The 57,443-nt window shown below is 62.9% G+C and carries 51 protein-coding genes and 1 pseudogene (1 of these 52 running past the window's edge); 20 read left to right on the top strand and 32 right to left on the bottom strand.

The annotated features are described in order from the left end of the window. The 4 genes from ACQR1B_RS26365 to ACQR1B_RS26350 form a co-directional block, all read right to left on the bottom strand. On the bottom strand, positions 1-458 hold the start of the coding sequence (locus tag ACQR1B_RS26365; protein WP_434834982.1) for a carbohydrate ABC transporter permease. It extends 472 nt beyond the left edge of the window; only the first 458 of its 930 coding nucleotides appear in the window; it begins with the start codon at positions 456-458; the stop codon falls past the left edge of the window. After that, complete coding sequence (locus ACQR1B_RS26360) at positions 455-1,615, bottom strand: ABC transporter ATP-binding protein (protein WP_434834981.1); 1,161 nt, start codon at positions 1,613-1,615, stop codon at positions 455-457. Before ACQR1B_RS26360 ends, ACQR1B_RS26365 begins: the two co-directional genes overlap by 4 nt. Positions 1,616-1,685: 70 nt before the next feature. Next, positions 1,686-2,624: a metallophosphoesterase family protein gene (locus ACQR1B_RS26355; RefSeq protein ID WP_434834980.1), complete on the bottom strand. Its 939-nt coding sequence runs from the start codon at positions 2,622-2,624 to the stop codon at positions 1,686-1,688. Beyond that, on the bottom strand, positions 2,621-3,898 hold the full coding sequence (locus ACQR1B_RS26350) for an ABC transporter substrate-binding protein (protein WP_434834979.1): 1,278 nt from the start codon (positions 3,896-3,898) through the stop codon (positions 2,621-2,623). Before ACQR1B_RS26350 ends, ACQR1B_RS26355 begins: the two co-directional genes overlap by 4 nt. A 113-nt stretch (positions 3,899-4,011) precedes the next feature. Here ACQR1B_RS26350 and phnF point away from each other — a divergent pair, with 113 nt between their 5' ends. Next, a complete protein-coding gene (gene phnF / locus ACQR1B_RS26345; RefSeq protein ID WP_434834978.1) occupies positions 4,012-4,755 on the top strand; it encodes a phosphonate metabolism transcriptional regulator PhnF in 744 nt (247 codons plus the stop codon). 16 nt (positions 4,756-4,771) lie between these two features. On the opposite strand, the gene ACQR1B_RS26340 is transcribed toward phnF, so the two are convergent. The 3 genes from ACQR1B_RS26340 to ACQR1B_RS26330 all read right to left on the bottom strand — a co-directional run bounded on the left by ACQR1B_RS26340 (position 4,772) and on the right by ACQR1B_RS26330 (position 7,323). After that, complete coding sequence (locus ACQR1B_RS26340; protein ID WP_434834977.1) at positions 4,772-5,530, bottom strand: class I SAM-dependent methyltransferase; 759 nt, start codon at positions 5,528-5,530, stop codon at positions 4,772-4,774. 628 nt (positions 5,531-6,158) lie between these two features. Continuing rightward, complete coding sequence (locus ACQR1B_RS26335) at positions 6,159-6,296, bottom strand: hypothetical protein (protein WP_434834976.1); 138 nt, start codon at positions 6,294-6,296, stop codon at positions 6,159-6,161. A gap of 124 nt (positions 6,297-6,420) precedes the next feature. Beyond that, positions 6,421-7,323, bottom strand: a complete 903-nt coding sequence (locus tag ACQR1B_RS26330) for a hypothetical protein (RefSeq protein ID WP_434834975.1) — start codon at positions 7,321-7,323, stop codon at positions 6,421-6,423. A 367-nt stretch (positions 7,324-7,690) separates the two neighbouring features. Here ACQR1B_RS26330 and aepX point away from each other — a divergent pair, with 367 nt between their 5' ends. From aepX to phnY, 5 genes are all read left to right on the top strand, one after another. Then, positions 7,691-8,638, top strand: a complete 948-nt coding sequence (gene aepX, locus ACQR1B_RS26325) for a phosphoenolpyruvate mutase (RefSeq protein WP_434834974.1) — start codon at positions 7,691-7,693, stop codon at positions 8,636-8,638. 38 nt (positions 8,639-8,676) lie between these two features. Further along, entirely contained in the window at positions 8,677-9,756 is a 1,080-nt protein-coding gene (locus tag ACQR1B_RS26320; protein WP_434834973.1) for a methyltransferase, read from the top strand. Positions 9,757-9,825: 69 nt separating this feature from the next. Then, positions 9,826-10,983, top strand: coding sequence for a phosphonopyruvate decarboxylase (aepY, locus tag ACQR1B_RS26315; RefSeq protein WP_434834972.1), 1,158 nt, complete (start codon positions 9,826-9,828; stop codon positions 10,981-10,983). Further along, positions 10,983-11,999, top strand: coding sequence for a DMT family transporter (locus tag ACQR1B_RS26310; protein WP_434834971.1), 1,017 nt, complete (start codon positions 10,983-10,985; stop codon positions 11,997-11,999). The genes aepY and ACQR1B_RS26310 overlap by 1 nt, the downstream gene beginning before the upstream one ends. Then, positions 11,986-13,428, top strand: coding sequence for a phosphonoacetaldehyde dehydrogenase (gene phnY, locus ACQR1B_RS26305; RefSeq protein ID WP_434834970.1), 1,443 nt, complete (start codon positions 11,986-11,988; stop codon positions 13,426-13,428). The genes ACQR1B_RS26310 and phnY overlap by 14 nt, the downstream gene beginning before the upstream one ends. A gap of 98 nt (positions 13,429-13,526) precedes the next feature. Here phnY and ACQR1B_RS26300 read toward each other — a convergent pair whose 3' ends face one another. Next, the gene (locus tag ACQR1B_RS26300; protein WP_434834969.1) at positions 13,527-14,513 is read right to left on the bottom strand and encodes a sugar-binding transcriptional regulator; all 987 of its coding nucleotides are present in this window, start codon (positions 14,511-14,513) and stop codon (positions 13,527-13,529) included. Positions 14,514-14,672: 159 nt separating this feature from the next. Between ACQR1B_RS26300 and ACQR1B_RS26295 the strand changes: the two genes are divergently transcribed. The 8 genes and pseudogenes from ACQR1B_RS26295 to ACQR1B_RS26260 all read left to right on the top strand — a co-directional run bounded on the left by ACQR1B_RS26295 (position 14,673) and on the right by ACQR1B_RS26260 (position 23,252). After that, positions 14,673-15,881: an ABC transporter substrate-binding protein gene (locus tag ACQR1B_RS26295; protein ID WP_434834968.1), complete on the top strand. Its 1,209-nt coding sequence runs from the start codon at positions 14,673-14,675 to the stop codon at positions 15,879-15,881. 2 nt (positions 15,882-15,883) lie between these two features. Then, positions 15,884-16,693, top strand: coding sequence for an ABC transporter ATP-binding protein (locus tag ACQR1B_RS26290; protein ID WP_434834967.1), 810 nt, complete (start codon positions 15,884-15,886; stop codon positions 16,691-16,693). Beyond that, on the top strand, positions 16,674-17,411 hold the full coding sequence (locus ACQR1B_RS26285; protein ID WP_434834966.1) for an ABC transporter ATP-binding protein: 738 nt from the start codon (positions 16,674-16,676) through the stop codon (positions 17,409-17,411). Before ACQR1B_RS26290 ends, ACQR1B_RS26285 begins: the two co-directional genes overlap by 20 nt. A gap of 6 nt (positions 17,412-17,417) precedes the next feature. Continuing rightward, positions 17,418-18,272, top strand: a pseudogene (locus tag ACQR1B_RS26280) (branched-chain amino acid ABC transporter permease); the annotation flags it as partial. Between the two features lie 54 nt (positions 18,273-18,326). Further along, positions 18,327-19,328, top strand: a complete 1,002-nt coding sequence (locus ACQR1B_RS26275) for a branched-chain amino acid ABC transporter permease (protein ID WP_434835108.1) — start codon at positions 18,327-18,329, stop codon at positions 19,326-19,328. Continuing rightward, positions 19,325-20,671 carry an amidase gene (locus tag ACQR1B_RS26270; protein WP_434834965.1) on the top strand — a complete coding sequence of 449 codons (1,347 nt, stop codon included), beginning with the start codon at positions 19,325-19,327 and terminating at the stop codon, positions 20,669-20,671. The genes ACQR1B_RS26275 and ACQR1B_RS26270 overlap by 4 nt, the downstream gene beginning before the upstream one ends. After that, on the top strand, positions 20,671-21,948 hold the full coding sequence (gene phnA / locus ACQR1B_RS26265; RefSeq protein ID WP_434834964.1) for a phosphonoacetate hydrolase: 1,278 nt from the start codon (positions 20,671-20,673) through the stop codon (positions 21,946-21,948). Before ACQR1B_RS26270 ends, phnA begins: the two co-directional genes overlap by 1 nt. Positions 21,949-21,950: 2 nt before the next feature. Continuing rightward, positions 21,951-23,252: an alkaline phosphatase family protein gene (locus ACQR1B_RS26260; RefSeq protein WP_434834963.1), complete on the top strand. Its 1,302-nt coding sequence runs from the start codon at positions 21,951-21,953 to the stop codon at positions 23,250-23,252. A gap of 164 nt (positions 23,253-23,416) precedes the next feature. On the opposite strand, the gene ACQR1B_RS26255 is transcribed toward ACQR1B_RS26260, so the two are convergent. Further along, positions 23,417-23,788 (bottom strand): nuclear transport factor 2 family protein, encoded by a 372-nt coding sequence (locus tag ACQR1B_RS26255; protein WP_434871351.1) that lies wholly within the window; start codon positions 23,786-23,788, stop codon positions 23,417-23,419. 31 nt (positions 23,789-23,819) lie between these two features. Beyond that, positions 23,820-24,599 (bottom strand): hypothetical protein, encoded by a 780-nt coding sequence (locus ACQR1B_RS26250; protein ID WP_434834962.1) that lies wholly within the window; start codon positions 24,597-24,599, stop codon positions 23,820-23,822. Positions 24,600-24,766: 167 nt separating this feature from the next. Here ACQR1B_RS26250 and ACQR1B_RS26245 point away from each other — a divergent pair, with 167 nt between their 5' ends. Further along, positions 24,767-25,243 carry a helix-turn-helix domain-containing protein gene (locus ACQR1B_RS26245; protein ID WP_434834961.1) on the top strand — a complete coding sequence of 159 codons (477 nt, stop codon included), beginning with the start codon at positions 24,767-24,769 and terminating at the stop codon, positions 25,241-25,243. 387 nt (positions 25,244-25,630) lie between these two features. Continuing rightward, positions 25,631-26,497: a DMT family transporter gene (locus ACQR1B_RS26240; protein ID WP_434834960.1), complete on the top strand. Its 867-nt coding sequence runs from the start codon at positions 25,631-25,633 to the stop codon at positions 26,495-26,497. A 16-nt stretch (positions 26,498-26,513) separates the two neighbouring features. Here ACQR1B_RS26240 and nikE read toward each other — a convergent pair whose 3' ends face one another. The 6 genes from nikE to ACQR1B_RS26210 all read right to left on the bottom strand — a co-directional run bounded on the left by nikE (position 26,514) and on the right by ACQR1B_RS26210 (position 35,774). Further along, entirely contained in the window at positions 26,514-28,313 is a 1,800-nt protein-coding gene (gene nikE, locus ACQR1B_RS26235) for a nickel ABC transporter ATP-binding protein NikE (RefSeq protein WP_434834959.1), read from the bottom strand. 23 nt (positions 28,314-28,336) lie between these two features. Beyond that, positions 28,337-29,188, bottom strand: coding sequence for an ABC transporter permease (locus ACQR1B_RS26230; protein ID WP_434834958.1), 852 nt, complete (start codon positions 29,186-29,188; stop codon positions 28,337-28,339). Continuing rightward, complete coding sequence (locus tag ACQR1B_RS26225; RefSeq protein WP_434834957.1) at positions 29,185-30,201, bottom strand: ABC transporter permease; 1,017 nt, start codon at positions 30,199-30,201, stop codon at positions 29,185-29,187. The genes ACQR1B_RS26230 and ACQR1B_RS26225 overlap by 4 nt, the downstream gene beginning before the upstream one ends. Before the next feature lie 131 nt (positions 30,202-30,332). Further along, positions 30,333-31,949 carry an ABC transporter substrate-binding protein gene (locus ACQR1B_RS26220; RefSeq protein WP_434834956.1) on the bottom strand — a complete coding sequence of 539 codons (1,617 nt, stop codon included), beginning with the start codon at positions 31,947-31,949 and terminating at the stop codon, positions 30,333-30,335. Beyond that, positions 31,868-33,700, bottom strand: a complete 1,833-nt coding sequence (locus ACQR1B_RS26215; RefSeq protein WP_434834955.1) for a hydantoinase B/oxoprolinase family protein — start codon at positions 33,698-33,700, stop codon at positions 31,868-31,870. The genes ACQR1B_RS26220 and ACQR1B_RS26215 overlap by 82 nt, the downstream gene beginning before the upstream one ends. A gap of 10 nt (positions 33,701-33,710) precedes the next feature. Beyond that, positions 33,711-35,774: a hydantoinase/oxoprolinase family protein gene (locus tag ACQR1B_RS26210; protein ID WP_434834954.1), complete on the bottom strand. Its 2,064-nt coding sequence runs from the start codon at positions 35,772-35,774 to the stop codon at positions 33,711-33,713. Positions 35,775-35,957: 183 nt separating this feature from the next. On the opposite strand from ACQR1B_RS26210, the gene ACQR1B_RS26205 reads away from it, so the two are divergent. The 3 genes from ACQR1B_RS26205 to ACQR1B_RS26195 all read left to right on the top strand — a co-directional run bounded on the left by ACQR1B_RS26205 (position 35,958) and on the right by ACQR1B_RS26195 (position 39,851). Then, entirely contained in the window at positions 35,958-36,659 is a 702-nt protein-coding gene (locus ACQR1B_RS26205; RefSeq protein WP_434834953.1) for a GntR family transcriptional regulator, read from the top strand. An 82-nt stretch (positions 36,660-36,741) separates the two neighbouring features. Continuing rightward, positions 36,742-38,121, top strand: a complete 1,380-nt coding sequence (locus ACQR1B_RS26200; protein ID WP_434835106.1) for an aspartate aminotransferase family protein — start codon at positions 36,742-36,744, stop codon at positions 38,119-38,121. Further along, entirely contained in the window at positions 38,118-39,851 is a 1,734-nt protein-coding gene (locus ACQR1B_RS26195) for an acetolactate synthase catalytic subunit (RefSeq protein ID WP_434834952.1), read from the top strand. The genes ACQR1B_RS26200 and ACQR1B_RS26195 overlap by 4 nt, the downstream gene beginning before the upstream one ends. A gap of 4 nt (positions 39,852-39,855) precedes the next feature. On the opposite strand, the gene ACQR1B_RS26190 is transcribed toward ACQR1B_RS26195, so the two are convergent. From ACQR1B_RS26190 to ACQR1B_RS26170, 5 genes are all read right to left on the bottom strand, one after another. Continuing rightward, the gene (locus ACQR1B_RS26190) at positions 39,856-40,650 is read right to left on the bottom strand and encodes an SDR family NAD(P)-dependent oxidoreductase (protein WP_434834951.1); all 795 of its coding nucleotides are present in this window, start codon (positions 40,648-40,650) and stop codon (positions 39,856-39,858) included. Between the two features lie 2 nt (positions 40,651-40,652). Next, the gene (locus ACQR1B_RS26185; protein WP_434834950.1) at positions 40,653-41,681 is read right to left on the bottom strand and encodes a cyclase family protein; all 1,029 of its coding nucleotides are present in this window, start codon (positions 41,679-41,681) and stop codon (positions 40,653-40,655) included. Then, entirely contained in the window at positions 41,674-42,531 is an 858-nt protein-coding gene (locus ACQR1B_RS26180; protein ID WP_434834949.1) for a GntR family transcriptional regulator, read from the bottom strand. Before ACQR1B_RS26180 ends, ACQR1B_RS26185 begins: the two co-directional genes overlap by 8 nt. A gap of 60 nt (positions 42,532-42,591) precedes the next feature. Then, positions 42,592-43,878 carry an aminotransferase class I/II-fold pyridoxal phosphate-dependent enzyme gene (locus ACQR1B_RS26175; RefSeq protein WP_434834948.1) on the bottom strand — a complete coding sequence of 429 codons (1,287 nt, stop codon included), beginning with the start codon at positions 43,876-43,878 and terminating at the stop codon, positions 42,592-42,594. Between the two features lie 337 nt (positions 43,879-44,215). Then, on the bottom strand, positions 44,216-45,013 hold the full coding sequence (locus ACQR1B_RS26170; RefSeq protein WP_434834947.1) for a helix-turn-helix transcriptional regulator: 798 nt from the start codon (positions 45,011-45,013) through the stop codon (positions 44,216-44,218). 689 nt (positions 45,014-45,702) lie between these two features. On the opposite strand from ACQR1B_RS26170, the gene ACQR1B_RS26165 reads away from it, so the two are divergent. After that, a complete protein-coding gene (locus ACQR1B_RS26165) occupies positions 45,703-46,422 on the top strand; it encodes an acyl-homoserine-lactone synthase (protein WP_434834946.1) in 720 nt (239 codons plus the stop codon). Between the two features lie 9 nt (positions 46,423-46,431). Here the strand turns inward: ACQR1B_RS26165 and ACQR1B_RS26160 are convergent, their stop codons facing one another. From ACQR1B_RS26160 to ACQR1B_RS26110, 11 genes are all read right to left on the bottom strand, one after another. Then, positions 46,432-46,650: a DUF2274 domain-containing protein gene (locus ACQR1B_RS26160; protein ID WP_434834945.1), complete on the bottom strand. Its 219-nt coding sequence runs from the start codon at positions 46,648-46,650 to the stop codon at positions 46,432-46,434. A gap of 6 nt (positions 46,651-46,656) precedes the next feature. Beyond that, the gene (locus tag ACQR1B_RS26155) at positions 46,657-47,862 is read right to left on the bottom strand and encodes a TrbI/VirB10 family protein (protein ID WP_434834944.1); all 1,206 of its coding nucleotides are present in this window, start codon (positions 47,860-47,862) and stop codon (positions 46,657-46,659) included. Next, positions 47,859-48,770 (bottom strand): P-type conjugative transfer protein TrbG, encoded by a 912-nt coding sequence (gene trbG / locus ACQR1B_RS26150; RefSeq protein ID WP_434835105.1) that lies wholly within the window; start codon positions 48,768-48,770, stop codon positions 47,859-47,861. Before trbG ends, ACQR1B_RS26155 begins: the two co-directional genes overlap by 4 nt. 53 nt (positions 48,771-48,823) lie before the next feature. Beyond that, a complete protein-coding gene (gene trbF / locus ACQR1B_RS26145; RefSeq protein ID WP_434834943.1) occupies positions 48,824-49,507 on the bottom strand; it encodes a conjugal transfer protein TrbF in 684 nt (227 codons plus the stop codon). A gap of 1 nt (position 49,508) precedes the next feature. Further along, positions 49,509-50,726 (bottom strand): P-type conjugative transfer protein TrbL, encoded by a 1,218-nt coding sequence (gene trbL / locus ACQR1B_RS26140; protein WP_434834942.1) that lies wholly within the window; start codon positions 50,724-50,726, stop codon positions 49,509-49,511. Positions 50,727-50,803: 77 nt separating this feature from the next. Next, positions 50,804-51,532, bottom strand: a complete 729-nt coding sequence (gene trbJ, locus ACQR1B_RS26135; protein WP_434834941.1) for a P-type conjugative transfer protein TrbJ — start codon at positions 51,530-51,532, stop codon at positions 50,804-50,806. Then, positions 51,529-53,970 (bottom strand): conjugal transfer protein TrbE, encoded by a 2,442-nt coding sequence (gene trbE, locus ACQR1B_RS26130; protein WP_434834940.1) that lies wholly within the window; start codon positions 53,968-53,970, stop codon positions 51,529-51,531. Before trbE ends, trbJ begins: the two co-directional genes overlap by 4 nt. 8 nt (positions 53,971-53,978) lie before the next feature. Beyond that, positions 53,979-54,242, bottom strand: coding sequence for a VirB3 family type IV secretion system protein (locus ACQR1B_RS26125; protein WP_434834939.1), 264 nt, complete (start codon positions 54,240-54,242; stop codon positions 53,979-53,981). Next, complete coding sequence (locus ACQR1B_RS26120; RefSeq protein ID WP_434835104.1) at positions 54,242-54,553, bottom strand: TrbC/VirB2 family protein; 312 nt, start codon at positions 54,551-54,553, stop codon at positions 54,242-54,244. The genes ACQR1B_RS26125 and ACQR1B_RS26120 overlap by 1 nt, the downstream gene beginning before the upstream one ends. 11 nt (positions 54,554-54,564) lie before the next feature. Further along, the gene (gene trbB / locus ACQR1B_RS26115) at positions 54,565-55,530 is read right to left on the bottom strand and encodes a P-type conjugative transfer ATPase TrbB (protein WP_434834938.1); all 966 of its coding nucleotides are present in this window, start codon (positions 55,528-55,530) and stop codon (positions 54,565-54,567) included. Between the two features lie 251 nt (positions 55,531-55,781). Beyond that, the coding region (locus ACQR1B_RS26110; protein WP_434834937.1) for a calcium-binding protein at positions 55,782-57,443 on the bottom strand (1,662 nt) is incomplete at its 5' end.

The following is a 57,443-nucleotide window of genomic DNA, read 5'->3' as shown; positions in this document are numbered from 1 at the left end:
ACCTGGTTCAGGAGCCCTATCGTAGGGTGAAGCAGAGATTCCCATGCGAGTGCGGCTGCCGCCATCGTCGCCATGAAAGGAAGAAAGTGGACCGCACGATAGAGAGCACGAAGCCCCGTACCAGCCTCGATGAGCAGAGCCACGGCAAGCCCGAGTCCGACCGTCAAGGGGACGCAAACTGATATGAAGGCGAGCGTGTTGACCAGCGAATGCCAGAAATCGACATCATTCCAAAGGACCTGAAAATTTCTGAACCCGACGAAATTGAGACTTCTCGCCCCGAGCTGCCAATCGGTCGCGGCCATGGCAATAACGGCGAGTGCTGGGAGAATGAATAAAATCAAGAGGAGCAGGACTCCCGGTCCCGCCAGTATCGCCGCAGTGAACCACTCCCGCCTTCGCCGTCGCCTGATCGCAGCAGCGTGAGCCGGAGCGCGTCCGGGGAGCATGATCGTCATTCACCGCTCCCTGCAATCGATAGCTCGACCACATCGGGCTGTCGCCTTCGCAGCCTTCGCCCGGCGGCGTCAAAGACAAGCAGATTCTTGAACTCGGCCTGCAGTGCGACGCTGGCGCCGGGTACCAGACCAGGCCCGTCCTTGGGATGCATCCGGACGATGAGAGGACGCTGAGCGCCGGCAACGTCAACATAAACGTACCGATCGGCACCGAGATGCTCCACAAGCCGCACGCGGCCGGAAATTGCACCAGGAGTCCATTCGGCGCAGACGCAGAGAGCCTCCGGACGTAGTCCGACGGTGATGCCGTCGACACGTCCACCATCGGTGTGACAGCGGACCACAGCCTCAAGGCGCTCACCCAACGCATTGGCGGGCACAATATTGATCGACGGAGAGCCGACGAATGTCGCGACGCTGATGTGGTCGGGGTCGTCGTAAAGGACCTGCGGTGGTGCAGTCTGGATCAGCTCGCCACCGACCATCAAGGCGACCCTGTCCGACATGGTCATGGCTTCTGCCTGATCATGCGTGACATAGACGAAGGTAACGCCGAGCCTGGCGTGCAGCTCCTTGATCTCGGCGCGCATGGAGACGCGCAGCTTCGCGTCCAGGTTGGACAGGGGTTCATCCATCAAGAACACCGAAGGCTGCCGAACCATGGCGCGGCCGAGGGCGACGCGCTGGCGCTGTCCTCCCGAAAGTTGCCCGGGCTTGCGCGCGAGCAGCTGTTCGATACCGAGAGCAGCAGCAACCTTGCGCACCTCTGCAGCAATCCCGGCGCGCTTGGTCTTGGTTCCTGGAACGAAACGTCCGAGCAGAGGCAGCCGCTGTGTGGCGCTCAACCTGCTCATGACGAGCGGCACGGCCATATTCCGTTCGACGGTCATATGCGGATAGAGGGCATAGGACTGGAACACCATGGCGATGTCCCGTGCCTTGGGCGGCAGAGCATCGACGACGCGCCCCCCAATACGCACCAACCCTTCGTCCTGCAGCTCAAGACCGGCGATGATGCGCAGCAGCGTCGATTTTCCGCAGCCAGAAGGGCCAACGAGCGTCAGGAACTCCTCGTCGCGAACCTCGAGCGAAATGCGCTTGAGGATGTTGGCTGCGCCAAAGGCTTTGCTGATATTGTCGAGAGTGACTGCGGCCATGGCACAACCTTTCAGCTCGGCGGGATGTGCGACGCCGTCAACGGACGCCAGTCGATTGCGGACCCAACGCTCACTCCACCTGATCCAAAGGACAACCGCGCCATGGCTCGTCGGCATAGCGCGAATGAAAGCCCCGAGGATCCGTGTACCAATTTCCAAGATCCACGATGAGAAATGCGGTCGGCTCGATGAACTCTACGACGTGCCGGTCCCCCCTGAACGTATGCCGCAGAAGTCCGGGCCGTTTGATACCCGGCTCTCGATTGGGCCGGTCGTGACGAGCGAAGCGATTGGCAGCATCCATGACAAAGGCAGTGGACGGCGCCCACACCTGGCGCACAGCGCGCCATTGCTGCTCTTTCAATTCGTGCAGATGGCCGCAGAGGTATGTTGCTCCGTTCGCCGCGTGCAAGAGCTCGGCCCAACGATGCCGATGCTCGGGAAACATCGCACTCTGAGTGCGAGCGGTCTCCTCGGGTGCGGCCAGATAGAGCGGCTTGTGTGCGGCCACGATCAACCGACGCTGTCCGAGTGTGTCGATCGCGTGCGCCAGCAGAGCCTCTTGTTCCGCCTCCTCGTGCAGCCCGCTGCCCGGAAGCATGGAATTGAGCCCAAGCAGTCTGCTCGCGCCGATGTCCTTCATCCAATAGTCGGAACCGAACTGGGCACGAAAGGCAGAGGCGCGTTCGGCCGAGATCGTGATCTCACCGCCGCGCACATCAGGCAGGCTGTTTCCAATGTCATGATTACCGGGGACGAACAGGATCTCTCTGCCGAGCCGTTCGAGTTGCCGGCATGCGAAAGCAAGCTCGTCCGGATGGTGGGCTCCATCGAGTGACATGTCGCCGGTGCACAGGATGCAGTCGGCGGCGGTCGCCACGAGGACATCGCGAAGGACTTCGAAGTTGTGCTGGAAGAAGGGGCGCCTCTTGCTCAGATGCAGGTCCGAAATCTGAATGAGCGTGAAGGCTCGCTCCCCCGTATCGTCGCCGGCGGCGGCATCCATCATGCAGCCCCGATCAGACGGTTCACGTCGGCTGCCATCTGCTTCAGCGTCTGGCCGGCGCCCTGGCGCCCCGTCACGATAGCCTCAAGGTGATTGCGGATGGTATCGATAATCCGCACGGCGTTGGCGCCAGGAAAGGCGTACCAGCTGGTCATCACCGGAAGCTGGTCGACGCTGACCTTCTGATTGTGCGCCTCCTGGTAGAAGGCGCCGAGGAGCGACGGGTCCGTGATCGCCTTGCTGTTGCTCGGCATGTAGCCCGTGAGACGGGCCATGAACGCCTGGCTTTCCGGGCTGGTGCAGAACTGAAGATATTTCCAGGCTGCATCCGCCCGGCGCGGATCCTTCGCATGGATCACGCCAAGCGCGCCGCCGGCGGGCACTTTCCCGTTCGGACTCATGAGCGGAAACGGTGCGACACGCAGAGGGAATCTGCCCGCAATCTGCTGCTCGGCATAGGCGATGTTCGAACTGGAATCGGCCAAGATGCCGATGGTTCCCGCAGCAAGCGCCGGCCGGGCCTGGGCGGATTTCAGGTTCGGCATGCTGCTTCTGGCGAAGGCCTCGAGCTGCTCCAATGCCCAGAGCCCTTCAGGGCTGTCGAAAGCAGCCGTCTTCTCGTCATCGGACAGAACGCGCCCGCCGCGGCTGAAAAGCAGGGCCTGCCACATCCAGTTTCCCGTCACATCCCATTGAAAGTAGAAACCGGTGCGATTGGCGCTGGTCGCACTGATCTTCTGGCCGAGCGCGACGAGGTCCGGCCAGTCAGCCGGCAGCAGCGAGGGGTCCCCACCCACCTCGCGCACCAGAGCCTCATTGACGTAAAGAACGGGAGTCGAAATGAAAAATGGAATGCCGTAGATGTCGCCGCGCTGGCGAACGATGTCGAGCACCGCGGGCGCGTAACCCAGCAGGTCGGCGCCGCCAGCTGCCGTGATTCGTTGCGCAAGCGGTTGGGCGAGGTCTCGCTCGACCAGCAGGCGCAACAAATTCAATCCGTGAAAGCTCAGATCGGGCAGTTGACCGATCAATGCCGCCCGCAGGATCTGCTGCGAAATCTCTTCGTAGTTCTGTGCGGGATTGCGGAATTTGATCTTGATATCCGGATTGACGCGCATGAAGCGCTCGGCCAGCCCGAAATGGATTTCCCGGTTGTTGCCCACCGGAAATGGAAACATCACCTCCAGTGCGAGATCCTCGTTTGCATGCACTGAAGGAGCCGGAAGCGCTGCGGCCAGCGATCCGAGAAGCGCAGTTCGACGGCTGATCACTGGCATGTCGTTCGCCTTGTGTGCTACCGATACCAACACAAATCTGTCTAGACAGATTCAGTGACTGAGCGATGACAGGTACCGCTCGGCTGGTTGTGCAAGGCTGGCAGAGGCAGCAGATGAATGCTCTCCAGAGGCGAGAACAGATGCGGGATGCTGTCGGGCCACGCTGGCGGCAGGTCGAGCACACCTTGCTCGAGCAGATCTTGCGCGGCGCGTACCGCGGCCGCGACAGATTGCCGTCGGAGCATGAACTGGCGGCAATTTTCGACGTGAATCGTCACACGGTGCGCCAAGCCCTGGCTGCGCTGGTTGACCGTGGGGTGGTCATGAAACGCAAGGGTGGCGGGACATATCTCGTCTCCGGCGTCGTCGAATACCCGATCGGTGCTCGCACGCGGTTCAGCGCCAATCTCCTGCTGCAGAATCGCGAACCTGGCCACAAGCTCGTTGACCCCGACGTCGTTGCGGCTGAGCAGCACATCGCCCTTGCTCTTGGGCTGGCGCCCGGCGATCTCGTCAGCTCCATGACCACCGTCGGTGAGGCCGACGGCATCCCAATTTGCGTCGGCCAGCACTACATCCCCTTCGATCGCTTTCCCGGCTTCCTGGACGCCTACCGTGAAGAGCTATCGATGACGAAGGCCTTTGGACGCTTCAAAGTTGACGATTACCGGCGCACCCTGACGAGGGTGATGGCCGTGCTGCCCACCGACCATGACGCACGACTTCTGCAACAAGGACGGTACTCGCCAGTCCTTGCTGTTGAGAGCATCGATAGCGATTTGAGTGGCCGGCCGATAACGTTCCATATGAACCGCTTCTCAGGCGAACGTGTCCAATTGACTCTCGGCGACTTCTGACCTGGCTGCCACGACGTCAGCGGACATGCGCCACAACCAGATCGCACATCATCGGGACGTCGAACGTCGGCTTGGCTTCGTGCCGCTCGATGGTCGCGACAATTCGCCTCATGACCATCGCCGTCCCGAGCCGGGCCGCGATCGGAGAGGAGGACGAGCGCGACAGGAAGTATCGGACCAGATTTTCTGCGGTTGCCGGAAGCGCCCAGGCAAAGCCAAAGCGCTGGATCTCGCCGAAGCGACCGGAAGCTTCGATCTCAGCGGCGATATCAAGATCGCGATAGTGCCGTGAATAGTCCGGGTTCTCGGCCTCGATGAAGTCCTCGACGGCCATGAGAGCCTCGAATTCCTCCGTCCGGCGGTTGTTGTTGATGACGGCGAGCACCCCGTTCTGCGACAAGACGCGGCGCGCTTCACGGAGAAAGCGCGGCCTGTCGAACCAGTGAAATGCCTGCGCCACCGTGACCAGGCCTACGGAGTTTGCCTCGATCGGCAGAGCCTCAGCGGGCGCGATTATGACCTCGAGTCCCGCTGCACCCGCACGTGCAGCCATGTCGAGATTGGGCTCGACGGCCTGCACGGTCCAGCCCGGAAGGACATCAATGAGTGCACGCGTCGAAATTCCGGTACCTGCGCCGACATCGAGACAGCGTGGCGGAACATCACCTGCGGCGACAGCATGGGCGATGGCAGTGAGAACGTCAGGCGGATAAGTCGGCCGGCTGGCGTCGTAAAGGTCGGCGAGACCGTCAAATTTTCGCGTATGGTCCTGCATTGTCGACGAAGCTCCTCAAATTTCCCGGTGGAGAGATCAATACACGACAAATTCGACCGCCTTGTTCAGGAAGGCTTTCCACGCTCCCCTCGTTCTGCGGTCCGCAGATCACGGCTTTGCAATTCAATCGTGAGTTGACCATCGAGCGACGGCCGCAAGGCTCGTGGTCGTGAATGCACCGCGGAGACCGGGCCGGGATCGACACGGCCAGCATGGAGCATAGAAAGAAGTACCCTTCCAGAACTGCCCCGTCGACCGTTGCAGCGGCCGCATTGGCTGATGACACTCGCCTCGCTCTGCGCTTCTGCGCGATTTGCATATCTGGCACGTGCGCTTTGCAGGTCGGGAGCGTCGCCAGCACATCTTCAGTGCGAGGACGCGTTCAGCGCATACGCACGGCCGACGCGCCGGCCACTATCGATCGCCATCAACCACCTCCGACAATTTTTGGTCGCAGTTTTTGATCATTTTCGGCTCGCGCGTACACGACTTGCGCATCCTCGGCGAGCTTTTGCCTTGTCCGTGCGGATGATCGTTCGTGCGGTTCAAACCGATCGGATCGTGAAAAAAATCACTATCGGCACTTTCCTCTCAACGCTCGCTCGATCCGACCAGTGTCACAACGACGTCATTTTCGCAGCATTCCGCTATTGGCGTTGTTTGGCTCGGCGAACTCGCTGAACTCATCGCCGGCGCCTTTGACCACACGATTTCGGACGCTTGCCAAGGGCGACAGATCGTCAGGATTGTGCTGTTTGGCAGGCATCCGACGTTCGCAATGGCTCTGCGAAAGGAGAAGGCTGCGGAACATGGCGACCCAGGCAACCTGATGCCATCAACCGCTCGCCAGAGGGTTGCATCAAACATCCTCGCGCTGCATCGCGCGGCTATCAAGGGGTTGGTGCGACGTTCTCGACGAGTGACGCCCCGACAAGCCGGGCTGGTCTGGAGCCGATCGAACCGCAGGGAAGGATGAGGCGCCTGTAATGCACCCGCAACCTGTCATTTCGATGCGGGCGCCGGATGATCGCATCAACGTCATCGAAGAGCGGCTTCCCTGTACGAAACACATGGTCGTAGACGCCACGGACCCATTGACCGTAGTGATAGTCCGGCTGTTCCTCGAGCGGCAAGCCCGGCGCATGCTGTTGCCAAGTTCTGCCAAAGCTTTCAAAGCCCGAGCCAATCTCAGCGAAGATAAGTCGGCCGTCGACCGGCTCGATGATGGCGAAGCGCTGCAGCGAGTGTAGATCGAGGAGGCCCTTCAGTTCGGTATTGTCGCGGGCCCGATCACATTCCAGCCATCGCGTGAACAGGACCGCAAGAGGCTCAGCCTCTTTGGCAAGCGCAGTGATGGACAGCTCACGGCTTCTGAACACCGGCGATAGATGCAGGCCAGCTCGCGCGACCTCCTCCTCGATATAGGCCATCGCCTGGCTGGCCCTCGGGAACATCCGTTCGACAACTTCGTCGCCAGCTTTCACAACGATGATCCGTTCCACGGCCCTATCCGCGATGAAGTATAGTGCCGAAGCGATGCTGATTCCGCAGACGGTCCTCGGCCTGAGCCGGATCCGGGCCGACCGGCTGTCGATCATGGTGACAGCGACAAATCCCAGATTGTCGACCACATAGGACGAGAAATCGAAATCTGACACCGGGCATTGCAGGAATCTCCGCAAAACAGGCGAATGAGCATCCCAAGCCCGCCCATGATCGTCCAACAGGATGGTTGTCATCGGATCCATGCCATCTTGAATACGCGGCAGCGCGCCAGCGTCTCTGGCGCCCATTGATGTATCGTCATCGGATCAGACCCGCCAAATGGCTGATCCGGAGGCCGAACGAAGCAACCAGTTGAACGCATATCGGTCCGCGCGGCTACTACAAGCTTAGGTAGGGGCCGGCCCTCGCCCTGCCTCCAGGCACGCGACTTCCCCCGCCGGCGCAAGCGGACGCGGCAGGGCCGCGGTCCCCCTGGCCAGTACGAAACCGGGCCTGCTCGCCGGCAGTGCACGCCTGCGACGAGATCGCCTCCCTCGCTCTCCCCGCCGGAACATATGCGCCGATGTGACTACCAGAGTTAGTAATTGACCCCTGTATCGCAAAACTGTCAACTGGTGGTTGATGACAGACCCGCACGGGGAAGGGAGACCTTGCATGCTCACGCGACCGCAATCGATTCGTCATGCCGCAGATCATCGTCCGGAACTCGCCACTCGCGCCGCAGTGCTCCGCGAGCAGATCTGCTGCAATCGAGATCTCAGCTTTCTGATGGAGGCCCATGATGGGCTCTCGAGCGCCGTCGCCGAGCGCGCCGGCTTCAAGGGCCTGTGGGCATCCGGTCTGTCGATCGCCTGCTCTCTCGGCTATCGCGATGCAAGTGAGGCGTCCTGGACCCAGCTCATCGACGTCGTCGAACGCATGGTGGATTCGACTGATCTGCCGGTTCTCGTCGACGGTGACAGCGGCTTCGGCAATTTCAACAACGCGCGCATTCTGGCCCACAAGCTCCGTCAGCGGGGCGCCGCCGGTGTCGCCTTGGAAGACAAGCAATTTCCGAAGATGAACTCGTTCGTCGGCGATCGTCATCCGCTCGCCGCTGCCGGCGAATTCTCCGGGCGTCTGCGCGCCGTGAAGGATGCGGTCGGAGACGAACTCGTCCTCGTCGCCCGCATCGAGGCCTTGATCGCCGGCCATGGCATGGACGAGGCCCTTCACCGCGCTCACGCCTATGCGGACGCCGGAGCGGACGCCATTCTCATTCATTCCCGGAAGAGTACGGCGGACGAGATCTTCGCCTTCGCCAATGGTTGGCAGAACCGCCTCCCTGTCGTGATCGTCCCAACGAAATACTATCGGACCCCCGCGTCCGCTTTTCGTGCTGCCGGCATCTCGACCGTGATCTGGGCCAATCATTCGATGCGCGCAGCGACAAGCGCGATGCGCAATGTCTGCGAGCGCATCATCACCGAGCAGAGCATCGCCGGGATCGAGGCTGAGGTCGCGACCCTCGAGGACGTCTTCTCGCTGTTTCACTACGACGAGCTGGCGCGCGCCGAGGCCCGATACCTGCCCGCGAATGCCGCGCCAGGCCAGCCAGACTAACCGAACAACCCACGCCGTTCTCGTAAAGGATCAGACCCATGACCCTGACTGCACTCGCATCTCGCATCGACACACAGACCGATGTCTCACAGGTCGGCTGCCCCGACATTGCCCAGATCATCAAGTGGCGGGACAGCTCATACGCCGCCGACCTCTACATTGCAGCGGTTTCCTGGCTCGACCTGTTCACCTATCTGGACGGTCATCCCGTCTCTGAAGACGAACTGCGGGAGCATTTCTCGCTTCGTGACCGGCCGACACGTACAATGATCAGGCTCTTCGAATCCTGGGGCCTGATCGCCCGCGAGGGCGGAAAACTTCACGCCACCATCGAAGCCGTCCGATATCTCAGCAGCCGATCCGACGAGAATGTCGCCTCCTACATCGCCACGATGAAGTACAAGTCGTCGGTTCGCGAGCTGTACGACGTCCTGCGGAACGACGGCTCCGACACCTGGCATGTCGCGCGCGGCGACACGACCAGCTGGGACGATCTGATGCAGACGGATGAGTTCGCGGACCTCAACACGCGCGGCATGGAAGAGCGCGGCCGGATCTTTGCCCCGCATCTCGCTACCCTGCTCGATTGCAGCGGCGATACATCCATGCTCGACATCGGCGGCGGCTCCGGCGTCTATTCCGCTCATCTGCTGATGCGCTATCCTCGGCTATCCGCGACCATCTTCGAGCGCCCCCCGGTCGACGAGCTCGCGCGATCCTGTCTGATCGCGCGGGGTCTCTATCCCGACCGCGTCCGTATCGTCGCTGGCGACATGTTTGTCGACCCGCTGCCACGCGATGCAAGCCTTCATCTCTATTCCCACGTTCTTCACAATTGGGGACCCGAGAAGGTCCGCCTGCTGATGCGCAAGTCCCACGGCAGCCTCCAGCCCGGTGGCCGCATTGCTGTCTACAGCTGCCATCCCGACGATCGCGGCGGGCATCCGGCCCCGGCCGCCGAAGCAGAATATTCGGTGCTCCTGACCACGGGCTACGAAGGCTGCTGCTACAGCTTTGAAGACATGCGCGGGATGCTCGAACAGGCCGGCTTCGGGCAGGTCGAGTACCACAGATCGTTCTGCAATCGCAGCCTGATCGTGGCGAAGAAACTCAGTTGAGGCCACAGGACGTCGATTCATTGGGGGCGGCAGAGCCGCTCCCAATGCCCTTGTGCAGGAGCAAAAGACATGTCCGTGCCGACGAGCGTTCTCCTATCGAGATTGAGTGCAGCAGGCTACACGTTCTTCTCGGGCGTTCCGTGCTCGCACTTCGCTGACCTGTTTGAGAGGGCGGCCGAAAGCAGTGCGTTGACCGACGTACCCGCGGCCAACGAGGGCAGCGCGGTAGCGCTCGCCGCTGGCGCTGCGCTGTCCGGCCAGCGAGCCGTCGTCGCGCTGCAAAACTCCGGTCTTGGTCACGTCGTCAATCCACTCACCTCGTTGTTGATGGTCAACAGGATCCCGGTCCTGTTGCTGATCTCGGTGCGAGGGCATCCCGACGAGAGCGCAGATGAGCCGCAGCACATCTTCATGGGTGCCGCGACGAAGGCGATCCTGGATCAACTCGCCATCGACTGGGACGAGTTCGACGGAACGACGGGCGGACTGGATCGGCTTCTCATCTGCGCCGCTGAAGCGCATCGGCAGGAGGCACCTTTTGCTGTGCTGTTGCGAAAGGGCCAGCTCACGCCGAGCTCCGCGGGAGTGGCCCCCGACGCACCGCTCGATTACCCGCTCAGCGCGGCAGAGGCGATCGAACTGATCTGCCAGCGGCTCGATCCGACCACGCCGATCATCTCGACGACCGGATTCATCACGCGAGAGCTCTTCCGGGTCAACGATCGTCCCGAGAATTTCTACATGCAGGGTTCGCTCGGTCACTGCAGCGCATTGGCGGCGGGCCTCGCCATCGCCATGCCCAACCGTCCCGTGCTCGCACTGGATGGCGACGGCGGCGCGCTGATGCACATGGGCGTCATGTCCACGATTGGCCACACCAAACCCCAGAACCTCATCCATGTCGTGCTCGACAATGAAAGTTATGCATCCACCGGTGGACAGGCGTCGACGTCACGAAGCTCGTCCCTGGATCTTGTCGCATCCGCCTGCGGCTATCGCTCGTCGGTGCGTTGCGTCGAAGCCGGACACATCCTGACAGCAATGGAGCACTGTGCGAGGACGCAGGGCCCGCATTTCCTGCTCTGCAAGATCAATCGCTCCCATCCCGCAACGCTTCCGCGCGTGACCACCCGCCATACGCCTGTCGGGAACAAGCGTCGATTCCAGGACGCCATGGGGCGATCTGTTCTTGAAATGTCAGCTGCCGGCCAAAGGGGAGCGATGTGATGGCCCGCAAGCCGGCCGTTTCGGCAGCCCTCTGCCTGATCTTCGTGATCCTGATCTGGGGCATGAACTGGCTCGTCATAAAGGACGCGCTGCAGGTCGCGCCGCCCCTGTTCTTTACAGGACTGCGTCTTCTCGGCGGCGCGGCGGCGATCGCGGTGGCGCGCCTTGCCTTGGGGTATCAGCTCCGCATCGGCGATCGCGGACGGCTGAACCTGTTTGCCGTCGGCATGCTGCAGATGGCCTGCGGGCTTGGTCTGAGCCTGGTTGGGCTGCAATATCTCGACATCGGTCGAAGTGCTCTCATTTTCTATACAATGCCGCTCTGGCTTGCGATCATTGAATGGGTCTTTGACGGAAGGCGGCAGACCGGCTTCGAGCTTGCAGCGATCGCGAGCGGACTTGGCGGCATTGTGCTGCTGAGCGCGAACGGCATCGGGCCGACGGCCGCGCCAATGACTTTCGACAACGTGGAAGGCGTTGCCCTGCTGCTGATTGCTGCGATCTGCTGGGCTTTGGGGAGCTGGCTCGCCAACCGATCCCGCAGCCATGTCGACGTCTGGAGCCGGACCATATTCCAGCTCGCCACGTCGGGGATGGCAGTCATGATGGCCTCAGCCGCCATCGAACCGCACTTCGACGTCAAGTACCTTTCAGCTCTCGCCGTCCCGATCGCGTTCAACTGTATCGTTGCGACCGGCCTCGCATTTGTCGCCTGGTACTATGCGCTGGCCTCAATTCCGGCGCGGATCGCATCTCAGAGCCTTGTTCTCATTCCGGTCGTCGCACTGACGTCGGCGTTCATCCTGAAGGGGGAGGAGCTCACATTGCGAACGGTGCTTGCCTGCCTGCTGATCATCATGAGCGTCACGATCGTGATCTGGCAGCGCGAACAGCAATCTTCGCGCGGCAGGGTGGTCAGAGCGTCATTCAGCCCAATCGACGAGGCTGACAAGCCTCGAGCAAGCGTCAGCCGAAGCGGACTTTCAGTTGAGGGATCGACACATGCACGCCGTTGAGCCGGTCTACCAGCCGATGTTCCTGGCTGGAGCACCAGCAGACGCAGATCGCGTCATTGAAGTCAGGAATCCGTATTCCGGCGCGCTCGTTGGGACGGTCCCGCAGGCAGAGCCACGCCAAATACGGGCTGCGTTCGCGGCAGCCGCACGCTTCCGCCCGAAGCTGAGCCGCCGCGAAAGGGCGGAGATCCTGCTCGGGACTGCGCGTGCGATTGCAAGAGATCGAGACCGGCTCGCACAGCTCATAACTGCCGAGACCGGTCTCTGTCTGAGGGACTCCCTGCATGAAACCAGGCGCGCCTGCGACGTCTGGTCATTTGCCGCCCATGCGCTGATTCAAAATGATGGCGAGATCTACCCTGGAGACATCGGCGGAACCCCTCATCCGCGGCGCACTTTTACGATGCGCACCCCGCTTGCCGGGGCCATCGCGGCCATCACCCCCTTCAATCATCCGCTGAACCTGGTCAGCCACAAGCTGGCGCCGGCAATTGCGACCAACAACCGCGTGGTGCTCAAGCCATCGGAGCAGACGCCCCTGACGGCGCTCGCGCTGGGCGGCATTCTCCGTGAACAAGGCCTGCCAGGGGGCATGCTTTCGATCGTGACCGGAACGCCGCGCGATCTTGGAGATTGCGTGTTCACCGATGAGGACGCCGAGCTCGTGACGTTCACAGGGTCGGTTGGCGTCGGGCACCACATCGCGGAACGCGCAGGGTATCGGCGACTCGTCCTCGAACTGGGCGGGAACGATCCCTTCATCGTCCTTTCCGATGCCGACGTCGATCGCGCCGCGCATCTGGCCGTGCAGGGCGCGGTCAGACATTCCGGTCAACGCTGTACGGCCGTGAAGCGGGCGCTCGTCGTCGAGGAGCTCGCCGATCACTTCGCCGAGCGGGCCCTGCACCACATGCAGCAGCTCTCAACAGGCGACCCCGGCGACCCTTCCGTTGATCTCGGCACCGTCATCAGCGAAGACGCAGCCCAGTTGATTGAGAGGCGCGTTGCCGGAGCGGTCGCGGCGGGTGCCCGGCTCCTGCTCGGCGGTGAGCCTCGCGGCGCCTTCTATCCTCCCACCCTGCTCGATCATGTCTCGCCCGCTTGCGAGCTCGTTGCCGAGGAGACGTTCGGCCCGGTTCTGCCGATCATCCGATGCAACAATGATATCGACGAGATCATCACGACTGCGAACGCCACCAAGTTCGGACTATCCGCCGCCATCTGCTCGAACCGCCTCGATCACCTCACGAGGCTCATCGAGGGCCTCGCGGTCGGCTCCGTCAATGTGTGGGAAGTTCCCGGCTATCGCACCGAACTCACGCCGTTCGGCGGCATCAAGCAGTCCGGCCTGGGTCACAAGGAGGGTATCCTGGAGGCGATGCGCAGCTTCACGCAGGTGAAGACCTACTCTCTGCCCTGGCCGGTCTAGGGCCCTCGACCTGCATCGCCGGTTGGCCGCAGAGCGAGAATTCAAAGTCCATCGAGCCGCCGCGCCACGAACGAAGCGGCTCCGCCGGCAATGCGCACCTAGTCGATCAGCAGCTTCTCCGCCGCACTTTCGTCAGTCACGAGAACATGACAGAGCCCGGCCAGCAGCGCGGCGCGAATGATCGCGACCTTCTGAAGTCCGCCGGCTGCCAGAACCCGGTGCTTGATCCGATGAATGTGGTCCCAAGGCGGATTGATGGTCCGCCGCGACAGCGGATGATCCACCCGCTTGCCACTGCGATCGAGGTAGTGGCCGCAAATGTCTCCGACCGCGCCGGCCGCTCGCAGCGACGTCCAGGTCTTGCGCGAGATGACGTTGTATTCGAGCACCTTTGACTGCTCGGAAAGGTCAATCGCGCTCAAAAGTGCCATGTCCAGATTTGGCACCATGGCCAACACGGAGCGAACCGGCTCGCTGTCTACGATGAGGTCGCGGAAGGCCGCATCGTCGACGAACATGGGCGCGGTGAGATAATAACAGCGGGCTCCGAGTGCGCGTGCGATCATCGCGGCGTTGTCGTAAGGATTGATTGGCGCGCTTTCCGCCAATCCGCCGCAGAGCAGGACGACCTTGGTGTTCTGCCCCTGACGCGGCCTCAGGTTCTGGGCGGCAGCGTTGATCGTCCCTCCCCAGGTGATCCCAATCGAGCCGTCCGCCGGGAGCTGTTCAGCGACGTAGTTGGCAGCTGCGGCTCCCAGAAACGACCTGACGTCCGGGTCACTCATGGGGGTTGGAACCACGATAGCTTGCGTCAAGCCGTATCGCACAGCGAGCTCCGCCTCGAGTTTCGTTCGCTGACCGGCGGGATCGGTGATCGTGATCTGCACGAAGCCGCTTTCCCGCGCGAGCCCGAGGATCCGGTTGACCCGCTTCCGCGTCATGTTCAGCCGCTGCGATATCGCCTCCTGGGTCTGCCCTTCCTTGAAGTAGTACCAGCATATTCTGGCAACCAGGACCCGATCTTCCAGGATCGTATCGGCGTTGTCGGTCTCGCCGTCGCGCAGTTTCAGGTTTGAGGGGGTCACGTCACAGCCTGAGTCGGTTTGGGTCAGAACCCCTGTGTGCCCCGTGGCGCTCGCTACGACAACCACCATCCCGGACAGCTCAATTGTACCCATACCGTCACAAATGTGTCAGCGAGCCCGGTTATGCACCCCCCTACCAACATTGATAGGGGGCTGACCATGCGAAGCATTCTGCTGTCGGTTGCATTTCTCTCCGTCTCGATGAGTGCCGCATTGGCGGAATTCTCGGACGGCAAGGTCGTCATCGGCGTCATGGGGGATCAGAGCGGCGTCGTCGCCGACGTTGGTGGTCCCGGCTCGATTCTCGCGGCCCGGATGGCCGTTGCCGATTTCGGAGGAACCGTTGACGGCACCCCGATCGAGATCATCACGGCAGATCATCAGAACAAGCCGGACATCGCCTCCAGCATCGCCCGAGAATGGTTCGACCGGCGCGGCGTCGACGCCATCGTCGATCTGCCGCATTCGGGTGTGGTTTTCGGACTGATCCCGCTCGCCACCGACAAGAAGCGCTCGCTTCTGATATCCGGCGCAGCCTCCACCGACATCACGGGCCGCTATTGTTCGCCCTATGTCACGCACTGGACCGACGATACCTATGCGCTGGCGCGCGGCACTGCGGCGTCGCTGCTCGACCAGGGCTTGACGACGTGGTTCTTCCTCACCGCGGATTATTCCTTTGGCCATGATCTCGAGGGAGCGGCCCAACAGGTCGTGGACGAGCGCGGCGGAAAGGTGATCGGCAGCGCTCGCCATCCGCTCGGCACCGCCGACTTTTCCACGCTCCTGGTGAGGGCACGCAGCTCCTCCGCCGAGGTGATCGCGCTTGCCAGCGCCGGAGCCGACACCGTCAACGCCATCAAGCAAGCCGGCCAGTTCGGGATCGCGCGGGCCGGGCAAAAGCTGGCCGCGCTGCATGCCTTCGTGACCGATATCAACAGTATCGGTCTGGAGACGGCGCAGAACCTGATCATCAGCACCGGCTTCTACTGGAACGACAACGATGCGACGCGCTCATTCGCCCGGCGGTTCTTTGCCACCCACGGACGGATGCCGACGCGTGAGCAGGCCGGCGTCTATGTCAGCGTGCTGCACTATTTGAAGGCCGCACGGGCGGCGCACAGCGACGACGCCGCTTCCGTCAACGACCAGATGCGCCAGCTGCCGGTCGACCGCTTCGGCCGCGAAGCGCACATTCAGGCGAATGGACGAGTAACCTATGAGATCGGCGTCTATCGCGTGAAGGCGCCGGCCGAAAGCAAGGAGCCGTGGGACTTCTACGTCCGCACAGCCTCGGTTCCTGCGAGCGCGGCATTCCGTCCCGCATCGGCATCCGGCTGCAGCTCGCAAGCGGCCAGGGCGCAATAAACATGGCAGCCAGCGCCTCGCTCCAGGCTTTCGAAGATCCGAGAGCCGTCTCTGCCCCGCCGCCGACCGACCTCGTGCTGAAAGTTCGTGGTCTGACGGTTCAGTTCAAGGATTTCGTCGTCTTGAACGAGGTGTCGCTCGACCTTCGGGATGGCTGCATTCACGCGGTCATCGGCCCGAATGGAGCTGGCAAGTCGACCCTGTTCAACGCGATCAGCGGCTTCATCAAGCCCACCTGCGGCCAGATCGAATTGTTCGGACGCGACGTCACGGCCTGGCCTGCCAATCGGCTGGCCAGATTCGGGCTCGCACGATCCTTCCAGATCTGCGCTGTCTTTCCCGAATTGTCGGTCGAAGAGAACATGCTGGTGGCGCAGGCGCATGCCAGCCCGCCACTCCGGCTGTTGCGCCGTCGCGTCGGCGACGACCTCACTCCGCACAGCGAGACTCTCCTGGCACAGGCTGGCCTGACCTGCGACCGACGCAGGCAGGCGCGTGAACTCCCCTATGGGCGGCGGCGCCTGCTCGAAATTGCAACCACGCTCGCGCTCAAACCTCGCCTCCTGCTTCTCGACGAGCCGACGTCGGGGCTCGGGCGGGAAGACATCGGTCCAGTCGTCGAGATGATTGCCGACGCAGCGCAGGATTGCTGCGTCCTGCTGGTTGAACACAATCTCAAGGTCGTCGAACGGCTCGCGGACCACGTCACCGTCCTGGCGAACGGAGCCGTTCTGAGCGACGGATCCTATCAAGACGTTGCGCGCGACCACCGCGTCCGCGAAGCCTATCTCGGTGCAGTCGCTGATGCTTGATCCGGAACGACGAGAAACAAGCCTTCCTCTTGCGATATCCAATCTCAAGGCCTGGTATGGCGAGAGCCAGGCGCTGTTTGGGGTCGACGTCACCGTATCGGAGGGCGAGGTGGTCGTGTTGCTGGGCCGCAACGGGGCCGGCAAGAGCACCATCCTGCGCGCCATCATGGGCCTGTTGCAGCGGCAATCGGGGCATGTGCTGGTGCAGGGGCGCGAGGTGCGTTCGCTGCGTCCATCGGAGCGCGCGCATCTTGGTCTCGGTTACTGTCCGGAAGAGCGAGGGATCTTCGCGAGCCTGACCGTGGCCGAGAACATGGCGCTATCGCCCACGCTGGGCGGCATCGGCATGAGCGAAGATGAGATCTTCGAACTGTTCCCGAATCTGCGGTCGCGGACCCGCCATCTCGGCGGGCAGCTGAGCGGCGGCGAACAACAGATGCTGGCAATCGGGCGGATCCTGCGATCCGGTGCCCGAACTCTGCTGCTGGACGAGCCGACGGAGGGGCTGGCCCCCATCATCATCCGACAGATCGAACAGGCGATCAGCGTGCTCAAGCAGCGCGGCTACACCATCCTGCTGGTCGAACAGAACCTCGCTTTCGTGCTGGGCGTCGCTGACCGGGTTGTTGCAATCGAAAACGGATTGGTTGTCGACAATTGCCCGACCAGCGAGGCCGAGCGGATCGAAGCGCGCCTCTCCAAATACGTTGCTGTGTGAATCTGCATGTCGAGCCTCGTTCTCTCCTATCTCACCATCGGTCTGGTCAATGGATCCTTCTACGCCCTGCTCTGCCTCGGCCTCGCATTGATCTTCGGGCTCTTGAACATCCTCAACATGGCTCACGGCGCGCTCTACATGATGGGTGCATTTGCCGCCTGGGCGGCCGTTGCACGCCTTGGTCTTCCCTACCTGATGGGCCTGTGTGCGGCCGCCGTTCTGGTTGGATCGGCCGGGATGGTGCTGGAGCGGCTCTTGCTGCGGCGGACCTACGGTCTCGATCCGCTCTACGGATTCATGCTGAGCTTCGGGCTCGCAACCGCGATCCAGGGCGGATTTCAGGTCATTTTCGGCTCGAGCGGACTGCCTTTCACGACGCCCGTCTGGCTGTCGGACGTGGTCGATCTCGGCTATGCGGTGTTTCCCGTCTACCGGCTGTGGGTGGTGTTGGTCGCCCTTGCCGTTTGTCTCGGGGTGTGGATCGCGATCGCAAGAACCAAGGCTGGAGCGACGCTTCGGGCGGCCTCCGAGAACGCCTCGATGGCCGAAGCGCTGGGCGTGCCGATTCCTGTGGTGATGACGGCAACCTTTGGGCTGGGCGCGGCTCTCGCGGGCCTCGCCGGCGCTCTTGCGGCGCCGATCTATCAGGTGAGTCCGCTGATGGGCTCCAACGTCCTGCTCGTTGTCTTCGCCATCATTGTGATCGGCGGGATGGGCTCGCTCGGAGGGACGATCCTGGCGGCCTACTGCCTGGCGTTGCTCGAGAGCGCGACGCTGGCGGTGTTCCCGCAAGCGGCCGATGTCATGATCTTCGCTTTCATGTGCATCGTCCTGTCGGTCCGGCCACAGGGCCTGTTCGGCATCGAGGTGTTGCGTCATCATTCCTTTGCCGGCATTCCGCCGCCGCCCGCCGCCATGCTTGATGCACGGGCGGAACGAAAATACGAGCGCATCCTGATCGTCGTCATCATCGCAGCTGCACTCGCTGTCCCGCCGGCACTGCTCTACCCGATCTTCCTGGTCAAGATCTTCTGCTTTGCGATTCTTGCCGCGTCGTTCAACTTCCTGCTGGGGTTCGCCGGTGTCATGTCGTTCGGACAGGCGGCTCTCTACGGGACGGCCGCCTATGTCACCGCATATGCGCTGAAGCACTGGGCGATGTCCCCGGAGCTGGCCATGCTGGCCGGGATCACTGCCGCTGTTCTGCTCGGCGTCGTCATGGGAGCGCTGGCGATCCGGCGGCGTGGCATCTATCAAGCCATGATCACGCTGGCCGTCGCCCAGATGGTCTATTTCGTGTTCGTGCAGTCGAGCTTTACGCATGGCGAGGACGGGCTGCAGGCGGTGCCACGCGGTGTCCTGTTTGGTCTGATCGATCTGCGCAACGATCTCGCCGTCTATGCGCTCGCCGCGATCGCCTTCTGCTCCGTCCATTTCGGCATCAAGCGGCTGTTGTCGTCTCAGCTCGGGATGATGCTTGTCGCAGTCCGCGACGACGAGCGGCGCGCCTTGTCTCTCGGTCAGAACGCCTGGGGCCTCAAGCTGTTCGCCTTCGCGATCGCCGCCGGCTGTGCCGGCCTCGCCGGGTCACTGAGCGCGGTTGCCTTTCAGCTCGCGACGTTGTCCGGCGCACACTGGCACCTCTCCGGAGAGGCTGTTCTGATGTGCCTCATCGGCGGCCTCGGCACATTGAGCGGACCCTTGGTCGGCGCTGCGGTCCTGGTCACGATGCAGCACTTTCTTGCTCCCTTTGGTGCCTGGGTGCAGGTGCTCCAGGGCGTTGTCTTTGCGTTCTGCGTCCTGACCTTTCGGGACGGCATCGTTCCCCGGCGCGCGTTCGCGTGGCGTGCGCGCCTGCGTAGACCCGTCATGTCCGCATTCGCCGCCGAAACCCTCGAGGAGACAGGCAGATCATGACGAGCGCGGCCCCACTCACCCGACGTAAGCTGTGCGAGATGGACTGCGATCCTTCGCTGTTGACGGCGACCGCTGCAGCGTTGGCCATCCGCGACGGCCGCCTGTCTGCAACCGCACTGCTCGAGGCCTGCCTCGGCCGCATCGCCGCACGCGACGACGACGTCCGCGCCTTCAGTCACGTCGCGACGAACGTGGCGCGCGAGCAGGCGGCCCTCGCCGACAAGGCCCAATCGGAGGGCCGGCTCGCCGGACCGCTCCATGGCCTGCCCGTCGGCATCAAGGATGTCTTCGATACGATCGACATGCCATCAGAATATGGCAGCAGCCTGCTGCGCGACCGTCGCCCGGCGGCGGACGCCGCGGCGGTCGCGATCCTCAGGCGAGCCGGCGCCATCATCATTGGCAAGACGACGACGTCGGAGTTCGGCATGTATCATCCGAGCGCAACCCGCAATCCCAATGATCTTGGACGTTCGCCTGGCGTGTCTTCAGCCGGCTCAGCGGCGGCTGTGGTCGACCGAATGGTCCCTCTCGCACTCGGGACTCAGCACACCGCCTCGACAATCCTGCCGGCATCATTCTGCGGAGCGTATGCGTTCAAGCCATCGTTCGGCTCTACGAGCATGGAAGGCTCCAACATCCTGGTGCCTCGGCTTGCACAGATTGGCTATCTCGCAAGATCCATCCAGGATCTCTGCTTGTTTGCCGGCGCATTTGATCCCGTTGTCGACGGCGCCGCCGACCGGATCGGACACCCCCCAAGGCTCGCCGTGGTGCGCGGACCGGGATTCGAGCAGGTCGCAACGGACGCGGACGAGGCTTTAACCGCCTTCATTGATGCGTTGCCTGCCGCAGTCCACGAGCTGGATCTTCCGAGCGAGTTCGGCCATGCGATCGAGGTGGCTCTTGGCCTTTTGAACGCTCATCTGGCGGCCCGCTTCGGCGATCTCCCCCAGCATCTGTCTGCCAGGCTGTGTCCACCGCTGCAGGACGGCATCGCCGCGGGCCATGCGCTCAGCGCAAAACGTTACATCGAGTTGAACGCGACGGCCGATCGCCTGAACAGACTGAGCTCGGAGCTGTTCGCGCATCACGACGCGCTTGTGACGTTGTCGGCGCTGGGCGAGGCGACACGGCTCGATGAAGGTCCCGGCTCCGGGAGCCTCGCGATGCCCTGGAGCCTGTGCGGTCTGCCGGTCGTCTCACTGCCGCTGCTTTGCGGCGCACACGGCTTGCCGATCGGTCTCCAGCTCATTGGGCGTCATGGCTCTGACCGTGAGCTGCTTCAGAACGCAGCCTGGATTGCTCACACCTGCCGCCTGCCAACAGGGGTTGATCATTGATGCGATATTCATCCGCCACCGAGCCGACAACGAATTCCGACGCGCAAATCGAAGTGAACGGACGGGTCTACAATTGGCCGCGCGTTTCCACGGTCATCATCTGCTTCGACGGCTGCGCTCCAGACTATATTGCGGCTGCGAGCGCCGCGGGCATCATCCCTGCCCTCGATCGCATGCGGCGGGACGGCTTTGCGACCACGGCGCTCGCGGCGATGCCGACCTTCACCAATCCAAACAACGTGTCGATCGTCACCGGGGTCGCGCCCGCGCACCACGGGGTGTCGGGCAACTTCTACATCGATCGGACGAGCGGAGAGGAGGTGATGATGGTAGACGCATCACCGATGCGAGCGCCGACGATCCTGTCCGCCTTCTCCCGTGCCGGAGCCAAGGTGGCCGCCGTGACGGCCAAGGACAAGCTCCGCAAGGCGCTTGGCAAGGACCTCAAGGGAATCGTGTTCTCTGCCGAGAAGGCGGATTGCTGCAGCGAAGCCGAGCATGGCATTGCAGACGTGCCCGCGCGGATCGGCCGCTCCGTCCCTCATCAATATTCGGCGGACCTGTCGCTGTTCGTCCTGGACGCCGGTCTCAGGCTCTTGGCGGATCATCGCCCTGATCTGATCTATTTGTCGCTGTCCGACTACGTCCAGCACGCCCATGCGCCGCACGAGCCGGAGGCCCTGGCTTTCATGGCCGAGGTGGATCAGAGGCTCGGCGCACTGCTTGCCGAGGGCGCGCTCGTCGGGATCGTCGCCGACCACGGTATGAGTGATATGGCGCGCGCCGATGGGTCGCCCAATGTCATGTATCTCGGCGATCAGCTCGACGCAGCCCTTGGCCTCGGGCGGACGCGGGTGATCTGCCCCATCACCGACCCGTTCGTCCGCCATCACGGCGCGCTCGGCGGCTTCGTCCGGGTTCACCTGCTGGATCCAGTCCTGCGCGCGTCAGACGTCGTTTCGTTTCTTGCAGGGCTTCCCGGCGTCGGCCTCGCCTTGACCGGAGATGAAGCGGCCGCACGCTTCGAGCTGCCGCGCGACCGCGAGGGCGACGTCTGCGTGATTGGAGCAAAAGGAATCGCCCTGGGCGCCCGAGCGTGCGACCACGAGCTTTCCAACCTGGCGGGCGCAAGGCTGCGCTCGCATGGCGGCCTCGCCGAGCAGCGCGTCCCCTTCATCCTGTCTCATCGGCTTCGCGCGAGCCAGGGCACGCCCGCCGAGCGGACCTTACGCAATTTCGATATTTTCAGTGTCGCACTCAATGAGGTGGATCTTTGACCATGAAGCGGGTTGTCATCATCATCCTCGACGGACTTCGACGGGACCTCGTTTCGCCTGCGACCACGCCCCATCTCGCAGGTTTCGCCGCGCAGGCCGAATGGTTCGAAGACTACCGCACCGTCTTTCCGTCGTGCACACGCGTCGTGTCGGCGAGTGTTGCAACCGGATGCACGCCTGCAAGGCATGGACTGCAAGGCAACTCCGTGGCCTTGATCGAAGCCGGCAGGTTGGTGCTGCGCGACGCCGGAGATCCGCAGTTTCTGCAACACAAGCGCCGCGTCACTGGATCCTCACTGCAAGTGCCGACCCTGGCGGAACGCGTCAAGACCGTGGGGGGCCAGATCGTCTTCAGCAACGTGTCCCCCGGGGCTGCCTATGCTCATGATCCCGACGGGCATGGATTTGTCTATCACCGGGCCGGCTCGTTCGGACCTGGCCGCATCGAAGTCGCAGCCGGCGATCGATTGGACGTCACGCTGGATAGCCGCGGGGACGCCAGCATGACGGCGCGCTTCATCGATGACGTTCTGGTCAGGCGTCGCCCTGCCGTGGGCGTATTGTGGCTTGGCGAACCGGACCATATTCAACACAACGCACCGCTCGGTTCTCCTGACCATCTTGCCGTTCTGGCGGAGGCGGATCGTCGGGCCGCCGAGGTGATCGCAGCCGTCGAAAGACAGCGCGACCAGGGCGAGGACATCCTCCTTCTGATCGGATCGGATCACGGTCATCAAACGGTCGAGGACATCGTCGACATCGATGCAGCGCTGATCACCGCGGGTCTCAAAGCCAATCATGCATCTGACGAGATTCTGGCCATCTCGAACGGTACTTCGGCCTTGATCTATGTCGATTCCCAGCGCGGCCCCCCGCTGCAAAACGTGCGATCGTTTCTGGAACGCAGCGATTGGGCCGGACAGGTCTTCGGACCGGACGAGCTCGACCGTGTTGGACAAGCTCACACCGGCGGCCTTGCTTTTGCTGTTTCCATGCGCTCCAGCGATGTCCCCAACCGCTTTGGAATCCGCGGTTCGAGCCTCGCGGCCAAGCCTGCGCTTGGCAAGCCCGACCGACTTGGATGCGGACAGCATGGAGGGCTCGGAACCTACGAGCAGGCCCCATTCCTGATGGCATGGGGCAAAGGCTTCCGTCCGGGTCAGATCCGCACGTCGCCCGCACGCGTCACCGATATCGCGCCGACAGTGCTGTCCCATCTTGGGCTGGCCTGCACAGGAATGGACGGGGAGGCATTGCAGCAGGCGGCAGCCTTGCGTTCCGAAACGCGCGCCATGACGGCCTGACGCCCGCGCTGTACACGCATTGGCCCAGACGATGTCCAGCCAAAACGATCAAGCACCGGCAATGATCATCGCGCCTGCCGGGCCGATGGCTGCTGCCCGGTCCCCGGGCCGCCACACCCGTCGTGTGGACGGCTCGTGCCGAGAGAGCGTGGCCGCTGTGCCGATCAGAGCGCCGGGCTGTCAAAGAACGTCCGCCGGAGGCCGATGCGGCCAGCACTGAGATGATAGACATCTGCAAATCTGGCCTTCAGGGGATGTCCGTCCTTGTCCCGGCCCGTAAAGCTGCCCCAGCAGGCGATCTGCTCGCCATTGCTCAGCACCTGCTCGAGCAGGTGCTCTCCCGAGGCCACGATGCGCTCCTGACGATAGAACTGCATGATCGCCAGCTTGCCGACAAAGGGCTCATATCCGGGACGCTCATAGACGGCTCCGTCGTCCAGCAGGCTGGACAAGCCTGCCCAGTCCTGAGCGTCGATACACGCGAACAGACGCCTGACATATGCCTCGGCTTCCCGATGCCCCATTGACCCTTGCATGCCTACCTCCGCCATCGAAAGCCGGTTCCGCTCATATCGCAGCTGCGCGCGGATCCGATTGCTCACTCCAGCCTACGCTTATGGCGGCCTCCAGATCGGCCAGCATCTCCTGCACCGGCATCCAGACAAGACCACAGCGCATCGACCCGAGCGGAGATACGACCAGTTCGACGCTCGATCGCTCGATCCGGGTATAGCCGGTGCGATCTGCCATCCCTCCAGCAATCACGGCGTCGGCCATCATGCTGATCGTGAAATCCGTATTCCAGCGCGCATGAGCATAGGCACGCGAAATCCGGGGCATGATACGCGCCAACCCCCTGCCGCGAAAATCGGGCCGGTACCAGCCGGCGCCGGAAAATACGACCCTGCCCGATATCGTGGACGCCACCGGAGTGGCAATTGTACAACCGTCTCCGCGCGCCGAGGCGGCTGCCGGATTTGCGTAGAACATGCGAAGCGAGCTGGCTTCCTCGAACAAGGTCGTGTCCGTCCAGTCGTAGTACCGACCCGCCTGTGTCGCGACGACCTCTCCGTCCCTGTCTTTCCCGACCATGACGAAGGTGTTCTCAGCTGTCGCGCCGCCGAGGTCGGGCTGGAAAATCGGCACCAGCGGCCGCCAGCTGTCGGAATTTGCGCTGTTGATGCCGAGCAAATCCTGTAGGCTCGCAAAATAGACGCTGATGCCGCGCTCTCGGGCGGCGGTGTCGGCGGCAAGGAAGAAGCGTCCTAGGAGGCTGACCGGACCATGATCGATCTTCAGATTGGAAGGCACGCGTCCAGATTGAGGACAGCAATCCTGCATCGACATCCCTTGCCCCTTGCTACATCGCGCACATTGAACCATGGCCTGCGACGATCGCATTCGGTCTATCCTCTGTAGTTGTAGCGCGAATGACATAATTCTGGTTGATTGTTTCAAGCTGAGATTGATGCTTCATGGACAACCATCTTCGATATGGCATGAGGTAGTCGGACGTGGCGACTTCCAAACAGATCCCTGACCGGCACCCCGCAGCGTCCCGAAACCAAGGCAAGCGGCTCAGGAGGTCATCCAAGAAGCCCAACCATGTCGACCAGCATGTGGGAACGCGGTTGCGCCTGCGACGGAACCTGCTCGATCTCAGCCAGGATGACCTGGCAAGACGCCTCGGCGTGACAGCTCAACTCATTCAGAAGTATGAAGCGGGCGAGACCAGGATCAGCGCATCTCGGCTGTACGAGATCGCAAACCAGCTTGCCGTTCCGATCGCCTGGTTCTTTGACGAGATTGACGCCAAGGCGCGCGCCGCCGCGCCAGAGGCGTCTCACGACCCGACGGCGGACTTCAGTGAGCTTGTCACCAAACGCGAGTCTCGCCAACTGCTCGAGCTTTATTTCGGTATATCCGACGAGCGGATTCGCCGAAAGATGCTGCAGATGGCCGAGCTTCTCCGCTCGCGCGGCGACGAGTAATGCGCTTATGGAGCCGGCCCCGAAGCGGCTCGCGCATGGTTCCGTTTCATAGCGATCGCGCGACTGCGTCCCGGGCACTACCTGGATTGGTAGCTGTGCACAGGATGGATCTCATACTAGGCTTAAGAGAGGCCCGTGCGGCGGATGGCACTGTCGAAGGCTCGGGGCTCATGACACCGATTTCGCGTGCCGTTGAGATGAAAAACAACTCGCTTCGTTGCTGGCTGAAGCGACATTGCTGCTCGCAGCCATGGAGGCCGGCGCGCATCCGGACTTTGCAGAATTGCTCGATCTTTCAGACAGGACCGGGAGGAGACATATGGGAGGCGGCGCCGGACCGACGGACTTCTAATGACCGGCCGTTGTGCCACGCCCGGAATGGCGGCTATGGCTGCAATCATTTCGAGCTGCGCCAATGGCGCTCAGCTCGTGGTGACGCGTCTGGTCGTCCAGCACCACGACCCCCTGCTCGTCGCGCTGCTTCGCTGTACGATTGCCGCAGCGTGCCTCGCGCCACTTCTCTGGCGGGCGCGCTGGCCGCCAGCCCGCGACTGTGTGACGATCCTCGGGCTCGGCGCTGTGGTCGCCGGGCTCTGCCCATGGCTCCTGACAGCCGCCATGCGATACACCACCGCCTCGCGAGGAGCCCTCGTGATCTGCACGAGCCCCCTCCTCACCTTGACGTTCGCCGCGATCTTGGGCCATGAAAGATGCACCCTTTGGCGACTTGCGGGCTGTTGCTGCGCGCTTGTCGGAGTTGCGGTCGGCCTTTCAGGGCAACTCCTTTCCGGGACGCCACTTGCCATCAATCATGGTGATGCGCTGGTGCTTTTCACGACCATCCTGTTGGCTCTGTTCAACGTCTGCGCCGCTCGGATGCTGATGCGTCATCCCGCCCAAACCATCGTCCCCCTTGCCTGTTTCGGCGGCTGGATTGTGCTATTCGGATTGACCTGGGCGACCGGAGAGATGGGACGAATAGCGCTGTTTGCTGCCGGCGATTGGGGGGCGGTCCTGTTCTGTGGGTCCGTGGGAGGAGCCGGCGTGTTGCTGCTATGGTCGTGGGCGATCGAACAGGCGTCGGCAGCCAGAATCGCAATCTTTGTTACAGCGGCGCCGATCTCGGCCGGCGTATTCGGTTTCATCCTGCTTTCTGAAACCATATCGTCCCAACACGCCGCTGGAACAGCCCTCATTGTCGCCGGAATCTATCTCGTGTACCGAAACAAACCTCTGGCTGCCGGCCGAACCTGACGTAGCGCCGCTCCGGTCAGATCCGAGTGATCGCATCCACATTTCGCCAGCTGTTCTCGAGGTTGGAACCCAGCTCATTTGGGCCTCGAAATTCAATTCGAGGAATGGAGTCGAGAAGGGCCTTGGTATACGCATGTTGCGGTCTGCCGAACAGATCTGCGACCGCGGCCTGCTCAACGATGTGGCCTCCCTTCATGACCATGACGCGATCGCACATCAGGCGGACGATGTTGAGATCGTGGCTCACGAACAGATAGGACAGGCCCAAAGCCCGTTTCAGCCTGTCCAGCTGATTGAGCACCACCGCCTGCACGGAGACATCCAACGCCGAGGTCGGCTCGTCGAGCACGACCAGCGCAGGGTTCACGGAGATCGCGCGGCCAATGCCAATTCGAGCTTTCTGGCCACCGGAGAGCTGATGCGGGTACCTGCCGAGCAGCGCTTTCGGAAACTCGACCAGGTCGCAGATACTGTGGATGCGCGGTTCGAGATCAGACCTCTTCATCTGTTCGAGACGAAGCAGCGGGTCGGCAATGGCTTCAAACGCCGTCCGGCGCGGATCCAGGCTGCTGGCAGGATCTTGAAACACGATCTGAATCAGCCGCCGCTTGCCTGACCTCGCAAAGGACCTGGGATCGGCATCAGCGATCTCCTCACCATTGAGCCTGATCGATCCCGCCGAGGGCTTGATCAACTTGGCAATCAGCCGCGATGTCGTCGTCTTGCCCGACCCTGACTCGCCAACGAGTCCGACACATTCGCCCTGATGCACCTCGAAGCTGAGATCATCGACCGCGCGGAACGACGACGGCGCAATCTCGGCGCGGCCGCGCCAAGGCGCCATGAGCCGCGACAGCAGGCGGGGTGATTTCTGCAGCTCATAATCGTGCGTCAGTCCGTGGACGCTGAGAACCGGCACCGTTGCAGTGTCTCGCGTTCGTGTCCGTTCTGGCAGCGTCCGGACCAGACCGGAGACGTCTGGCTCACGGGGAGGAAGCAGATCCGTCAACTTGTCATGGCCCTGCGGTGTCGCACTCAACAGCTTTCGTGTATAGACGTGTTGCGGACGAATGAAGATCTGCTCGGTCGGCCCTTGCTCGACAACCCGGCCCCGCTCCATGATGATGACACGATCACAATATTGCGCCGCCAGCCCGAGATCATGGGTGATGAACATGGTGGACATCCCGCGCGAGCGGTTCAACTCCACCAGCAGCTCCATGATGGCTTTCTGGGTGGTGACGTCCAAGCCGGTGGTCGGCTCGTCGGCCAACAGCAATCGGGGTGTACACGCCAGCGCCATTGCAATCACGCTGCGCTGACACATTCCGCCGGACATTTCGAACGGATAGGCGTGGACACGACGCTCGGGGGCTTGAATGTGCACCGCGCGCAAGGCTTCGACAGCTTTCAGATCAGCGTCACGTCCCCGCAGCGGACTATGCGCCCTCAGAACGTCGCTGATCTGCGCGCCGACCGGCCTGATCGGATTGAGAGCCGTCTGCGGACTCTGAAAGACCATGGAAATCTCGCTTCCACGAATGGCCTTCAGCTCGGCCTCGGGCAATTCGAGCAGCGAACGGCCGAGATAAGTGATCGAACCTGATCGAACATGAGCCTGGCGCGGCAGCAACCCCAGGATCGAGTAGGCCGTAACAGACTTCCCGGACCCGCTTTCTCCGACGATGCCAACGATCTCCGCCGCTCCAATCTCGAGTGACACGTGATCGAGCGCCGGCACGCGTCCATGCGGCGTGTCGAAATCGACGGCCAGGCCTTCAATACGCATCAGAGGGGGATCGGATCTTTTCAGCATGACCTGCTCACTTGCAACGACTTCTATCGGCTACGGACGTCGAGGATGTCCCTCAAGGAATCACCCAGCAGATTGAAGGCAAACACCGCCAAAGCCAGCGCCAGGCCCGGAAAGACGACAAGCCACCAATTGCCAGCCATCGCCTGAGCTGCGCCGTCGGCGACCATGATCCCCCATTCCGCCGTCGGCGGCCGAATACCAAGGCCGATGAAGGACAGACTTGCTGCATTGAGGATTGCCCAGCCGAGATTGACGGACAGCTGGATCATGAGGTTGGGCATCACGTTCGGAAGCAGAACCCGCGCAATGATCCGCCCGTCACCGTTGCCGGCAGCGCGCGCTGCCTCGACAAAGAGCTGGCTGCTCAACACGCCCACCTCGACGCGCGCCAGACGCACATAGAACGGCAGATTGACGATCGCGGTGGCGAGGATCACGTTGCGCAAGTCGTTGCCGAGCGCTGCGACCAGCGCCATGGCCAGAACGAACAGCGGAAAGACCTGCAGCATCTCAGCGATACGGCTTGTCCAGAGATCGAAGGCACCGCCGAGATAGCCGGACAGGCCGCCAATGCTGACGCCGATGGCGAAGGAAGCCGTCACCGCACACACGGCGATGAAAAGGTCGAGGCGCGCCGATACGATCACTCGGCTCAGCACGTCTCGTCCCAGCTGATCGGTGCCGAACCAATGTGTCGGGCCTGGCGGCAGGCGCACATGGGCGAGATCGGTCGCATACGGATCGAATGGCGCCAGCATCGGTCCGAACGCGGCCAGCAGCACGAGTATGGTGACAGTCGCGACAGCTCCAACCGACAGCCAGCTGAGCGTGACGACCCGAAAGACATGTGAGACCAACGATGAAGACTGCATCATGCCCCCCTGCGTGCGCGTGGATCGGCAAGGCCATAAGCGACGTCGATCGCCAGATTGACGGTGACGAGAAGCAGGCCCATCAGCAGGACGAAGCCTTGCACGGGCGCATAGTCGGATGCGAGCAGCGCATTCAACGCGAAGCTGCCAATGCCCGGCCAGCCGAACACCCGTTCGACCAGAACATTCGAACCAAGCATCGTCGAGAACACGATCCCCATCGTCGTCAGAACCGGCAGCAGCGCGTTACGCAGTGCGTAGCGCATATAGACTGTGAAATCGCTGAGACCCATCGCGCGCGCGGTACGCACGAAATCGGAACTGAGCACGCCCAGCATGGCGGATCTCGTCATACGGGTCAGCGGCGACAGCACGAAAATCGCCATTGTGATGCAAGGCAGGACAAGCCTGCCGGCGGCCGATTGCAGCGCGTCCCAACGCGCGCTCAGGCTGCTGTCGATCAGGAGAAAGCCTGTCAGACGCGGCGGCGCGGAGATGAACATGTCGATTCTATCAATGGGTTCCGGCGCGATGCCGAGCCAGAGAAAGAACACATAAGTGAGGAGCAGTCCGGTGACGAAGGTCGGCATCGATACGCCGATGCTGCTGACGACGCGGGCAACGTGATCGACCGGGGAACCGCGCCATATCGCTGCTACGACGCCAAGAGGAATGGATATGGCGAGCGCCAGCAGGAGAGTCGCGACGGCGAGCTCCAGCGAGGCCGGCAGGCGCTCGCGCAACTCCGTCAGAACCGGACGCCCGGTCGTGAATGACATGCCGAGATCGGCCCGACCGATATCCTTCACATAGATCAGGAGCTGCTCGGGGATGGACCGGTCAAGGCCGAGCTTCTGACGAACATAGGCCGTCTCTTCCGCGGTTGGGACGGGGCCCGAGGCGAAGAAAGCCGCCGGATCACCGGGCAGAACGCGCATGATGAGGAACGTCGCCACGACCAGGGTACAGATCGCCGGCACCGCCGCGAGCAGGCGGCGCAAGAAGAAGGTCAACATCGCGGGCTCCAAGCTCTTCGACAAGGCTCTTCAGCATGACAGGATCAGGCGACCGCGGAACCCGCAGACGGCATCGGATGGGGGAGCACCTGCTCCTCGCCAAGAGGGTGGCGAGGAGCCGCCGGCGTTCTTCAATTTCTGGTCAACGACCGCACATCGGGAAGAGTATGAAACCAATACGCGTAGTTGCCGATGTCCTTGCCAATGACGACCTCCAGGGCTGCCTGGCGAAACATCAGGAGTGGAACATCTCGGTTCACGATCGCAATCATCTCGCGCATCGCAGCCTCATAGTCGGCATCACTGCCCGCTTCGTCAGCCTTCGCGAGCAACGGCTCCAGCGCGGGGTTGTTGTAGCCAGAGAAATTCGAACGCGTATTCCCGCGATAGAAGATGCGGATCCAATAGTCCGGCAGGTTCAGCCAGGCGACCTGATTCTCGAGATAGAACGGCATCTGCTTTGCTGTCTGCAGCTCGCCGAAGCGCGCCCCCGGCAGCTTCTCGATCGTCACGCGGACGCCGGCCCGGGCGAGATGATCCTTGAGCGCCACCGCAAGATTTTCAAAGTATTCTGCCTTGCAGGTGCATAGCGACAAGGTGGTTTCGAAGCCGTTCGGATATCCAGCCTCCGCGAGCAGCTTACGGGCGATCTCCGGATCATAGGTGAAAGCTTGTGGCTGCGGAAAGCTCGCGCCCTGGGCCTGCTCGGGCGAACCGAACAGCGGCTTGCCCCGATTGAGGAATACACTTCGAAAGATGTCGTCCTGCGGGACGGCATGGGCGATCGCTTGACGAACACGCACATCGTCGAACGGCTTGGTCTGCGTGCTCATAACCAGAAATTCGAACTGGTTCGGCATAGGAATCAGCAGGAGCTTGGCCTGCCCGCGCCGCTCGACGCCTTCGATGGCGTTCGGCGTCAGCCCGACCGCAATATCGGCTGCACGCCGCTCGACCAGCGCGACACGCGTCGTATCTTCAGGCACGGTCTGAAACACCGCCCACCGCATGGCCGGTTGTGGCGCGCCATGCCATTTGTCATTGCGCTGCAGGACAACCTGATCGGGCCGGTAGGTCATGACCTGATAGGCGCCGCTGCCTGCTTCATTTGCCTTCAGCCAGTCGGTTCCCCAAGGATCATTCGGGGTGAGATGAGCCTTCACCTGCCTGGCGTTGATGATCGGCGCGAACGGCGTACTCAGCGATAGCAGCAGATAGCGATTGGGCCGGGTGAGCGCGATCTCTACCGTCTTGGCGTCGATCGCCTTGATCTGATCTTCGCTGGCAAGCCCCCCCAGGTTGAGAACGAAGCGCGTGGTCGGCAGGCTGATGGCGCGTTGCAGCGACCATTTGACATCCTCGGCGGTGACTTGCGATCCGTCGTGGAAGGCAGCCGAGCCGCGAAGATGAAATCTGTAGACCTTGCCGTCCTCGGAAACGTCCCAGTTCTCCGCGATGTCGCCGCGCGGTTGATCCAGCCGATACTGCTGGACGCTGTCGCGTGGCTGATCCAGCGCGAATGTGACGAGCCGATCGTAGACGTGCCAGGAGACGCCCCAGGTGGATCGCTGCACGCCAGCGCCGGCAGGATCCAGCGAGCTGGTCTCGAACGGCCAGACGACCCGCGCGGATTCATTCCGGCTCTGCCCCCAGACCGGTGAGAACCCTAATGCGACCTGAACGGCGACGGCGGCCGCAATGATTGCGCGTCGTTTGCAGGCATAGGCTCTTGCCGTGAAAGGTCCCATTGGGCGATCTCCTCAAGGGTGCTCGTGGTGAAACGTGTCTTGCTTCGCTCGCGATGCGTCGCCTCGTAGTCGACGCGCGACAAGTCGGACGACAGCACGACCTGATAAATGGTCCGCGCCGCTTCCAGGCTGACGAGTTCGTCAACGACGTCACGACGCACTGCGTCCGGACTGCGCTCGACCGGATCGCCCCATCCGCCTCCGCCGGCCGACTCGATCGAAATCTCCATGGGGCCACAGCGCAAGGTCCCGTAGGCCGGCGTCTGAATGACGGAGCCATCCGCCGCGCGGCAGCGGATCGACGCGATGGCCCCGGCCTGGCCGCCCATCACCCCGCTCCCCGATGGCCGCCTGCTCGCCTCGTCGCGAAACGTTATTTCGGTGGGCACGAGCTGCCGGGCCTCGTAGTGGATGCCGGTCCCGCCACGCATCCGGCCAGCACCTCCCCCGTCGGTTCGAAATTCCTGGCGGCGGATCTCTACCGGGTAGGCGAGCTCCAGATCTTCGACATTCGGCAGCACCAGCCCGCCAAGGGTGTTGACCGTGCCGAGAACGTTGAAGCCGTCACGTTCCGCGACCGCCCCCGCAGCAGGATAGCCCAGCCAGTGATAGAGTACGAAGACGTTGCCTTGCGGGGTCGAACCGGCCGATACGGGGTGAAGCGACTTGCCCCACCCTGCGCAGCTGCGATCGGGCGCAGCACCCGACAAGGCCTGCCAGCAGGCCGTAATGATCTCATGCGCCGGATGCGTGGTCGTAAAGCCGACCGGGGCCGGCGACCTTGCGTTGACGATGGTGCCTTCGGGAGCAATGATCTGAATCGCCCGATAGGCGCCCTCGTTCCGGGGCAATGACTGGTCGAGAAAGGTCGCGACCGCCAGATAGACCGCCGACGAGGTATTCGCCAGCGGGCTGTTCTTGAACCCCGCGATCTGTGGCGAACACCCCGAAAAGTCGAACACCAGCCGTTCGCGCTCGACCGTCAGGGAAACCTCGATCCGGATATTGGCCGCAGCAAAGCAGTCATGGTCGCTAGCGTCGGCGCCGCAATATCGACCCGGTCGAAGCCGCTCGATCTCGGCGCGCATTCGACGCTCGGCATAGTCGAGCAGGTTTGGAAACAGCTCTTGCGCTTGTTTGCTGCCGAGGTCGCGGGCCAGTGCTGCGAGTCGTTCGGCACCAATCCGCGTCGATCCGAGCATGGCATGCAGATCGCCGACGAGCAGGTCGGGACAGCGCGTATTGGCGAGCAGCAAGCGCAGGATGTCGTCGCGGACGATCTCCTTTTGGGCGATCCGCAAGGGCGGGATTCGCACGCCTTCATGAAAGATCTCTCGCGCTGCCGCGTTGTAGGTGCCAGCGACACCTCCTCCGACGTCAGACTGATGCGCGCGGTTGCACGAGAAGCCGAACAGCTTGCCTTCGACGAAGACGGGCCGCATGACGGTCCAATCCGCCAGATGATTGTTGCCCGCCAGATAGGGGTCGTTGGACAGAAAAACATCGCCGTCGGCGATATCTCCGCCAAAAGCCTGCTTCAGAGCGCGTAACGCAAAGCCACCGCTTCCGGTATGAATGGGGATGCCGTCCGCCTGCGCGACCACGGCACCATCTGCGTCCCCTATGAAACATGAGAAGTCGTGGGATTGCGAGAAAATGGGACTGCGCGCGGTCTTCATCATCACCCATCCCATTTGCCGGGTGATATGATCGAGCTGCTTCTGCGTCAGAGCGAGCAGGACGGGATCCATGATGTTGCCCTTATTGAAGCTCGATGATGTAGTTGCCGCCGGATGTCACACGGAGCCGGTCACGCGCGCCCACCAGGATCGTGGTGGTGCTTTCCTCGACGATGGCAGGTCCGTCCAACAGCCTGTGGGGCGCAAGCGCGCTGCCCTTGAAGACCGGAACGTCTCTCCAGTCATGCTCGGCATCGACCCAGATTTCGCGGCGCTCCTCAGGATCAGCCACAGAGCGGCCGGCGAACTTCAAGGCTTGGGACTGCAGCCGCGCGAGAAGCCCGAACCCGCTGACCTTGATCGACACCACCTGATGACGGCCATCCGGCTGGGTATGACCGAACATGCGTCGATGCTCCGCTTCAAACCGCTCGATGATCGCGGCAATCGGCTCGTCGTCAGACACGGTGATCGGGATCGATGACTGCTGCCCAAAATATCGCAGATGCCATTGGGTGAGGAAGCGCCGGCGTTCGGGTCCGAAGCCTTCCGCTTCCAGCAGCGCTGCTGCCTGTGCGATCAGACGCACCGTCAGTCCGTCGAGGATGCCGCGATGTTGCTGCTCCAGGGCGATCGGAATGCTCCGCTGCAGATCGCAGCGCAGGTCGGTGTTGCACATTCCGAACGCGCATAATATTCCCGCCAGGCGAGGTATGAAGACGTTCTGGCAGCGCGCGAGGCGCGCAATGCTGCTCGCATGCAGCGCGCCGGCTCCGCCTCCGGCAACAAGGGTAAAGCGCTGCGGATCCAGCCCCTTCTCGATGCTGACATTTTCGACAGCGTGCAGCATCGTCTGCTCCGCCAGCCGAATGATGCCAACGGCCGCCTCGAAAGGCTGCAAGCCGAGCGGCTCGGCAATCTGCTTCCGGATGGCCTCTTCCGCCAGCCAGCGATTGAGCATGATCGCCCCGCCGCCCTGCGCGCCAGGCCGCAGCCTGCCGAGCAGCAGTTGCGCATCTGTCACGGTGGGATGCATGCCGCCACGCTCGTAGCAGGCCGGCCCCGGATTGGATCCCGCTCCGCGTGGACCGACACAGAGCAGCCCTCCGTCGTCCACGCTGGCGATCGAACCGCCGCCGGCACTGACGGTCGTGATTTCAACCGATGGCACCGAGACGCGCAGACGTTCGATATCCAGAAGATCGGTCATACCGATCTCGCCCGCATTGACCATCATCACGTCGCAGCTCGTACCCCCGACTTCGAGCGAGATCAGATGATCGGTGCCGGCCTCCGCCTGAAAATGGCTGAGAGCACCGGCAGCCGCGGCGGGACCGGACAGCAGCATCGCTACGGGGTGCCGAGCAATTTGGGCCACTGACACGACGCCGCCATTGCTCTGAACCACCAACAGCGCGCGCAGGCCCATGGCCCGGAGCTCGCGCTCGAGTCCATTGAGATAGGGCACGACGCGCGGCGCCACATAGGCATTGATGACCGAGGTTGAGGCTCGCTCGTATTCACCGACAACAGGCGCGAGTTCGCTCGATAGCGTCACCCACAGCTCCGGAGCATGCTCCGAGATGATGTCACGGCATCGCTGCTCATGATCGGAATTGCGATAGCTGTGGAGCAGGCAGACGGCGACGGACTCGACGCCGTACGAGCGCATCCGGTCGAGCGCGCGGCGGACAGACGCCGGATCCAGCGGGATGACCGCATTTCCCTCCGCATCCATGCGCTCGACGACAGAGAGTCGCCGGTGCCTCGGCACGATCGGATCTGGCCAGGGAGTACGATGATCCCAGGGATTGTCCCGCCAACCTCGTCTGATCTCGATGGTATCGCGAAATCCCTCGGTGCCGAGCAGACCGACGACCGATCCCGTTCTCTCCAGCAAAGTGTTGGTTGCGATTGTCGAGCCGTGCACGAACAGATCGGTACGCGACAACAACAGCTGAAGCGTCAGGCCAAGCTCGGAAGCTGCACGCCCCAGCGCTGCAACCACACCTTTGGCGGGATCAGACGGCATGCTCGGGGACTTGGTTGCATGCACCTGCCCCGCCCCATCGACGATGCTCACGTCGGTGAAGGTTCCACCGATATCGACACCGACGCGAAACCCGCCCCTCATTTCACTGTCCATAGTACCACCACCCTCTTTTTGATGTATCAGACAACAAATTTGTTATGTCAAGGGTATGTTTGGCGCGGCCAGCTAGAGACCTTGGTGGGTTGTGGCGCATCGTGAGTGCCCACGCACGAGAATGATGCACCAAATAGCCTCCTGGCGCTTGAAATCCGCCTCCAGTCCACTCAGAGTGCGGCCATGTTCTCAGACCTGACCGACGCCGCATCGAAATCGGCGGCCGAGATGCCCCTCGTGCCGATCGACCGCCAGACCAGCCTTGGCGAACTCGCCTACGCCTCACTCAAGGAGGCGATCGTGCGGGGTGAGTTTTCGGCTGGACAAAAACTCACGGTACGCGCCGTCGCGCAGGCCCTCGAGGTCAGCACGACCCCGGCGCGTGACGCCATCATGCGGCTGATCGGCGAGGGCGCGCTGGTCAATGCGGGTCCGAAGACCGTCATCGTTCCACCTTTGACGAAGGCCGCCCTGGATGAGGTGACCGCGATCCGCCTGGTGCTCGAGGCACTGGCGGCACGGACCGCTTCGGCGAACCTGCCGAAAGGGTCCGTCGACCAACTCAAGATGCTGCAAAATCAGATCAATTCGGCACTCGACGCAGGCAATTATTCTGCTGCCCTCAAGGCCAACAAGGCGTTTCATTTCCTGATCTATCAGAGCGCAAACATGCCGCGCCTGACTGCGATGATCGAATCGCTCTGGGTCCGCATCGGCCCCTCGCTGAACGACCTCTATCCGGAATTCGCGACCTCCAGAGTGGGCGTGAGCAATCACATGGAGGCGATTGCGGGCCTGGAGACTGGGGACGCAACCCGCGTTCAGGCCGCAATCGAAAAGGACATTCGGGACGGATACCGGCGGCTCGCGACACGCGTGGAATAGAGGACGTCTCCAACAATAAATTTGTTGCATCAAACATCAAACGCGCCTAGTCATGGCTCACTTCATTTGAGCGAGAGCCATGATGACCATCCAATCAGCCCTGCCTCAGGCTCCCGCCAGGCAGACCGGGCCTACCCAGGTGGGACCCAGATCCCAAGATGCCTTTCGGCGCGCGAGCTGCGTCTTTCCCGATGGCACGACCCGCGTCACCATCGAACGTGATCCGCTTCCCCGCTATGTAAGTCACGGGTCCGGGGCTTATGTCTTCGACGCCGACGGCCGAAGATTTCTCGACTTGAATGCCAACTTCACCACCCTGATCCACGGTCATGCCTTCGGTCCCGTCGTGTCTGCGCTCGAACGTCAATTGCGTGACGGAACGTGCTTTGCCAATCCGACCGAACGAGAGATCGAGCTTGCAGAACTGATCTGCGGGCGCGTCGCCGCCATCGAACGCATCCGCTTCTGCAACACCGGCACCGAAGCGGTGATGTTTGCGATCAAGGCGGCGCGCGCGTGGACCGGACGGCCGGCGATCGCCAAGATCGAGGGCGCCTATCACGGAGCGTATGACTGGGTCGAGGTGAGCCAGTCCAGCGGGCCCGGCAACTGGGGCGATGCAGCCGAGCCTCAATCCGTTTCCTACTACAAGGGGCAACCCACTTCGGTGTTGAAGGAAGTGGTACCGCTGCGTTTCAACGACGTGCAGGGAGCGGTGGAACGGATCGAGCACAACGCCGATTCGCTGGCCGCCATCGTCATCGATCCGATGCCGAGCCGCGCTGGCCTGATTGCACCGGATCCGGAATTTATCGCCGCCATTCAGTCGACCGCCCGAGCTCACGGCATCCTCATCATCAGCGACGAGGTGCTGAACTTCCGGCAGGGGCTTGCTGGAGCGTCTGCACGCTACGGTCTGGAGCCAGACCTCTATACGCTCGGCAAGATCATCGGCGGAGGCCTCCCGATCGGGGCGATTGCGGGGCGCGCGTCGGTGATGAGCATGTTCGACGCCGGCCAAAGCCGGCCGGCCGTCCCGCAAGGGGGAACATTCTCGGCCAATCCAATGTCGATGACCGCCGGCCTGGTCGCGATGCAGAACCTTGATCAGGCAGCCTTTGTCCATCTGGAGCGGCTTGGCGATCTGCTCCGGAGCCGCCTGAGGCAGGCAATCGAACGATGGCAAGTCGCCTTCTCGATCACAGGAGCCGCGTCACTGTTCCGTATTCACCCGAAGCGGCGGCCGCCGCGAGATTTTCGCGAGGCGTTCTGGTCGCCACGCGAAGCGGCCATCATGACGGAGATGACGCGTTACTTCGCGGCAGAGGGCATCATTCTGCCGAACGGCGCTGCCGCGTGCCTTTCGACCCCGATGGTGGACGGAGACGTCGATCTGGTCGGGCAGGTCTTTGAACATTTTCTGTCGGATGTGGCGCAGAGCTTCGAGTGGGATCAGCCATGAATCAGAACGAGAACATGACCGTCGCCGAGCGGATCGCGATGGCGCTGAAGCGCCACGGCGTCGACATCATCTTTGCCCAGAGCCTTCCTTCGGCCGTCATCCTTGCGGCAGAAGCGATCGGCATCAGACAAATTGCCTACCGCCAGGAGAACATGGGCGGCGCGATGGCAGATGGTTACGCCCGTGTTTCTGGGCGCATCGCCGTCGTCGCTGCACAGAATGGTCCCGCCGCAACACTTCTGGTGCCGCCGCTGGCCGAAGCTTACAAGGCCAGCATTCCGATTGTGGCGCTGGTTCAAGACGTGGAACGTCCCCAGCTGGACCGCAACGCGTTCCAGGATCTCGATCACATCGCGCTGTTTGCGCCTTGCGCCAAATCTGTTCGTCGCATGCTGACCGCAGATCGCGTCGACGACTATGTCGACGGCGCCTTCGTTGCCGCAGGAAGCGGACGTCCCGGACCGGCTGTTCTGCTGCTGCCCGCCGATCTCTTGCGCGAACGCGCCATCACGCCGCGACTGCAGCGGAACGCCAGCTACGGCCATTGGCCGATCGATCGGACTGGCCCGTCGAGAGACCTCGTCGAAGCCGCGGCCGACATGATTGCCACAGCGCGTTCGCCGGTGGTCGTGGCAGGTGGCGGCGCCGCGTCCAAAGGCGCTGCTGAAGCCCTGGCACGGCTGCAGACCATCGCTCACCTGCCCGTCTTCACGACCAATATGGGCAAAGGAAGCGTCGACGAGCAGCATCCGTTGTCATGTGGCGTGCTGGGCGCCTTGAACGGCCCCGGCTCCCTTGGGCGGCATATGCGCCCGCTGCTCGACGAGGCCGACGCCGTGCTCCTGGTAGGCTCGCGCACCAACCAGAACGGAACCGACAGCTGGCGACTGATTTCACCGAGCGCCAAGCTCATTCATATCGACATCGATCCGCAGGAAATCGGGCGCAACTACCAGGCGCTTCGCCTGGTCGGTGATGCCACCACGACGCTAGAGCTGCTGTGCTCGGCGACACAAGCCCGCGATCTCCGGATGCGGCAGCGACAACGGGCCGAGCTCGAGAGGCGCATCGCGGCGGCATGGCGTCAATTCGAGATCGACCGCGCCCCGATGAGGGAAACGAACAAGACCCCAATCCGTCCCGAACGGATCATGAAGGAACTTCAGAGTCACCTCACGCCCGAGACGGTCGTCGTCGCGGATGCGAGCTACGCCTCCATGTGGATCGTCGGCCAGTTGCGCAGTTTGCGGCCGGGGATGCGTTTCATCACACCGCGTGGACTTGCGGGGCTGGGCTGGGGCCTGCCTCTGGCGATGGGCGCCAAGCTGGCCGAACCTGAGCACCCGGTCGTCGCGGTGGTGGGTGACGGTGGATTTGCCCACAGCTGGGCCGAACTCGAAACCATGGTGCGCAGCAACATCGCCGTGGTCGTCATCGTGCTCAACAACGGAGTACTTGGCTATCAGAAGGATGCCGAAACTGCGAAGTTCGGCCGGTTCACCAGCGCTTGCCAGCTTGGCCCGGTGTCACATTCCGACATCGCACGGGCCTGCGGCTGCGCTGCGATTCGGGTCACCGTCCCCGCCGAGCTTGCAGCTGCGCTCGAGACCGCATTGGCCGCGCGGCAGCCCTGTTTGATCGATGTGATCAGCGCAGCTGATGCTCACCCGCCCTTGTCGCTCTACGATGGTACGCTCGACCGACCGGTGCAGATCGAGCCGGCGATGTGATCCGTCACGCGGCGAATTCACCACCGGTAATGTCGAGTGTTGCTCCGGTCAGGAACGCCGCGGCCGGAGAGCAGACGAGAAAGCCGACGAGTCCCGCAACCTCGTCGGCCGTTCCGAAGCGCCCCAGCGGGATCCGGCTCAATGCAGCACGGTTGACCTCGCTGTCTGCGGCCCCCGCCATATCGCTCAAGATGCGACCAGGGGCAACGCAGTTGACGGTGATGCCGAACGGAGCAAGGTCGCGGGCCGCCGCACGGGTGAGACCGACGAGGCCGGCCTTTGAGGCGGCATAATGCGGACCAGCGATATGCGGGACCGCCCGTCCTGCAAGCGAGCCGATGTTGACGATGCGCCCCATACGCCTGCGGATCATGGCCGGAGCGACCAGGCGGGTCAGCATGAAGGGTCCATTCAGGTTGACGGCGATGACGCTCTGCCATTCCTGCACCGACGTCTGCATCATCCAAGGAGCTGTTGGATCGCTGCGCTTGGGTGAGATGCCGGCGTTGTTCACCAGTATCGTCACATCATCCCATTGCCGGCGCACCCGATCAATGAACGCCGCCATCTTCTGTTCGCAGGTAACGTCGATCGCGTCAGCAATCAGCCGAGCTTGATCGCGACCGAGATGATCGAGCGCTCGGGCGACATGGTCCTCCTGTCTGGCCACGAACGCAACGCGGATGCCGCCTTCGAGAAGAAGTCGCACAATCGCCAAACCAATTCCACTGGCCCCCCCGGTGATCAGGGCCACCCTGTCGCGGTCTGCCGCGATCGATAGGGCCTGCGCTTGCGACATGATCAGACCGTCGCGACCGGCGTGACCGGAGACCCGACCGCGCCAGGCAGCCGCAACGGCGGTGCGGTCAGAAGAAAGCAACGCCGATCGTGACTTCTCAACCATCCCGCAAGCTCCGACAGGTACCAGAGCTCGCCCAATGCGATCCCGACCTTGAACAGGCAGAACTCGTGGAGCGGCAGCGTCGCGTGCCGATCGTGATGGTCAGGCCGCGCTGGCAGGGCCTCGACGCCGATGTTGTCCGAAATCAAAGCCGACAAGCCGGTGTCGTCGATCCATCGCAGCAGCTTCTGGTCACGGCCGTCGAGCTCCGGACAGCGCGCAGGATGCGCATCAGCAGGATCGAGAGCGCCGGAAGCCGCGAGGACCAGATCACCAAAGCCCGAATACAGGCACACGAGGTCGCCGCGTTCGACCTCCACCCTGTCAGCCTCGACGATCCGCATCAAATCGTCATAGCCGACCAGGTGCCGATCGCGTCCGAGGTGATGACACAGATCGATGAGAACGCCCCGCCCCTGGATACAGGCACGTGCCATGGTGTCGACGCCGAGTCGGAGCGTTCGTGCTGCTCCTGTCTCGGGATCTGGCGCCGCGACATCGCGTCCAGCGCGCCAACCGTTATAATAAAGCGGTATGGGAACGCCGTCGTCATCGACATCGAAGCTCTGACCAACATGAGCAAACGTGTCCCAATGGGTTGAATACTGCGTTGCGAGCGTCACCACGTCGTCGCTCACGATATCGGTCGCTCCTGGCTGCTCGTTGGCGAGCGGATAATTGTAGTTGAGTGCGCCGTCTTCGCCACGGGCAAGTGCGGACAATCTTGGCGGCTGTCGAAGTCGGTGGATGACGGTTCCGCCTGGCAGGTTGAGAGGAAGACTGAGACAGAATGTCAGCCCCTCTTGGACGCACCGCACCGCCCGCCTGCGGACGTCGGCAGTGAGATAGTTGAGCCGGCCGAGCTCGTCATCATCACCGAAGTCGCCCCAGTTCGAACCGATTGGCCGCCTTTGCCAGCGCCTAAACATGATCAGCCCCCGATTGAAAACGGCTCGCAGCCGCAGAGCCTGGCCCGGCGCTCGGTACGAGCGGCGGTGCCGGCAGATCGCGATTCGCCCCACTGGTGCGATACATTTCTCGGCAGTCGATCTCGGCGATCACTGCCCTCTCAGCTCCCGATCGATCGCGCCGGCCGATCGTCGCGACGATCTCGCCGAGCAGCATGGTCACTTCTCGGCGGGTGCCATGGTCCGCGCACTTGTGCGTGAAGGTTGGTCCGAATCGGCACCAGATTCGGTCGACGAACGTCGACAAGACACTCGGTTCGGACAAGCCGAGAAGAGCCATGCGCAAGGCCCAGACCGCCTTGGCAAACTGCACCGCCTGCCCGGCTTCGGCGGCCCTGCAGACGTCGGTATGGAGCAGCTTGAAACTGCGCCAATCGGCCTTGCGGTGGACCTCCGCAGCATTCGCAAATGCCAGGCCTTCGACGGCGACGCGCAGCCGGTGCAGCTCTTCCAGTTCGCCATCTCCAAGGATGGCCACGATGACACCGAGCTCGCGACTCTGCTGGACGGCATCTGCGGCCGCAAGGCGTGACAAGGCATCCCGGACAGGCGTTGGACTCGTCCCGAGCTGACGCGCCAGACCCCCCAAGGTCATCTGCTGACCCGGTCGGACCTCGCCCACGATCAGCATGTGTCGAAGCCGGCTGAATGTGCCCTCGGCGAGCGAAGGAGCCGGAGTGCGCCGGCTGCGCAGTATCGCCCGGCGCATGACGATCTGATCGTCGCCAGACGCATGTGGCAGCCCGCATGTGCTGCCGCGGCGAGCGCGGCCGGCGTTCGCAATGACATTCTGACGTTCTCGTCTCTGCATCGCCTGTCTCCAACGGCCCCACTGCAAGGCGTCGCCCCTGAGCCCCCGCGCTCGTGGCAATCAGGCCAACCCGGCCACTGTTTCGGGCTGACGCGATGCCGGAGGGCTCTTGGCCAGAATGCAGGCGCAGAGCCGTTCGACGTCTTCGACGTCGTGATCAGCCGTGAGGCAAACGCGGATACCCGCCTTGCCCTGGGCGACCGTTGGAAAAAAGGTGACGGATGTGTAGAAGCCGGCATCGAGGAATTCACGCGCCATGACGATGGCGGCCGCCTCGGTGCCGACCGTGATCATCCGGATCGGTAGCGAATTGCCGCTATCGGCAGTTGAAATCCGCCGATCGAAAAGATTGATACGCTGGGCTAGTCGCCGCTGCCGCTGGCCAAGTTCTGCCGACTGGTGAATTTGGCACGAGCCCAGAGCTGCCCCGACCGCCGCCAAATTGGCTGCGGCCGAGAATGCATGCGGGAGAGCATATCGCCGGAACAGAGCTTCCTGCTCAGCCGTCCCCAGCATCAGAACGCCGCCCGAGGCGCCGAATCCCTTGCCAAGCGAAGCAGCAATGATCGTGCGATCGCCGAGGTCGTCGCGAAACTGCGAGCGCGCGAAACCCTGGCCCTTGTCGCCGAACAGTGAAACCCCATGTGCGTCATCGATGTAGAGAAACAGTCCATATTGCTGCTGCAGCCTCAGCAGTTCCGGGATCGGCGCATGTCCCCCCATCGAGTAGACGCCGTCACAGACATAGGCGACGACCGGCTCGTCGCGGCACAGTTTCTCCAGCGCCGCAATGTCGTTGTGGGGAATGGTTTCGACCCGGGTCTCGTCGGCGACCACCGGCTTATGATAGGCGAGCGAAATATGGGCCAGGCGATCGAACGCCACGACCGGCTTGATCCCACCTGTCAGAAGGCCGGAGGCCAGGATCGGCATGGCGCCGAGATTGGCCAGCATCACCGTCGAAAATGCAATCACCCGAGCGGCGAAGATCTCGGACAGCGTTGCTTCCAATTCCGAGAGCAGGTCGAAGTTGAGACGGGTCCGAGCGCAAGACCAATGCAAGGAACGATGCGCTTCAATCGCGTCAATTGCGCCAGCCACGATCACGGGATGATTGTCGAGTCCGAGATAGGAGCATCGAACGAAGTCGATCGCCTGATGCCGGTTCCTAAGATCGCCAACGCCAAGCGCCACGGCGCGGCCGCGCAGCGAACGGCCATAGACGGCCATGAGACCGGCATCATGTGCCGCATCGAAATGCGACCGGCTCTCGTTGATCACATAGGCGGTGTTACGAAAGCGTCCCACCGGACGAGCGTTGTCAGACAATTCCGTCGCGTGTTGCATGATATCGCTTCCTCGTTCGCCAGAGGTGACCAACTTGTATTGATGCGCATACAATTAGCTCGGCCGACCGATCGCGCCGATTGCCATTCAGGCGCTTGCGGCTCGCTCTCTCATTGGTAGATCAAGAGCGCTTCGTTGTGCAGCTACCAACTTGGGTAGCGATCGGTGGCTCATCCGTCGTCAGATCGGGGATATTCTGGCACAAGGATTGCTGACGAGTGACAGACGTCACGGTCTAGTGAGTTCGGGCCGATCCGGCCGGTATGCGCAATCATGCCAGGAACGCGTGGCGCGGGGCGGCTGCCATGGCCGCGCCGAAGCGGCGTTCTGTCACCAATCAGACTGGCAGGGGCGGCGTCGCACTAGACGGTGGTGTGTCGATACGCACCGGCATGGATGAGCCGCATAGTCCGGAGTCCTCGAGGAGACCAAGCCTTATCGCCCTCACGACCGCGACCGTCCGGCTGTTCGTGCCAAGCTTTCTCATCGCCTTCTTGAGGTGAAAATTGATCGTGTTTTCGCTGACCTTGAGAATGATTCCGATATCCCAGGATGTTTTTCCCTCCGCCGTCCACTTCAGGCATTCGCGTTCGCGCGGCGAAAGCTCGATCGACTTGTTGCCCATCGCTGGCTGGGCAAGCTCACCAAATGCAACATGGAACTGACACGCCAAGGCGTGAAGGTGCTTGATATGCCGGACGGGGTCGGCATCATCGAAGCGGGATGCGAAGGATAGAACAGAGATGCGCCCCGATGGCCCAAACAGCGGCACGCTGACGCCGTGCTTGAGACCGGCTTCGCGGCTCTCATGAAGAACCAATCGTTCGCCATCTTGCAGCTGCTGCTCGAGCAGCTGATCCCACATGAACGGTCCCCTGTAGGACGCCGTTCGCCTGACGACCGGATCGATCTCGTGATACCTGCGCTCGAAATAGTGCTCTCGCCAATCGAGGGGAAAGTTGAGAGCGATGGCCGGCATCGGGTGCTCTGGCAGCCGTACCGTCTCTTCGTAGTTCAAGGCACCATAGGCCAGCTGGCCAAAGCCTTCATCGGCAGCAGAACCGATCAAGAGATCGAACAGGTCCGACAGCGACCGCGTGCGGTTTGCACAATCGATGAAGCTGAAGAGGTCCATTGCTACCTCACGGCAGACAAAGCTGCGCAAACTTCGCATCAGATGTGATCGTGAAAGAGAATCGGTCTCGGCGTCCCGATCGCCGACGGTCCGTTCTTGCCCCCTCGTCGGCCCCCACAAAGGCGAGAAGCAGGCGCTTGCTTGTCCAACCTTCAACCCCAACCTGAGGTAGACCATACCATCATACAGTCCCTCGTGCAATTGAGGATCACATGCGCCGATCCGTCGGAAGCCGTGACGTCATGTACATTCCACATCTTCCAGGATCGTTGCCCGGACGATCTGGCCGACTCCGTCGGTCAGGCCGCGCGGCAAAAGGCTACCAAATAGGCATTATTTGACCTCGCTCAACGTTCGAGGGATTGCGGGTATGCGTGACGGGCAGACCGCTCACACGCGAGGCATCTGCCATGGCGCACAACTGAAGCTTCGCAGCTATCCCACGCTGGCTCGTTCAATCGGCCACGGTCAGCCTTGCTAAAGTCAAAAACGCCACCCGATCACAACCCAGAATTGCGCCAAATTGTAGGTGATATTGAGGCACGATCGAACAGATGTCGTCGCCTGAAAAGGCGGCGATAGCTGTCGCCACTCTGGAGCGAAGCAGCTACTCAACTAGGTAGCTCCCCGGCTGACGCTGTGCCGATTAGTCTCTAGCTCTCTGTCATTTGGTTTACGGGAAGAGGCTCATGCGTACGCTTTCAATCAAGTGGGACACAGTCCATCGACATGGCGAGGCGTGGATTTCACACCACCGGCTGCGGTACCGGATGTTCGTCGAGCGCCAGGGGTGGACGGTCCCCCATTATCAGGACTTGGAATATGATGAGTTCGACACGCCGGCGGCAACCTATATCCTGGTTGTCGACGAGCACGAACAGGCTCTGGGCACAGCACGGCTCATTCCAACGGTGCGCCCTTACATGATCGAATCGTTGTGGCCCAACCTGGTGGATGGGCGACTGCCTCGTTCGGCGCAGATCTGGGAAGCGTCGCGATTCGGCTGCGATCGTACATTGAGCGCCGCCGGCCGGCGCAGTGTGGTGGGCCGGCTGATACAGGCCTGTCAGGAATTCGGCCTTGCCAACGGCATTACATCATATCTCGGCGTCATGCCGGTCTGGATCTTCCAGAATGTCATTGCAGCCCACGGCTGCCCGGTCCGGCCGCTCGGACCCACGCTTGCACTCCACGGCCACGACATCGAGGCCGCCTATATCGAGGTCTCGCCAGCGGTCCTGGACGCGGTTCGTGAACGTACGGGACTCCGGCAGGCGCTGCAGGACGCCGGGCCGCTCCAGCCGACACCACCCCCCCTGTCACCCGCACTGGCCATCAGCGGTCTGCCGGAGCCGGAGAAGACTTCAGCCTTGGGGACCGGGCTGGGTCCATTCGCCGAAATTGGATGACGCAGCGGTTCAGCGGCGGCGCTTCGATTTGGCAAAGACCCTGTCGGTGGCCATGAAACGCATCACCATCACCGCAGCCAGCCTGGCTGGATCAGGAGCCGGCTGACCGGCGTCTTGAGCCACAAGCTTCGCATAGGCCTGCAGATCCCGATGGACCGTTGCCGGCAGCTCGACCGTGAGCTTGACCGGCCTTTCATCGGGCAGTGCGGATATCTTGAGTTTCGTCATTTCCCGTCACCCCTGATACGGCTCGAGCACGAGATCGCGATTCACGATCACACGCACCGGAAACCCTGGCCGCACGGTCAAGGTCGGCTGGATGTTGGCTTGCTGACGGACGAGCGGTTGGCCGGTTTGGCTCATGGAGTTGCCGCCCCCCCGACGCAGCGCCTGGACGATCGCGGCGTTGTTCGTATTCAGATCGGCGCCTGCGTTGACCTCCCCGCCCACCGAGAGCAGCGTCGAGAGCAATGCCACGCCGACCAGTTGCCCCCAGTGATTGTCGACCTCGTCGGACAGACCGGAATAGCCGGCTGCGTCAGCTCCCTGCTGCCGTTCGAGTACGATCGAGCGGCCATTGGGCATGATCAACCTGGTCCAGACCAGGAGCACGCGCGATTGTCCGGTCGTCACCTGGCTGTCGTAGATCCCGATCAAGCGCGCTCCCTGCGGAACCAGCAGGACGCGTCCCGACGGAGAATCGAACACATTCTCGGTGACCTGTGCGGTGATCTGTCCCGGCAGATCGGAGCGAATCCCCGTGATCAGCGCGCCCGCAATGACGGTTCCAGCCTGGACTACATAGGCAGATGCCGGCCGGATGAGCCGGTCGGGGCTCGTCGTCCTGCGATCGACCGGTGCATTGACGAAGGCCTGCTTGCGGTCCTGGCCATTCTGGCTGACCCCGTCGTCCGGATTGGACACCGCCGCCGTGTGTTCACTGCTGTGAGCGAGGCTCGCCGCTGCCTCGGGTCCCCGAACGTTGATCGAGGCAAACAGCCGGCTGACGCGCGCGGCTTCCCGCTCCTGCTCCTGACGAAGCTGATCCTGGTCGGGCGTCGCCGCGAGGGCCTGCTGCTGCGCCGCCACGATCGGCCTGCCGAGATCGCCGGGCAGCGGCGGCCCGATGGCGGGAACATTCTTGGGAAGACCGGCATAGTCACGCGGCAGGGCCGATAGCCCGTCAGCGATGTCGTGATGCTCTGTCCTGTAGAGCTCGTTCACGCCGGCCTGTCTGGGCCCGTCGACCTGCAGTGCCCAGATGATGGTGCCCCCGATCACGAGCAACGCCAGTGCGCTGCCGCCGGCCAGGACACGGCGCGACAGCCGCGTGACCGGAGGCAGGTCTCCGCTCAGGCGCATGATCCTGGCGCGCCGCTCGGCCTTGTCCGCCACAGACGGCGCTTGCGAGGGCGGGGCCTCGTTCTCCTTGCTCGTCACAAGGAGGCTCCGTCGGTCCGGACAATCCTGACTTTGCGCTGTTCGTCGGCGCCGAGTCGCAGTTCGGCCGCGGCAAACAGTCGGTCGACGATCAGGGTGTTGCGGAAGGTGCGGTAATTGACGATTTCCAGCGCGCCATCGGAGCCGATGACGAACAATGGCGGCAACTCACCCTGCACGATGCCGGGGGCGAACTCGACATAGACCTTGCGACCATCGTCATAGGCATTGACGGGCCGCCACGGCGGGTCGTCGCCCTCGATGCGATAGCGGAAGCGCCGCAACGCTGGATTGGGCAGCTCCGGCCTCAGAGCGAGCTGGCGGGCTCTCGTCTCGGCATTCTGTGGATAGTACCAGGCCACGGCAGGCATATAGGGCTTGTCGCGGGCACGCAGCTCGAGCAGATAGGTTCGCCGGTCGGTGTTGACGACGAGATTGGTCTCGAGAGCCGCGCGCGTCGGCTTGACCAGGATGTGGACGCGGCGGGTCTCGCCCGCACCGCTCTCGGTGTCGCCAACGACCCAGCGAACCGTATCGCCTGCGGAAACCGGGCCCGATCCCGTGAGCTGCTCCCCCTCCTCGAGCATGATATCGGTGATCTGCCCGGGTGCCGCATAGATCTGGTAGAGCGCGCCGGGACTATAGGCGTAGATCTGCGTCGCGTTGAAGTAGCCCTTCTGTCGCGGTTCGACCCGGGCCGCGCTGTTGGCCGCCTCGACGCGGCCGAGCGGCTCGGCTTCTTCCGGGGCCCCCGCTTTGCCGCCGAGCGAGACGTGCCAAGGCGGCGGAAGGTGAATCGGCCGCGGCCTGTCATCCAGGCTGGCGGGCGGTGCCGGCAATGGTGGTGCTTCGCTGTCATAGCTGATCTTCGGTGGCTTCGTCGTCGCGCAGTTGCAGAGCGGCACCATGGCCGCGACTGCGATCAGCAATCGGGCGCGCAGAATAGGGATGATCGTCGTGCTCACTGCGACAGCTCCTTCGACCAGTTGATGGCATGGACGTAGATGCCGAGCGGATTCTTGCGGAGGCGATCCGCGTTGTCCGGCATGGCGAGTACGATCGTGACAATCGCGGCCCAGCGTTCGGTCGCGCTCAACGCGCCGTTCTCATAGCGCCGCTCGACCCAGGCGATCCGGAAGCTGTCGGGCGAGGCGCGGATGACGCTGGAGACCTCGACCGAGACCTGGATCTTGCCGAGCTTCGTGAAAGGATCGTTGGACCGGGCGTAGTCATTGAGCGCGGCGGCACCGCGGTCGGTGGTGAAGTCATAGGCGCGGAGCCAGTTCTGCCGAAGCACGATGCCGTCGGCCGGCAGGCCTCTGATGTCCTCGATGAAGCGGGCGAGATGGAAAGCAACCTGCGGATCGGTCGGCATGTAGTCGGCCACCGCCGGTGCCACACGCTGGACCTCCCCGAGATGGCCGACCTCGACCACCCACGGCGTCACCGTGCCGCGCGTCGATTGCCAGATCAGGGCGGAAGCAAAGCCGGCCGCGAGCCCGAGACAACCAAAGGCCACCAGCCGCCAGTTCTTGGCCTGGACCCGCGCCGATCCGATGCGCTCGTCCCAGATCTGGGCTGCCTTCTGATACGGCGTGACCGGCTCGGGCGTACGGCCATAGTGAACGGATGGGCGCTTGAACATGTCAGGACTTCCCCTCGGAGAGATCGACGGCGCCGCCGTGTCCACCGTGCTCGGCACTGCGCACGGCCTGGGTGGTCGTGGACACACCGCGGTGAATCGCTTGGGCCTTCACGCGCTGCGCCCAACGCGGTGAGGCGGCCGGGTTGCCGCCCTCTGCTCGACCTTGGCCTTCAGCTCCGCCGCCTTGGGCTGCGACCTTCTGGCGCAACGGGCTCGCGACGGAGGCTGCGTCCTCCGCGACGCTCCCGCCGCCGCGCAAGACGCCGGACACACCAGATCGAAGCGAGGCTGCGGCGCGCGTGGCCCCCGAGATGGCGCCACCAGCAAGGCCGGCGCCTCCTGCGGCGAGCCCGGCTCCGGCCACGAGGAGACCGCCGGCCGCCAGTGACGCACCAGCGGCACTGCCAGCGCCGAGTTGCGGACCGCCCGAGACCAGACCATTGGCAATGCCGGGTCCAAACAGTCCAAGGCCGAGCAAGGACAGCGACGCCAGCACCAGAGCCATCGCACTCTCGATCGTCGGCTGATCGGCGCCCGAGGCTCGCGTCACCTGTCCAAACAGCGTCGAGCCGATCCCGGAGGTCACGGCGAGCACCAGGACCTTGATGCCGGACGAGATCACATTGCCGAGCACACGTTCGGCGGCAAAGGCGGTCTTGCCGAACAGGCCGAACGGGATCAGCACGAAGCCGGCGAGCGTCGTCAGCTTGAATTCGATCAGGGTGACGAACAGCTGGACCGCCAGGATGAAGAAGGCGAGCAGCACGACCATCCATGCAAACAACAGGACTGCGATCTGGACGAAATTTTCGAAGAAGCTGACGTAGCCCAGGAGGTTCGAGATCGCCTGCAGGAGCGGGCGCCCGGCGTCCAGACCGACCTGGGCGATTCGGCCGGGCCGCAGGAATTCCGCCGTCGACAGCGCCGATCCAGACGCCTTCAGGCCAAGACCGGCAAAGCTCTCGAAGACGATCCTGGCGAGGCCGTTCCAATTGCCGATGAGATAGGCGAACACCCCGACGAACAGCGTCTTCTTGACCAGACGGGCGATGATTTCGTCTGCGCCGCCCCAGGCCCAGAACAGCGCCGCCAAAATGATGTCGATGGCCACCAGCGTCGACGCGAGATAGCTGACCTCGCCGCCAACAAGGCCGAAGCCGCTATCGATCGACCGGGTGAAGGTCTCGAGGAACTGGTCGATGATCCCCGTTCCCGCCATGGCGCAATCTCCTCAAGCCGCCGCCCATCAGTTCCAGCCTGTGCTGGACCAGATCAGGGATCGAGCGACGCTCGTTCTCAGTGAAACATCTGCACGTCCGAGGGCTGGTAGCCCTGCCCCGGCGCAATGAAACGCCGCAGCTGCTCGCGGCCCTGATCCTGGGCAGCCGCGCGTTGCGCCGTGTCGAGGCTCTGCGCCCTGCCCTGAGCGACCACGGCCGCTGTCAGATCGGCGAGCTGCTGCGCCTGCAGTGCCAGCATCTGGTTGCCCGCCTGGGTCACCTGCAGCGCACCGGTGGCACCCTGGCTTGCCGCGACCAGCTCGGCCGACTGGCTCCTGACGGTATCGAGATTGCCAACCACGCCCGCCTGGATCTTCAGCGCATCCTGCAGCGCCGCGACCGACGTCTGCCAGCGCGACTGGGCGTTGTTGACCAGGTCCTGGGCGGCCGCGCTGCCCGTCGCCGGCGCATAGGTCGTCGCAAAGGCGCGATCGATCTGCTGGACGTCGTAGGCCAGGCGCTGCGCCTGTTTGAGAAGATCCTGCGTACGCTGGATCGACTGCTGCAACTGCGCCAGCGAGGAGTATGGCAATCTCGCCAGGTTCTTTGCCTGGTTGATCAGCATCTGCGCCTGGTTCTGCAGCGACAGGATCTGATTGTTGATCTGCTGCAGCTCGCGTGCAGCGGTCAGCACGTTCTGAGCATAGTTGTTGGGGTCGAAGACGACGAGCTGAGCCGGCGCCGGCGCTGCCCCGGCCAGAAGCAGCACCGCGAATGACACGCCCCACCGGTGATTGCGGATCATCGGCGCATGTCCAGATTATCGAGGCTCGGAATGACGTCAGCTGCCCAGCCGACCTGGCGGTGCCGCAACCACGCCGCGGCAAAAGCCTCCTTGCCGGCACTGTTGAACACCTCCGAGATGGCGGCCTGATCGGCTTTGGACGATGCTGCCGCAAAGGCGAGCGCAACCTCGCCGAGACCGAGCTCGAACATGCGGTTGCCGCGGCGTGACTGGCAGTAATAGTCCCGCTTCGGGACCGCGCGACTGACGAGCTCGATCTGACGATCATTGAGACCGAAGCGGCGATAGATGCTCATGATCTGCGGCTCGAACGCGCGCTCATTCGGCAGCAGAATGCGGGTCGGGCAGCTCTCTATGATGGAAGGTGCGGTCGGCGAGCCGTCGATGTCGGACAGCGACTGCGTGGCGAATACGACCGAAGCGTTCTTCTTGCGCAGGGTCTTCAGCCACTCCCGAAGCTGACCGGCGAAACCGGCATCGTCCAGCGCCAGCCATCCCTCGTCGATGATCAGAAGCGTCGGACGGCCATCGAGCCGCCGGGCGATCCGGTGAAACAGATGGGCGAGCACGGCCGGCGCAGCAGCCGTTCCGATCAGCCCTTCGGTCTCGAAGGCCTGGACCGATCCATCGCCGAGCGCCTCGTGATCGGCATCGAGCAGCCGGCCATGTGCGCCATCGAGGCAATACGGCTTGAGCGCACGCTTGAGGCTGTTCGATTGCAGCAAGACCGAAAGACCAGTCAGCGTGCGTTCCGCCGGCGGTGCAGAGGCCAGCGAGCTCAGCGCCGACCACACATGCTCCTTCGCCTCCGGGGTGACCACGATCTTCTCGCGCGCCAGGAGGCTCGCGATCCACTCCGCGGCCCAGGCGCGCTCCGCCACATCCTCGATTCCGGCAAGGGGCTGCAGCGAAAGCGAGCTCTCGCTCTCCGTCGATAGCGCCCCGCCGAGGTCATGCCAATCGCCGCCCATGGCGAGCGCTGCAACCCGCATGGAGCCGCCGAAGTCGAAGGCAAAGATCTGCGCGCCGGGATAACGTCGGAACTGCAGCGCCATCAGCGCCAGCAGCACCGACTTGCCGGCGCCGGTTGGCCCGACCACCAGCGTATGGCCGACATCGCCGACATGGAGTGAGAAACGAAACGGCGTCGCTCCCTCGGTGCGGCCAAACAGCAGCGGCGGAGCCTTCAGGTGATGGTCGCGCGTCTCGCCGGCCCAGACCGCCGACAGCGGGACCATATGCGCAAGATTGAGGGTCGAGAGCGGCGGCTGACGGACATTGGCGTAGCCATGCCCCGGCAGGCTGCCGAGCCAGGCTTCGACGGCATTCACGCTCTCGGCCATGCAGGTGAAGTCGCGGCTCTGAATGACCTTCTCGACCAGGCGCAGCTTCTCGTCCGCCCTTGCCGTGTCCGGGTCCCAGACGGTCACGGTCGCCGTCACATGGGCCTCGCCGACGTCATCGGAGCCGAGCTCCTGCAGCGCCGCGTCGGCGTCGACGGCCTTGTTGTGGGCGTCGGTATCCACGAGGCTCGCCGCCTCGTTGGTCATGACCTCCTTCAGGATCGCGGCCATCGACTTGCGCTTGGCGAACCATTGCCGGCGGATCCGCGTCACGAGCTTCACCGCATCCTGCTTGTCCAGCATGATGGCGCGGGTCGACCACCGGTAGGCAAAGGCGAGCCGGTTCAGATCATCCAGGATCCCCGGCGTGGTGGCCGACGGAAACCCGATGATGGTGAGCACGCGCAAATGGACTGATCCGAGCATCGGCTCCAGCCCGCAAGTGAGCGGCTGATCGGCCAGCAGCCCATCCAGATGCATCGGGATCTCGGGGACACGGACGCGCTGACGCTGGGTCGAAATGGTCGAATGCAGATAACTCAGCACGGCCTCATCGCCGAGCCAGCCGCATTCCGGCATGAAGCCGGCAATCAACTGCAGAACGCGATCGGTGCGATCGATGAAGCCGCGCAGGATCTCCCGGCCATTGACGCCATCCGACTGCGGATGGCCCTCGTAGAGCACGCGTTCGGAACGCGCCACATCCTCGCGCGGAGGCAGGTACAGGAACGTCAGATAACAGCTCGATTCGTAGTGAGCGCCCTCCTCCTCGAACTGCGCCTTGCGTTCCGCATCGACCAGGGCGGATGCAGCATCCGGGAATGTGCCAGGCGGGTAGGCTCCCGCCGAATGACGCTGCGCCTCGACGAAAACGGCCCACCCGGATCCAAGCCGCCGCAGCGCATTGTTGAGACGCGCGGCAACCGCAACCAGCTCGGATTTGACCGAACTCTCGAGATCCGGTCCGCGAAACCGTGCCGTCCGCTGCAGCGAGCCGTCCTTGTTGAGCACGACGCCCTCATCCACCAGCGCCGCCCAGGGCAGGAAGTCCGCAAGGCGGATATTGGTGCGGCGATATTCGGCGAGATTGAACATGACGGGCCTCACTGACCGAGATGACCGGGAATGCGCAGGTGACGGCGCATGACGTCGACGAAGGATGGGTCGCGCTTCGTGGCCCACACCGCGACCATGTGACCGATGAACCAGAGCAGCAGGCCGAAGAACCAGAGCCGCAGGCCCAAGCCCAGCGCGGCCGACAGCGTGCCGTTCACGATCGCAACCGAACGCGGCGCGCCGCCCAACAATATCGGCTCGGTCAGTGACCGGTGGACCGGAGCGACGAAGCCTTTGACCTCCTCATCCATCAGATCACCACCCCGCCACCGAACGAGAAGAACGACAGGAAGAAGCTGGACGCAGCAAACGCGATGGAGAGCCCGAAGACGATCTGGATCAGCCGCCGGAAGCCGCCCGAGGTCTCGCCGAATGCCAGCGACAGCCCCGTCGTGATGATGATGATCACCGCGATGATCTTGGCGACCGGTCCCTCGACCGACAGCAGAATCTGATTGAGCGGCTGCTCCCATGGCATGTTCGAGCCAGCCGCGTGAGCAGGAGCGCCGGTCAGCAGCGCGAGCACTCCCCCTACCGCCAGACGTCCCGGTCGTGCTCTCATCTGCATCTTCATCAGTGATCTCCCAGCGGCGCGAGGATGTAGTCTCCGGATTCAGAACGCCCCTCGACACGCACGAGCTCGCTCAGGCGTCGCTCGGGGCCGCGCCCCGTCAGGACAGCGATGACATTGATCGTCTCGGCGATCAGAGCACGCGGCACGGTTACCACCGCCTCCTGGATCAGCTGCTCCAGCCGCCGCAGCGCACCGATTGCCGAGCCCGCGTGGATGGTCCCGATGCCACCGGGATGGCCAGTGCCCCAGGCCTTCAGGAGGTCGAGCGCCTCCGGACCGCGCACCTCGCCGATCGGAATGCGATCGGGGCGCAGGCGCAGCGACGAACGAACCAGATCGGATAACGACGCCACGCCGTCCTTGGTCCGAAGCGCGACCAGATTGGGCGCGCGGCACTGCAGCTCGCGGGTGTCCTCGATCAGCACCACGCGATCGCAGGTCTCGGCAACCACCGCCAGCAGCGCGTTCGTCAGCGTGGTCTTGCCGGTCGATGTCCCGCCGGCCACCAGGATGTTGCGGCGATCGAGGACAGCCTTTCGCAAGTCACGCGCCTGCGCTGAATTCACGATCCCGGCAGCCACGTAGTCGTCGAGCGCGAACACGGCGACTGCCGGCTTACGAATGGCAAAGGTCGGGGCAGCCACGACCGGCGGGAGCAGCCCCTCGAAGCGTTCGCCCGTGTCCGGCAATTCTGCGGACACGCGGGGCGCTCCCGCGTGGACCTCGAGCCCGACATGGTGGGCTACGAGACGAATGATCCGCTCACCATCGGCGGCGGGCATCGTCTCACCTGTGTCGGCCAAACCAGACGCGAGGCGATCAACCCAGAGCCGCCCATCCGGATTGAGCATGATCTCGGCCACGGCCGGATCCGCGAGATACCTGCGAACCGGCTCGCCAAAAGCGGTCCTCAGCATCCCCGCTCCGCGCGAGACTCGACCGAACTGCGCTGGCTGAGCGTGCATTGATCCCCCCGTTCGGCGAAGCACGCCGTTCGATGATCAAAGCGCTACGACCGCGTACGTGACAACGCGCCCGGGAGATCGATCGCGCGCCAGCGAAGAAACGGATGAGTTCGGCGGATCAAAGCAAGCTGCCCGCCAAACCAACAACGCGTCGGTTCAATCGCTTTCACGCGCCAAAGAACCATAGTGAAACGAAATCGGCGCGCCCGATTTCTCGGACGCGCCGACCGCCATGTCCTCGGCCTCAGTCCCTAAGCATGCCAAGCAGCTGCGATTGATGCCTGCAATGCTGGATCGTTCGGCGCCGTCTGGCTCCCGGCGTTGGTTGGATCGAAACCGGCATGGCTAGATGAATAGCTCGCCATCGCCTGAACCAACTGCGAGATCTGGCTGTCGATCTTGAGACCGCCGGCGGTGATTTCCTGCAATTCTCCGGCGGCCCCGGCAAACCAGTTGTCGACCATCACTCGCGTGCTGCTGCCGAGCACGTCGATCTCCAGATCGTTGCCGTTCTGGACGAACCAGAGGTTCTGATCGGTCAGGCTGCCGGTGAAATCCAGCTCGTTCCGAGACTGCACGTAGGACGGCAGATTGATCGTCGCCTGCCCCGTCGCCGTCGAGACCTGATAGACATTGTTCAGCTGTCCACCATTGGCGACCTCGGCGCCGGCTCCGAACTGGAAGATGTTCAGTCCGTAGTCGTTACCGACCAGGACCCCGCTCGAGGCGCTACCGACCCAGGTGAATGTCTTCACGGCGTCCGCGATCGCCGATCTGTTCCAGACCGATCCGTCTGCGAAGTTGATAGTCGTCAGTCCCTGAATCTGGCTTCCGTTACCCCAGAACTGGAAGTTGACCTTGAACGAATCTCCCGTGCCCGGAACCGACAGCAGCAGGGCGTCACCGGACCGGGTGAGTGTCACCTCGTACGGATTGATGTTCACCAGCCGCAGCGTGTCGTTCCGGTTGTAGCCGGAACCAGGATTGTTGAGCGTGTCGTGTCCATCTCCCTTTGCAAAGACGATGGTATCAGCGCCGTTCCCTGACACCCCCAGGGTGTCGTCTCCGGCACCGGCTACGACCGTCGCACCATCAGCAGGCAGGGTAATCGAATCGTTTCCGGGCGTGCCTCTGACCCAGGCATTCGCTGTGATTGCCGTCCGGTCCCAGATCGTGCCGTCTGAGAAAAGAACCTGCTCAATACCGTTGGTACCGTTGAACTGATTTGTGACCCGCAGCGTTTCGCCAGTTGCCTTGATTTGAACAATCAAGTCGTTGCTAGCGCGGCTGAAGACAACGTCGGATGCACCAAGTCCTGCGAGCTTTAGAACGTCCGTGCCGGCGTTGCTGCTCAGCTCGTTGATGGTATCGTTGCCCGATCCCATGCCGTAGACGTAGGTGTCGCTGCCGGCACCTCCCGCCAGCACATCATTGCCAGCCAGACCGTTGATGATGTCGTCATTCGCAGTCCCGTTCACCGTATCGTTGCCCGGCGTGCCATATATCGGACCAGCGGCCAGAATGTTGAGGATATCCTGCTGAGTCCAACTGACACCGTCCGAAAATGTAATGGCCTTGAGCGGTCCACCGTTGCCAAACTCGCGCTGGATCGTGACGCTCTTACCAGTCGCGAGCACTGTCAAAACGATGTCGGCCCCGCCATTCGGGCGCGATATCACGACACCGGTCGAGGCAATATCGGTGAACTGCAGCGTGCCCTTGAAGTTCTCGCTGTCGGAGACGATGTCGTTGCCGCCGGCCGACGAATATACATAGGTGTCGTTGCCGCCTAGGCCGGCCATGTACTTGTCACCGAGCCCGGCGATCAGCACGTCGTCCCGCCCGCCATAGCCCCAGATCGAGCCACCGACTGCAGCACTCTGGCTATCCAGCAGCATCTGCTGCAGCTGTGC

It is taken from the genome of Bradyrhizobium oligotrophicum, from assembly GCF_051168495.1.
GTDB lineage: Bacteria > Pseudomonadota > Alphaproteobacteria > Rhizobiales > Xanthobacteraceae > Bradyrhizobium > Bradyrhizobium oligotrophicum_A.
Note: the sequence above shows the minus strand (reverse complement) of the source record. Positions and strands in the feature narration are given on the sequence as shown.

Excerpts from the sequence above, each read along its gene's own strand:
- ACQR1B_RS26360 (WP_434834981.1), bottom strand. The coding sequence starts at position 1,615 with ATGGCCGCAGTCACTCTCGACAATATCAGCAAAGCCTTTGGCGCAGCC.
- ACQR1B_RS26355 (WP_434834980.1), bottom strand. The coding sequence starts at position 2,624 with ATGATGGATGCCGCCGCCGGCGACGATACGGGGGAGCGAGCCTTCACG.
- ACQR1B_RS26350 (WP_434834979.1), bottom strand. The coding sequence starts at position 3,898 with ATGCCAGTGATCAGCCGTCGAACTGCGCTTCTCGGATCGCTGGCCGCA.
- phnF (WP_434834978.1), top strand. The coding sequence starts at position 4,012 with ATGAATGCTCTCCAGAGGCGAGAACAGATGCGGGATGCTGTCGGGCCA.
- ACQR1B_RS26340 (WP_434834977.1), bottom strand. The coding sequence starts at position 5,530 with ATGCAGGACCATACGCGAAAATTTGACGGTCTCGCCGACCTTTACGAC.
- ACQR1B_RS26335 (WP_434834976.1), bottom strand. The coding sequence starts at position 6,296 with ATGCCTGCCAAACAGCACAATCCTGACGATCTGTCGCCCTTGGCAAGC.
- ACQR1B_RS26330 (WP_434834975.1), bottom strand. The coding sequence starts at position 7,323 with ATGGGCGCCAGAGACGCTGGCGCGCTGCCGCGTATTCAAGATGGCATG.
- aepX (WP_434834974.1), top strand. The coding sequence starts at position 7,691 with ATGCTCACGCGACCGCAATCGATTCGTCATGCCGCAGATCATCGTCCG.
- ACQR1B_RS26320 (WP_434834973.1), top strand. The coding sequence starts at position 8,677 with ATGACCCTGACTGCACTCGCATCTCGCATCGACACACAGACCGATGTC.
- aepY (WP_434834972.1), top strand. The coding sequence starts at position 9,826 with ATGTCCGTGCCGACGAGCGTTCTCCTATCGAGATTGAGTGCAGCAGGC.
- ACQR1B_RS26310 (WP_434834971.1), top strand. The coding sequence starts at position 10,983 with ATGGCCCGCAAGCCGGCCGTTTCGGCAGCCCTCTGCCTGATCTTCGTG.
- phnY (WP_434834970.1), top strand. The coding sequence starts at position 11,986 with ATGCACGCCGTTGAGCCGGTCTACCAGCCGATGTTCCTGGCTGGAGCA.
- ACQR1B_RS26295 (WP_434834968.1), top strand. The coding sequence starts at position 14,673 with ATGCGAAGCATTCTGCTGTCGGTTGCATTTCTCTCCGTCTCGATGAGT.
- ACQR1B_RS26290 (WP_434834967.1), top strand. The coding sequence starts at position 15,884 with ATGGCAGCCAGCGCCTCGCTCCAGGCTTTCGAAGATCCGAGAGCCGTC.
- ACQR1B_RS26275 (WP_434835108.1), top strand. The coding sequence starts at position 18,327 with ATGCTTGATGCACGGGCGGAACGAAAATACGAGCGCATCCTGATCGTC.
- ACQR1B_RS26270 (WP_434834965.1), top strand. The coding sequence starts at position 19,325 with ATGACGAGCGCGGCCCCACTCACCCGACGTAAGCTGTGCGAGATGGAC.
- phnA (WP_434834964.1), top strand. The coding sequence starts at position 20,671 with ATGCGATATTCATCCGCCACCGAGCCGACAACGAATTCCGACGCGCAA.
- ACQR1B_RS26260 (WP_434834963.1), top strand. The coding sequence starts at position 21,951 with ATGAAGCGGGTTGTCATCATCATCCTCGACGGACTTCGACGGGACCTC.
- ACQR1B_RS26255 (WP_434871351.1), bottom strand. The coding sequence starts at position 23,788 with ATGCAAGGGTCAATGGGGCATCGGGAAGCCGAGGCATATGTCAGGCGT.
- ACQR1B_RS26250 (WP_434834962.1), bottom strand. The coding sequence starts at position 24,599 with ATGTCGATGCAGGATTGCTGTCCTCAATCTGGACGCGTGCCTTCCAAT.
- ACQR1B_RS26240 (WP_434834960.1), top strand. The coding sequence starts at position 25,631 with ATGGCTGCAATCATTTCGAGCTGCGCCAATGGCGCTCAGCTCGTGGTG.
- nikE (WP_434834959.1), bottom strand. The coding sequence starts at position 28,313 with ATGCTGAAAAGATCCGATCCCCCTCTGATGCGTATTGAAGGCCTGGCC.
- ACQR1B_RS26230 (WP_434834958.1), bottom strand. The coding sequence starts at position 29,188 with ATGATGCAGTCTTCATCGTTGGTCTCACATGTCTTTCGGGTCGTCACG.
- ACQR1B_RS26225 (WP_434834957.1), bottom strand. The coding sequence starts at position 30,201 with ATGTTGACCTTCTTCTTGCGCCGCCTGCTCGCGGCGGTGCCGGCGATC.
- ACQR1B_RS26220 (WP_434834956.1), bottom strand. The coding sequence starts at position 31,949 with ATGGGACCTTTCACGGCAAGAGCCTATGCCTGCAAACGACGCGCAATC.
- ACQR1B_RS26215 (WP_434834955.1), bottom strand. The coding sequence starts at position 33,700 with ATGGATCCCGTCCTGCTCGCTCTGACGCAGAAGCAGCTCGATCATATC.
- ACQR1B_RS26210 (WP_434834954.1), bottom strand. The coding sequence starts at position 35,774 with ATGGACAGTGAAATGAGGGGCGGGTTTCGCGTCGGTGTCGATATCGGT.
- ACQR1B_RS26205 (WP_434834953.1), top strand. The coding sequence starts at position 35,958 with ATGTTCTCAGACCTGACCGACGCCGCATCGAAATCGGCGGCCGAGATG.
- ACQR1B_RS26200 (WP_434835106.1), top strand. The coding sequence starts at position 36,742 with ATGACCATCCAATCAGCCCTGCCTCAGGCTCCCGCCAGGCAGACCGGG.
- ACQR1B_RS26195 (WP_434834952.1), top strand. The coding sequence starts at position 38,118 with ATGAATCAGAACGAGAACATGACCGTCGCCGAGCGGATCGCGATGGCG.
- ACQR1B_RS26190 (WP_434834951.1), bottom strand. The coding sequence starts at position 40,650 with ATGTCGCAAGCGCAGGCCCTATCGATCGCGGCAGACCGCGACAGGGTG.
- ACQR1B_RS26185 (WP_434834950.1), bottom strand. The coding sequence starts at position 41,681 with ATGTTTAGGCGCTGGCAAAGGCGGCCAATCGGTTCGAACTGGGGCGAC.
- ACQR1B_RS26180 (WP_434834949.1), bottom strand. The coding sequence starts at position 42,531 with ATGCAGAGACGAGAACGTCAGAATGTCATTGCGAACGCCGGCCGCGCT.
- ACQR1B_RS26175 (WP_434834948.1), bottom strand. The coding sequence starts at position 43,878 with ATGCAACACGCGACGGAATTGTCTGACAACGCTCGTCCGGTGGGACGC.
- ACQR1B_RS26170 (WP_434834947.1), bottom strand. The coding sequence starts at position 45,013 with ATGGACCTCTTCAGCTTCATCGATTGTGCAAACCGCACGCGGTCGCTG.
- ACQR1B_RS26165 (WP_434834946.1), top strand. The coding sequence starts at position 45,703 with ATGCGTACGCTTTCAATCAAGTGGGACACAGTCCATCGACATGGCGAG.
- ACQR1B_RS26160 (WP_434834945.1), bottom strand. The coding sequence starts at position 46,650 with ATGACGAAACTCAAGATATCCGCACTGCCCGATGAAAGGCCGGTCAAG.
- trbG (WP_434835105.1), bottom strand. The coding sequence starts at position 48,770 with ATGGTGCCGCTCTGCAACTGCGCGACGACGAAGCCACCGAAGATCAGC.
- trbF (WP_434834943.1), bottom strand. The coding sequence starts at position 49,507 with ATGTTCAAGCGCCCATCCGTTCACTATGGCCGTACGCCCGAGCCGGTC.
- trbL (WP_434834942.1), bottom strand. The coding sequence starts at position 50,726 with ATGGCGGGAACGGGGATCATCGACCAGTTCCTCGAGACCTTCACCCGG.
- trbJ (WP_434834941.1), bottom strand. The coding sequence starts at position 51,532 with ATGATCCGCAATCACCGGTGGGGCGTGTCATTCGCGGTGCTGCTTCTG.
- trbE (WP_434834940.1), bottom strand. The coding sequence starts at position 53,970 with ATGTTCAATCTCGCCGAATATCGCCGCACCAATATCCGCCTTGCGGAC.
- ACQR1B_RS26125 (WP_434834939.1), bottom strand. The coding sequence starts at position 54,242 with ATGGATGAGGAGGTCAAAGGCTTCGTCGCTCCGGTCCACCGGTCACTG.
- ACQR1B_RS26120 (WP_434835104.1), bottom strand. The coding sequence starts at position 54,553 with ATGAGAGCACGACCGGGACGTCTGGCGGTAGGGGGAGTGCTCGCGCTG.
- trbB (WP_434834938.1), bottom strand. The coding sequence starts at position 55,530 with ATGCACGCTCAGCCAGCGCAGTTCGGTCGAGTCTCGCGCGGAGCGGGG.